Source organism: Cupriavidus sp. GW821-FHT02F09, assembly GCF_059421605.1.
In genome coordinates this window covers 57672-113882 of sequence record NZ_JBWKVH010000005.1, presented here as the reverse complement: position 1 = coordinate 113882, position 56211 = coordinate 57672, and the positions used below count along the sequence as shown (strand labels likewise).

The window sequence follows — 56211 nt, the reverse complement described above, 5'->3', positions numbered from 1 at the left end:
TTCACCGAAGTCTGGGATGCGGTGGAAATCCTGCGCGACGTGCTCGACAGCGGCACCTACAAGGCCGAGCGTCACCAGACGCGCGGCCTGGTGACCTGAGCAGGAGCACGCCATGAGCAACCACAAGGGATGCCCGATGTCGGGCGCAGGCGCCACCGAGACCAGCGATGCCAGCTGGCACGACGCCCAGATGGATTTCGCCAAGGACATGAGCTACGGCGATTACCTGGCGCTGGACCAGATTCTCAACGCCCAGCATCCGCTCTCGCCCGAGCACAACGAGATGCTGTTCATCGTGCAGCACCAGACCAGCGAGCTGTGGATGAAGCTGGCACTGCACGAGCTGCGCGCCGCGCGCGAATGCGTGCGCCAGGACCAGTTGCCGCCAGCCTTCAAGATGCTCACGCGAGTCTCGCGCATCATGGAGCAACTGGTGCAGGCGTGGAGCGTGCTGGCGACGATGACGCCGCCGGAGTACTCGGCGATGCGCCCTTACCTCGGGATGTCGTCTGGTTTCCAATCGTTCCAGTACCGCGAGATCGAGTTCATCCTCGGCAACAAGAACGCGGCCATGCTGCGCCCGCATGCGCACCAGCCGCAACACCTGGCGCTGGTAGAAGAAGCCCTGCGCACGCCGTCGCTGTATGACGAAGCGATCCGCCTGATGGCGCGGCGCGGCTTTGCCATCGATGCGGCCTGCATCGAGCGGGACTGGACCAAGCCGGCCGGCGAGAACGCCTCGGTGGAAGCGGCATGGCTAGAGGTCTATCGCAAGCCCGAGGCGCACTGGGAACTGTATGAACTAGGCGAGAAGTTCGTCGACCTGGAAGATGCTTTCCGGCAGTGGCGCTTCCGCCATGTCACCACCGTGGAACGCGTGATCGGCTTCAAGCGCGGCACCGGCGGCACCGAAGGCGTCAGCTACCTGCGCAAGATGCTTGACGTGGTGCTGTTCCCGGAGTTGTGGAAGCTGCGAACGGATCTGTAAGCGGGCCGTACGTATTGGGAACGCGACACCGGCCAAGGCCGGCGTCGCCGCGCTTCAGAGCGCCGGGTCCGACAGCCGCGCCGCCAGCGCGCGCAAGGCCGGCGCCAGCTTGTCGTGAAACACCGCTTCCTCGACCGAGCCATAGGACGCACTGCAACTCAGCATGTGGAGCTCCTTCTCCCCCACCGGACGGAATGCCACCGCGCATGCGTGGATGGCTGGGTGCCAGTCACGGAACGACGCCGCATAGCCCAGGGTCGACGCCTGCTCCACCGTGGCACGCATCGCCGCCTCCTGGGTTTTCCACTGTTCGGGATAGGCCAGGGCAAACTCTGCCAGCACCCGTTCGCGCTTGGCTGCCGGCAAGGCCGCCAGGTAAGCGCGGCCCATGGAACTCGATACCAGCGAGAGCCGCGACCCCACGCCCAGCCCCAGCATCACGCCCGCATCGTTGCGAATCGATTCAAGATAGATCACCTCCATGCGCTCGCGCTTGCCCAGCGAGACCGACACCCCGTAAGCCTGCGCGAACGCCAGCATGTGCGGGCGCGCCAGCGTCACCACATTGGACGCGGACAGGTAGGAATAGCCTAGTGCCAGCACGCCGGCATCGAGTGCGTACTTGCCCAGGCTATCGTCGTAGCGCAGGTAGCCCAGTTGCACCAGTGTGCCGGCCAGCCGGCTCACGGTGGCTTTGGGAAAGCCCGTGCGGCGCACGAAATCCTGGTTGCCCAGCATCGACTCGCCAGTGCGAAAGCAACGCAGCAGCTCAAGGCCGCGCGCCAGCGCGGCAACAAAATTGGGATCGCTCTCGCGCGGTGTGGCGCTGGCGGCATCCGCCGCAGGCGTGGCTTGCGATTCAGTGGCCAAAAGTGATCTCCGCGGGTTGGATGGAGGCAGCGCGCCCTATTGCATGGATCGCGCATTGCGATATACTACATCATCGGAACACAGTTCCGCAATGCGGAACCGCAATAGCACCACGGCGGACCGCGGAATGCGCCGATACTTCCTGAATTCAGGGTTGGCTCGCGAGGCCGCCCATCCCGATCTGCACTAGACCTGCACTACCGAAGGAGACCTACATGGCTGCCAACGCCGAATTCCACTGGGCTGACCCGCTGTTGCTGGACGACCAACTGAGCGCCGACGAGCGCATGGTGCGCGACGCCGCCCTGGCCTATTGCCAGGACAAGCTCGCCCCGCGCGTACTGCAATCGTTCCGCAATGAGAAGACCGACATCGAGATCTTCCGCGAGATGGGCGAGCTGGGCCTGCTCGGCCCCACCATTCCCGAGGAATACGGCGGCCCCGGCCTGAACTACGTGGCCTACGGCCTGATCGCGCGCGAAGTGGAGCGGGTGGATTCAGGCTATCGCTCGATGATGAGCGTGCAGTCGTCGCTGGTGATGGTGCCCATCCACGAATTCGGCAGCGAAGCGCAGAAGCAGAAATACCTGCCTAAGCTGGCAACCGGCGAGTGGATCGGCTGCTTCGGCCTGACCGAGCCGAACCACGGCTCCGACCCGGGCTCCATGATCACACGCGCCAAGAAGGTGGCAGGCGGCTATGAGCTGTCCGGCGCCAAGATGTGGATCACCAACTCGCCCATCGCCGACGTATTCGTGGTGTGGGGCAAGCTGGTCGGCGACGACGGCAAGGAAGCGATCCGCGGCTTTATCCTCGAAAAGGGCTGGAAGGGCCTGTCGGCACCTGCCATCCACGGCAAGGTTGGCCTGCGCACCTCGATCACCGGCGAAATCGTCATGGACCAGGTGTTCGTGCCGGAAGAGAACCTGATGCCGGGCGTGTCCGGCCTGAAGGGTCCCTTCACCTGCCTGAACTCGGCCCGCTACGGCATCGCCTGGGGCGCCCTGGGCGCCGCCGAGTTCTGCTGGCACACCGCGCGCCAGTACACGCTGGACCGCAAGCAGTTCGGCCGCCCGCTGGCCGCCAACCAGCTGGTGCAGAAGAAACTGGCCGACATGCAGACCGAGATCACGCTGGGCCTGCAAGGCTGCCTGCGCCTGGGCCGCATGAAGGACGAAGGCACCGCCGCGGTGGAAATCACCTCGATCATGAAGCGCAATTCCTGCGGCAAGTCGCTGGACATCGCCCGCGTGGCGCGCGACATGCTCGGCGGCAACGGCATCTCGGACGAGTTCGGCGTGATCCGTCACGTAGTCAACCTCGAAGTGGTCAACACTTACGAAGGCACCCATGACATCCACGCGCTGATCCTGGGTCGCGCCCAGACCGGCATCCAGGCGTTCTTCTAAAGCACGCCGCCCGGGCCCGCCCGCTCTCTCGCAAGACATAAAAAGGCCCGGCTGCGAAGCCGGGCCAAGCACACTACCAAGGAGAGACGACGGGCGAGCCCATCGTTGTACAACACCGGTCCGCCGGCCCGGCGCTACGCGCCCCGGCCGGCTGCTTGCTTACTTGTTGGGTTGCGGCGTCAGCCGCAGGTAAGGCCGCACGGCCTTGTATCCCTTCGGAAATTTCTGCTTTATCACGTCCTCGTCCTTCAGCGAGGGCACAATCACCACATCCTCGCCGTCCTGCCAGTTGCCCGGCGTGGCAACGCTATGGTTGTCGGTGAGCTGCAGCGAATCGATCACCCGCAGGATCTCATTGAAGTTGCGCCCGGTGCTGGCCGGGTAGGTGATGGTCAGCCGCACCTTCTTTTCCGCGTCGATCACAAACAGCGAGCGCACCGTCAAGGTCGCGTTCGCATTGGGGTGAATCATGTCGTACAGCTCGGAAACCTTGCGGTCGCCATCGGCGATGATGGGGAAATTGACCGTGGTACCCTGGGTCTCGTTGATATCCTTGATCCACTCGCGATGGGACTCGACAGGATCGACCGACAGTGCGATGACTTTGACATTGCGCTTGGCAAAATCACCCTTCAGCTTCGCCGTCAGGCCGAGTTCGGTCGTGCAGACCGGTGTGAAATCGGCCGGGTGCGAGAAAAGCACGCCCCAGCTGTCGCCCAGCCATTCATGAAAGCGAATCGGGCCTTCACTGGAATCCTGTTCGAAATCCGGCGCGATGTCACCGAGACGTAGAGCCATGCGGGTCTCCTCAAGAGGCAAAATAGGGTGGAACCACTCTAGTGCGATTGCGATCCAACCCAAACGAATATAAAGTCACTACAAAATCACCTTTTTGTATTAAGACCTTTGTTAAGACCTTTGTCCTGCGTCACAGTCCTACACGCTGTGTCGGACTCGTGGTGTTGAAACCACGGCGGTTCCCCGCATATGCTAGTAAAGAGGGCGAGAAGCTGCCCGACAACGTGCGGGGAAGGCAAAATGTCACAATCCGAAACCACCGCCCGCAACAGGAGAAACTGATGAGCGATGTCAAGACCGTTTTGTCCGATGCCGAAGAACTGCTTAAGCAAGCGGCCTCGACCACAGGCGAAAAAGCTGCCGAACTGCGTGAGCGCGGCATGGGCCTGCTGAAACAAGCCAAAGAAAAGGCCCAAGACCTCCAGGACGCCGTGGTCACCAAGAGCAAGGCGGCTGCACGCGCCACCGACGACTACGTCCATGACCATCCGTGGCGCGCAGTCGGCGTTGCCGCCGGCGTCGGCCTGCTGATCGGCCTATTGCTGAACCGCAAGTAATTCGCCAGGCCGCAGGCCTCGCGCATGAACCCGAACGCCTTGCACCTGGGCCGCAGCATGTCGCGGCGCAGTGCCGGGCAACGCCCCGCCAGCAGTCCCGCACCGCTGGCGGGGCTCCCCGTCTGCAGCAGGTGCAGCGCTTCGCCGCTGCACGCCTTCGCCGGAATTGAATGAGCGACCCCACCTCTTCCCCCAAGTTTATGGATGCCCTGCGCAGCCTGGCAGGATCACTGGTGGCAATGGTGCAGACTCGCCTTGAACTTGCCAGTGTCGAACTCGCGGAAGAACGCTCCCGGCTGATGAAGATGGCCTTGCTGGCCTGTTTCGGCCTGGTGTTCTTTGGCCTGGCCATGGTGACGCTGACCGTATTGATCGCCATCGTGTTCTGGGACACCTACCGCTGGCAGGCCCTGGGCGTGCTGGCTGCGTTATACCTGGCCGCCTGCGCAATCTGCCTCGCGGTTGCCCGCCATCTGGTACGCAATGCCCCGCCCCTGTTCGAAGCGACGCTGGCCGAGATCGATAAAGACCGGGAGATCCTGCGCCGATGAGCACACCACACACCCCAGGCGAGCCGGCCGACAACGCGGCCGGCACCGCACCCACCTCCAAAGCGCCTCGCTCGCACCAACGCCCCGTACGTTTCGCGCGGGAGGTGCGCCTGCCCCTTGCCATTCGCAAGGAGCTGCTGATCACGCGCGCCGCGCTTGAGCGCTACGACTGCGCCCAGGCGCTCCATCACGTCCGTGGCAGCGCGACCCGTCTCGGCCGTTTCAGCACCTGGCTGCCGCGCATGACCCGGCCCGCCTCCTGGCTCAAGCTGCTTGGACTCGCCAAGGACTACCCGTTGCTCAGCTCAGCCGTGTCCCTGGCGCTGCCGCTGCTGCGCAAGACCCCGGTGCTGCGCTGGGGCTGGAAGCTGTCCAAGCTCGGCGCGCTGGCCGCGGCCGGCTACTGGGCCTACGAGACTTTTCAGAAAAGCTCCGTCCAGGATGCCCGCAAGACCCCGTCCGACACCGTCGACACAGGGTTCCGCGACCCGCTGGTGCGTTAGCACCGCGATGCGCCATGCAAGGCCGCCACCTGCGTCGGTCTTGCCTACCGAGGGCCTGTCATAAGGCAATGAAGGCAATCAGCGCCACGCGCCGCGGCGAGCCGCCGTACGCCACCATAGCGGCGCGCGCTCCAACGCTTTTTCGACGCAAGGTGACAGCACAATGACCCAACGAGCGGAAATGCAGCAAAAGGCGTTCTACCTGCTGCTGGCAGTCGTGTCGATAGCCTTCTGCTTCGTCCTGCGACCTTTCTTCGGCGCCGTGTTCTGGGGCGCCATTCTGGCCATCATCTTCACGCCACCCAACAACTGGCTGACCCGGCGCATGGGCGGCCGACGCAACCTGGCATCGCTGACCACGCTGACGCTATGCCTGCTGATCGTCGTGCTGCCGCTGATCTTTGTCACCGGCGCCCTGATCCAGGAAGGCAGCACCGTCTATCAGCAGATCAAGTCCGGCCAGCTCAATTTCGGCGCCTACTTCCAGCAAGCCTTGCACGCCCTGCCGCCGTCGGTGACAAGGGTGCTGGACCGCTTCGGCTTGACCGATATCGGCGACCTGCAGCAAAAGCTCACTGCGGGGGCCGCCCAGGCCAGCCAGATCATCGCCGCGCAGGCGCTCAGCATCGGGCAGAACACATTCCAGTTCGTGGTCAGCTTTGGCGTGATGCTGTACCTGCTGTTCTTCCTGCTGCGCGATGGCCCGCAGCTTTCCAAGATCATCATGCGGGCGATCCCGCTGAGCGAGCCGCACAAGCAGCACCTGCTGCGCAAGTTCACCACCGTGGCCCGCGCCACCGTCAAGGGCAACATCGCCGTGGCCGCGGTGCAAGGCGCGCTGGGCGGCCTGGCCTTCTGGTTCCTCGGCATCCAGGGCTCGCTGCTGTGGGGCGTGCTGATGGGCTTCCTGTCGCTGCTGCCTGCGGTGGGCGCCGCACTGATCTGGGGACCGGTGGGGATCTACTTCCTGCTGACCGGCGACGTGGGCAAGGGCTCCATCCTGATCGGCTTCTGCGCGGTGGTGATCGGCGCGGTGGACAACGTGCTGCGCCCTATCCTGGTTGGCAAGGACACTCGCATGCCCGACTGGGTAGTGCTGATCTCCACGCTGGGCGGCATGGCGCTGTTCGGGCTGAGCGGCTTCGTCATCGGCCCGCTGATCGCCGCGCTGTTTATCGCCAGTTGGGACCTGTCCACGTCCACGCGGGAAGAAATCGAGCGCCGGGACGCCGCGCACGACAAGGACCCGACGCCGCCCGCACCGTCCACAGGCGCAACCGGGCAAGCCAGCGCCCAGGCACCGGGCCCCGAGGCGGCGCGCACGGACTGAGCCCTGGCGCCGCTTGCCGGCCCCAGACACACCAAGGAGTGAGCATTGCGTCAAGACAACCCATCAACCGGTGCACAGGCGCCGGCAAAGGTGAAGCACTACGGCGTGCGTGAGCTGTTCCGCAAACCGGACCGTTCCCAGTTCTCGATCTCGCCGGATGGCCGCCACCTGTCCTTCCTCGCCCGGCACCAGGGCCGCCAGAACGTCTTCGTGCAGGCCATCGACACCAAAGGCAACGTGTTGGGCGAAGCCCGGCCACTGACCCACGAGAGCGAGCGCGACCTGCCCTTCCACACGTGGAAAGGCAACGCGCACATCCTGTATGCGAAGGACTTTGGCGGCGACGAGAACTTCCACGTGCTGTCGGTGCCGATCGACGGCGGCGAACCTGTCGACCTGACCCCGTACCCGGGCGTGCGCGCGGAGATCATCGACGATCTCGAGGACGATGACCGCCATATCCTGCTGTCGCACAACAAGCGCGACCCGGAAGTATTCGACGTGCTGCGCGTCGATGTCGTCACGGGCGAGTCCGTGCAGATCGCGGAAAACCCGGGCAACGTGATGAGCTGGGGCACCGACCACGCAGGCCGCCTGCGGGTAGCGACCGCCAGCGACGGCGTGAACACCACCCTGCTCTACCGCGATGCCGAGGACGAGCCTTTCCGCCCGATCCTGACCACCGACTTCCGCGAGACGGTCTCGCCGCTGTTCTTCACCTTCGACGACAAGCAGCTGTATGTGCAGTCGAATCGCGGCCGCGACAAGACGGCGATATTCGAATTCGATCCGCAGACCGCCAAGGAAGGCCGCCTGGTCTTCGAGCACGACGAGGTAGATGTCGGCGGCCTGTCCTACTCGCGGCATCGCCGCGTGCTGACCGCCGCCTGGTACACCGACTGGAAGACACACCGCCATTTCTTCGACGCCCATGCCGAGCAGATCCATGCCGACCTGGAGCGGCAACTGCCGGGCTACGAGCACCACGTCACCAGCATCACCCGCGACGAAACCCGCATGATCGTCTCCGCCTCGAGCGACAAGACCACCGGCACGCGCTTCCTGTACGACAGCGGCACGCAAAAGCTGGTCACGCTAGGCAAGGTGCAGCCCTGGCTGGATGAAGCCGACATGGCCGGCATGCAGCCAATCCGCTTCACCTCGCGCGACGGCCTGCAGATCCACGGCTACCTGACGTTGCCGGTGGCCAGCGCGGGCGAGCCTGCGCCGCGGGGCCTGCCACTGGTGGTCAACCCGCACGGCGGCCCGTGGACGCGCGACGTATGGGGCTTCAACCCCGAGGTGCAACTGCTGGCCAATCGCGGCTATGCCGTGCTGCAGATCAACTTCCGCGGCTCCACCGGCTACGGTCGCGCATTCTGGGAGGCAAGCTTCAAGCAGTGGGGCAAGACGATGCAGCACGATATCGACGACGGCGTCGACTGGCTTGTCGCACAAGGCATCGTGGACCCTAAGCGCATCGCGATCTATGGCGCCAGCTATGGCGGCTATGCAACGCTGGCGGGCGTCGCCTTCACGCCGGAGCGCTACGCCGCGGCCATCGACTATGTCGGCGTCTCGAACCTGTTCACGCTGCTGGAGACCATTCCCGCGTACTGGAAACCGATGCTCGACATGTTGTACGAGATGGTCGGCAACCCCAACGTGGAAGCCGAGCGCCAAGCCCTGCACGATGCCTCGCCGGTGTTCTTCGCGGACAAGATCCGCACGCCGCTGCTGGTGGCGCAAGGCGCCAACGATCCGCGCGTCAAGCAGGCGGAGAGCGACCAGATCGTCCAGGCACTGCGCTCGCGCGGCGTGGATGTGGAATACCTGCTAAAGGAAAACGAGGGCCACGGCTTCCACAACGAGGAAAACACCTTCGACTTCTACGAAGCCATGGAAGCGTTTCTCGGCAGGCACCTGGCCAGCGAAGGCTGATTTGCAACCGCTCCGCGCCCGCACATAGGGCGCGGGCAAATGAAACAAAAAAGGCGTAACGGTTGCCCGCTACGCCTTTTCGCAATGCTGGTGGGTCGTGCGTGACTCGAACACGCGACCAACGGATTAAAAGTCCGCTGCTCTACCGACTGAGCTAACGACCCGGAAAAACTGAAGCCGCGATTATAGGAATATCTTGGCCCTAAAGTCAACCTTTGAACACGAACTACTCGTGCTAGATCATGCGCTCAAGGCGCCATATCTGGTAGCGGAAGCCGAGCACCGAGCCAAGCAGGATGCCGGCCAGCGCGATAAACGAGCCAATCGCCAGCGTGGATACGCCTGACAGCCCCTGGCCGATGGTGCAGCCCAGCGCGGTCACGCCACCCGCGCCCATCAGGACGCCACCCACCAGATGGTTGCCGACGTCCTCGGCGTTGCCAAAGCCTTCCCAGCGAAAGGTGCGGGTCACCAGTGCGTACGCAGCGGCGCCGGCCACCACGCCGAACACGCTGACGATGCCGATGGTCAGCACCTTGCTCTTGTCGCTGAACATCATCAGCCAGTCGAGCGTGTAGGCGTAGGGAGCGACAAAGCTCAGGCTCTCCATGCGGCCGCTGTTGCTGGCAACGAACAGTTCCTCGAGCGTATTGGGATCCTCAGCGACATAGCCGAGGTGCCCGGACACGTACCACATGGCCACGATGATCAGGCCCACGGCCAGGCCACCAAGCAGGTTATCGAAGGTGCGAAAGCCGCGTCCCGCCAGCGCCCAGATCACCAGCGCCCCGCCCACCACCAGCGCGATGCCGACTTGCAGGGTGGCGCGCGCCATGCCGCTGGCGTGCGCCAGCACGGAGGGCAGGTCCTGCGTGGTGGGCAGAGTGAGCGCCACGGCATCGACGGTGTTCACGCGAATCACGCCAAACAAGCCGCGCAGCGTCATATAGGCCGACAGCCCCAGGAAGACGAACACCACCACCGACTTCAGGTTCCCCGCGCCGATACGCACCAGCGTCTTGCTGCCGCAGCCCGAGGCCAGCACCATGCCGAAGCCGAACATCAGCCCGCCCACCAGGGCGGAGAGCCAGCTGAGCTTGCTGGCGGCATAGATGGTCTTGGTGGGATCGATGTAGCCGCCCGCAGCCAGTGCGGCGGTGCCGATCATGGCCACGCCGATGGCCAGCCCCCACATGCGCATGCGGGTCCAGTCACCCATATTGACGATGTCGGAGACCGCACCCATGGTGCAGAAGTGCGTGCGCTGGAGCACCGCCCCAAACAGGAAGGTCAGGATGAAGGTGCTCGCCAGTATGGTACGGCTGAGCGCGGCAATATCGATTTCGGGCATGGGTGTCCGGCGGGGGAAGCGGAACGGGTGGGTGCGCGCAAGCGCGCTGGTGGCAACGACAACCGTCAGGCTGCGCCCTGGTAGCGGGTGGGATCAGGCACCCCAGCGGCCTCGAAGCCCGCGCGGCGGATGCGGCAAGAGTCGCACACGCCACAGGCCCGGCCGTCGTCGTCGGCCTTATAGCACGACACCGTCATGCCGTAGTCCACCCCGAGCTTGACGCCGGCGCGGATGATCTCGCCCTTGGTCATGTCGATGATGGGCGCATGCACGCGGATGCGCTCGCCTTCGACGCCGGCCTTGGTGGCCAGGTTGGCAAGCGCCTCGTAGGCAGACACGTACTCGGGCCGGCAATCCGGATAGCCAGAGTAGTCGACCGCGTTGGCACCGAAGAACAGGTCACGGCCGCCAACGGCCTCGGCCCAGCCCAGGGCCAGCGACAGCATGATGGTATTGCGGGCCGGCACGTAGGTCACCGGAATGCCGCCGACGGCGCCATCCGTAGGCACCTCAAGGCTATCGTCGGTCAACGCGGAGCCGCCGAAGCGTCGCAGGTCCAGGTCGATGATCTCATGGCGCACCGCGCCCAGGGCTGCGGCCACGCGCTTTGCAGCCTCCAGTTCCGAGGAGTGGCGCTGACCGTAGCGCATCGACAATGCATAAGTCTCGAAGCCCTGCGCATTGGCCATGGCAAGGACGGTGGCGGAGTCCAGGCCGCCGGAAAGCAGGACGATAGCGCGTTTTTTCATGATGGCACGGCGCGGCGCCTGGAGGCGCCACGCAAAATTCGAGGCGAATCGGGTATTTTAGCGCGCCCAAGACTAAAGGCCCGCGGATGCGGGCCTTTAGTGTACTGACTGCTACCTGGGCCGCTTAACAGCGCCCCGCCCTCTCAGGCGCTTACTTCAGCGTCTTGAGGCGATTGCTCGCCGCCTGCGCGCCCTCGGTGCCGGGGTATTTGGCTACCACCTGCTCCAGGGTCTTGCGGGCTGCGGGCTTCTGGCCCGATTCGATCTGGTTGTTGGCGATGGCGATCAGCGCATCCGGCACCTTGGGGTGATCCGGATAGGCCTGCACCATGTTCTGCAGCACCGAGGTCGAGCCGCGGTAGTCGCGCTGCGCGTACAGCGAGTTGCCGAGCCAGAACTGCGCCAGCGGCACGTACGGGCTCTGCGGGTACTTCTTGATGAAGCCCGCGAACACGTTGCCGGCGCCCTTGAAGTCCCCGGTCTGGAACTGCTTGAGCGCGGCATCGTATTCGGTCTTCTCGCCAGGTTGCGACAGCCCTTCGCGGCCATCCACGGTGACCTGTTGCGGCTCGAATTTCTTCAGGCGCGCATCCAGGTCCGCGTAGTAGTCCTTCTGCTGCTTTTGCAGCGTCGTCACCTCGTTCTGCAGCATCTCGTTCTGGCCGCGCAGTCGCGCCACTTCCTGGCGCAGACCTTCGAGCTGGTTCTGCATGTCGAGCTGGGCGCGGCTGTTCTGGTCGATGCGCTGCGATGCCGTCGCCTGGAAACCGTTGAACTGGTCCCGCATGTTGACGATGGCTTTGCGCGCCTCGTCATCGTCGAACACGCCGGCCCGCGCCTGTGCCAACGGCAACAGGCTGGCGCAGGACATCGCAGTAAGCAATACCAACTTGGAGACGCGTGCTTTCATGAGATGGCTGTCCGCAGATTAGTACGTGATGTCCGCGCGGCGGTTTTCTGCCCAGGCGGCTTCGTCGTGGCCGGTTGCCTTGGGCTTTTCCTTGCCCAGGCTGACGGCTTCCATCTGGGTTTCCGGCACGCCCAGCGAGGACAGCGAGCGGCGCACGGCTTCGGCGCGCTTCTGGCCCAGTGCCAGGTTGTATTCGCTAGTGCCGCGATCGTCGGTGTTGCCCTGAATCAGGATGCGGCGGCCCTTGTTGGCGGCCAGGTACTTGGCGTGCTCCGACAGCATGCCCTGGTAGTCGGACTTGACGCTGTAGCTGTCGAAGTCGAAGTACACGCTGCGCTTGGCCAGCGGGCTGTTCGGATCGTTCAGCGGATCACGCGACACGTCCACCGGCGCCACGGCGCGGGCGTCGGTCGAAGGCGTACCCTTGTTGCCGGCACCGGCGTTGGCGGTGTCGTCCAGCTTGACACCGGAGCTGCAAGCGCCGAGGGCCAGCAGAGCGGCGACGGCAAGGGTTTTGGTCATCATATTGGTCATGGCTAGGAACTCCTCGTTTATTGCATGAATGGTCCCCAGGACGGCTCGCGAACCTCGCCGGACTGGAGCGACAAAACCTGCCGGGTACGCCCGTCAGTGGACACTGCCGCCAGCACCGAGCGACCTCCCACCCGGGTGGCATAAAGAATGTACTTGCCGTTGGCGGCGAAGCTCGGAGCCTCGTCGTTGGCGGTGTCGGTCAGCGAGGTCACATCGCCGTTGCCGAGATCCATCAGCTGCAGCTTGAAGCCGCCGCTGCGGGTGATGTAGGCCAGCTGCTTGCCATCCGGGGAAATACGCGGGCTCACGTTGTAGCTGCCCTTGAAGGTCACGCGCTGGGCTGCGCCGCCTTCTTCGCCGCCGGCCGGCATGCGGTAGATCTGCGGCGCACCGCCGCGATCGCTGGTGAAGTAGATGCTGCGGCCATCCGGCGCGTATTGCGGCTCGGTATCGATGGCGCTGCTGCGGGTGAGGCGCTTGAGCCCGGAGCCATCGGCGCCAACCTGGTAGATCTGGGTATTGCCATCGCGCGACAGCGCCACCGCCAGGCGTTGGCCGTCAGGCGACCACGAAGGCGCGCTGTTGTTGCCCTTTTGGTTCGACACCAGCGTGCGCTTGCCGGTCGCCAGGTCGTGCACGTAGACCACGGGCTTCTTGGCTTCAAAGGACACGTAAGCGACCTTGCTGCCATCCGGCGACCACGAAGGCGAGATGATCGGCTCGTTGCTGGTCAGCGCCACCTGAGAGTTCTGGCCGTCGGAGTCCGAGATCAGCAGCTGGAAACGCCCACCCACCCGCGAGACATAGGACAGCCGCGTGGCAAACACGCCGCGCTCGCCCAGCAGCTTCTCGTAGATGTAGTCGGCGATCTTGTGGCCGGTCACGCGCAGCTGGTTTGCGCTGACAGTGAAGGCCAGGCCACCCAGGCTGGTGCCCTTGACGGTGTCGTAGAGGCGAAAGCGCACGTCGTACTGGCCGTTGCCGGTGGGTGTGACGCTGCCGGCCACGAAGGCATCGGCGCCGCGCGCCTTCCAGCTGCCAAGATCGGCATTGGCAGACTCCGCCACCGTGGCGCCGCCCGGGTCGACATTGCGGAAGCGGCCGCTGCGCTGCAGGTCGCTGCGGATGATAGCGGTGAGATTTTGCGGGGCCTGAGCTTCGCCCTGGAAGTTGGCCGTGGCGATGGGGAGCTGGCTGGCGCCGACGCCGGTGATTTCAACGTTCAATTGCGCCTGTGCGCTGCCGGCCGAACAAGCCAGCACCACGGCCAGCCCGGCAAACAGGGCGTGCGCGCGGGTGCCGTGCCGCTGCGCGGCCAGCCAAAGGGGGGCCCAAAGCTTTCGCATGCTGCTCCTCAATCGAGATCAATATTCATCGAGCGCGGCCGGCAAACGGGAGCCGTGGAACGGGCAAGCATGCTGAAGGCTTGTCGCATGCCCGTATCGCGTGCCCCGGGCACATTTGCCGGCTGCGTCAGGCAACCTGTCATCGTAGCGTTGGGACTGCGGTGCATCGACGTAGGTTGCAATATGTTGCAATTCGAATGTTCCCATGTCGTCACCATCGCCGCCCCTCTTAATCCTTAGGCTTGAAGGTGATCGTGAAGCTGGCTGGCGCCTTGCCGTTTTCGTCGCGGGGCAGCGGATCAGAGCGCTCCACGGCGCGCAGCACGGCGTTGTCCCAGCCCGAATTGCCGCTGGACTTGGATAGCCGCGCGGACATCAAGGAGCCGTCCGGCGCCAATTGAACCGACACCACCGCGGCCGGATTGCCAGGCACGTCTTCGGTAAATACGATATTCGGCTTGACGCGGCGACGCACGCGATCCGGGTAGCCAGGCGAGGCCTTGCCGCCCGAACCGGCACCGCTGCCGGCGCTGCTGCCGACACCGCCGGCGCCGCCGACTGCCGCCCCGCCGCCGGCCATGGCCTGCAGCCGCGCCAGTTCACTGTGGCGCTGGGCATTGGCAGCGGCGTCGCGCTTGGCCTTGGCATCCGCATCGGCCTTGGCCTTCGCGTTGGCGGCGGCCTTGGCCTCGGCGTTAGCCTTGGCTTTGGCGTCGGCGGCTGCCTTTGCCTTGGCGTCAGCCTCGGCACGGCTCTTGGCCTCGGCGCGGGCCTTGGCGTCAGCTTCCTTACGCTCGCGCTCAACCTGCTCCTTGCGCTGCTCCTGCAGCGCGGCCTGCCTGCGTGCGTCTTCCTTGCGCTGGGCCTCTTTCTTCAGCTCGTCCTTCTTCTGTTCTTCGCGGCGTTGCTCTTCGCGGCGCAGGTCTTCCTTGTGCTGCGCATCCTTGCGGGCCGCCTCCTTGCGGGCCGCTTCCTGCCGCTCGGCTTCCTGGCGCGCGCGCAGGTCGGCCTGCTGGCGCGCCTCTTCGCGGGCGGCGGCCTCGGCCTGGCGGCGCTTTTGCTGCTGGAGGGCGATCTCGGCGTCTTCTTCGGCACGAGACCTCACCGCTGGCGCAGGAGGCGCGGGACGGGCTTGCACGACGGGCAGCGGTGCGGGAGGCGGCGGGGGCGGCGGTGCGGTAGTGGCCGGGATCTCATCCCAGAGCTCGGCTTCGGCGCCCACCGGGGTGCTGCTCTGCCAGTGCACGCCGAAATACAGCACGATGCCCAGCAACAGGTGCATGAAAACCGCGAGCAGGAAGGAACGCAGGGTTCCCCGCTCCGGGGCCGGCTGATAAGGATAGGCGGCGGTTTTCATCGCGTGGGGCGGTGCTTACTTGGGCTTGACCATCAGGCCGACGCGCTTCACGCCGTCGGCCTTGAGCACTGACATGACGTCCAGCACGGCCTCGTACTTGACCGAGCGGTCGGCGGCGATCACCACCGGCTGATCGGGATTCTCGTTCTGGCGCTGATGCACGAAGTCGATCAGGCCCTGCTTGTCGAGCTTGCGCTCAAAGCTGTTGCCGGCGTTATCCTTGCCGCGCGCGGTCAGTGCGCCGTCCTCATGCACGGTCACGACAATGGGGGGGGCCTTTTGCTGCTGGGTGGCGTTGGCCACGCTGGGCAGGTCAACCACGGCGGGATTCACGATCGGTGCCGCCACCATGAAAATGACGAGCAGCACCAGCATCACGTCAATGTAAGGCACGACGTTGATGTCGGCACTGGCCCGGCGGCGCGAGCCGCCACGGCGCTGTATCGCTGCCATTGCTGGTTCTCCTTGACCGAAGACGTTGGTGGCTTCGGCGCTTTAGCGGGTCTGCCGTTGCAGGATGTTCAGGAACTCTTCCATGAAGCTCTCGAAGCGGATGGCTAGGCGATCCACTTCGGTGGCGTAGCGGTTGTAGGCAATGACCGCCGGAATCGCCGCGAACAGGCCGATAGCGGTGGCGACCAGCGCCTCCGCAATGCCGGGCGCCACGGCCGCAAGCGTTGCCTGCTGCACATTTGACAAGCCGCGGAAGGCGTTCATGATCCCCCATACGGTGCCGAACAAGCCGATGTACGGGCTGACCGAACCTACCGACGCCAGAAACGGAAGATGCGACTCCATCACATCCATCTCACGCTGATAGGCCGCGCGCATCGCACGCCGTGCGGCATCGAGCAGCGCGCCGGCGTCATTGTTGCGCTCGCGCGCCTTCAGGTACTCGCCCATGCCGGACTCAAAGATCCGTTCCAGCGCGCCTGTGTTGTGACGATTGTTGGCTGCGCTCTGGTACAGGGCCTGCAGGTCGCCGCCGGCCCAGAAGTCGCGCTCGAACCCCTCGGTCTGGGTCCGCGCGGCGCGCAGGGAGAAATGCTTGCGGAAAATATATGTCCACGAGAACAGGGACATCACCAGCAGCAGGGCCATGACGGCCTGTGCCAGCACACTGGCGTGCAGCACCAGCGAAATGATCGACAGGTCTTGCGTGACGGTCACGGGATTCATCGAGCGGTCTTGATGGTTGCAAGGACGGGAGCGGGAATGGGAGTCGGGCGAAATGTGCTACGATCAACACACCCAACCCGGATGGCGCCAGTAGCCAGCAATTGCTCACCACGCCAAGCTTCTTGGGCGAATTGGACCGACGCCGGGCCAACCCGTTCAATCTGTGTCCGGATCTCAAGCAAGTCGTCCAGACGGGCGGGGGCATTGTAGTCCACCGCCGTGCTTCTGACGATGAAGACGACGCCCGACTCATCGGCCAGCGCTTGCTGTTCGATGCCAAGCGAGCGCAGCCACTCGGTACGGGCGCGCTCGAAGAACTTGAGGTAATTGGCGTAGAACACTACGCCGCCCGCGTCGGTGTCTTCCCAGTACACCCGCAAGGCCCACACATTGTTGCTCATGGCCGCGATTGTAACGGCAGCCAGCCCGACCCGGTGTAAACCCTTGCCCGACATTACAACAATTACATTACCTGACGGACAAGGCATTGACTTTCGGTCTTTGGCCCCGCAGCACCGTCTTGCAGCGGGCCAGCGCCTCGCGTTAAACTGCCGCCAACCATTCCATCTTGCGCGACTGGCGAAGTCAGTGGGCACTACCACGAGGAAGCGCAAAGTTCTCTGGCGCGATGTTTCAAGCGCCTGCCGCTCGCCTGGGCAGCGAATGGGAAGCAGGGTGCGCCCTGCGCCGGATAGCTAACGCGTCCAGCGCCGGTCGCCTGTGCCTTCCCCGCGCGCCCTACCCCGAAGCCATTCGGAATTCCCCTTTTTTCAGACGAGTTTTCGCCATGTTCGAACGCAGCCGCTATACGATCGACCAGATCGACCCCGAGCTTTTTGCCGCCATCCAGAAGGAAGACCAGCGCCAGGAAGAGCACATCGAGCTGATCGCCTCGGAAAACTACACCTCGCCGGCCGTGATGGCCGCGCAAGGCTCGCAACTGACCAACAAGTACGCCGAAGGCTATCCCGGCAAGCGCTACTACGGTGGCTGCGAGTACGTCGACGTCGTGGAGCAGCTGGCCATCGACCGCGTCAAGCAACTGTTCGGCGCCGAAGCCGCCAACGTGCAGCCCAATTCCGGCTCGCAGGCCAACCAGGGCGTGTTCTTCGCCGCCCTGAAGCCGGGTGACACCATCATGGGCATGAGCCTGGCCGAAGGCGGCCACCTGACCCACGGCATGGCGCTCAACATGAGCGGCAAATGGTTCAACGTGGTCAGCTACGGCCTGGACGCCAACGAAGACATCGACTACGACGCACTGGAAAAGCTGGCGCAGGAAAAGAAGCCCAAGCTGATCATCGCCGGCGCCTCGGCCTTCGCCCTGCGCATCGACTTCGAACGCATCTCCAAGGTAGCCAAGTCCATCGGCGCCCTGTTCATGGTCGACATGGCCCACTACGCCGGCCTGATCGCCGCCGGCGAGTACCCCAACCCGGTGCCGCACGCCGACTTCGTCACCACCACCACCCACAAGAGCCTGCGCGGCCCGCGCGGTGGCGTGATCCTGATGAAGGCCGAGCATGAGAAGGCCATCAACTCGGCCATCTTCCCCGGCATCCAGGGCGGCCCCCTGATGCACGTGATCGCCGGCAAGGCAGTCGCGTTCAAGGAAGCCCTGTCGCCCGAGTTCAAGACCTACCAGCAGCAAGTGGTCAAGAACGCCCGCGTGTTGGCCGAAACCCTGATCGAGCGCGGCCTGCGCATCGTCTCCGGCCGCACCGAAAGCCACGTCATGCTGGTCGACCTGCGCGCGATGCAGATCACCGGCAAGGAAGCCGAAAAGGTCCTGGGCGAAGCACACATCACCGTCAACAAGAACGCCATCCCCAACGACCCGGAAAAGCCGTTCGTCACCTCGGGCATCCGCCTGGGCTCGCCGGCAATGACCACCCGCGGCTTCAAGGAAGAAGAAGCCCGCCTGGTGGCCAACCTCGTCGCCGACGTGCTGGAAAACCCGCACGACCTGGCCAACATCGCGCGCGTGCGCGAGCAAGTGGCAGCCCTGACCAAGCGTTTCCCGGTCTACGGCTAAAGCCCAGCGCCACCCGCCACGCGCGGGTGGCCGGCAGCCCCGCCGCGGCGCGCGCCGCGCCTGCGGCGGGCCTTGCCAACCCAGCCCGGCGCGACACAGAATGACAAAACGCTGCCTGCGCGGCACGCGCCCCGGCTCATACTTCGAGGTGGTCAGGCATGAAATGCCCTTTTTGCGCTCACTCCAACACCCAGGTCCTGGACACGCGCATGTCGGAAGAAGGCGATACGGTGCGCCGCCGCCGCCGCTGTGAATCCTGCGACCGCCGCTTCACCACCTATGAGCGGATCGAGCTGTTCTTCCCCGCCATCGTCAAGAAAAACGGCTCCCGCGCGGACTATACCCGCGACAAGCTGAAAGACTCGATGCGCCTCGCCCTGCGCAAGCGCCCGGTCTCGGCCGAAGCCATCGACGCCTCCATCACCCGCATCGAAGAGAAACTGCTCGCCCTCGGCGAGAAGGAAATCCCCAGCAGCCAGGTCGGGGAACTGGTCATGCGCGAGCTGCGCCGGTTGGACAAAATTGCTTATATCCGGTTTGCTTCGGTGTATCGGAGTTTTGAGGATGTGTCGGAATTCCGCGACATGCTGGATGAGTTTTCGGCGTCTACCCCACGGAAGGGGTAGCAGACTTCCAAGGAAAGTTGTTTAATCTGCACTACCTTCCTATATAAAAACGGAAGGTACGGTGGACTCGCCCGGAGAGGCGAAATACGCCAACAAGAAAAAAAACAGTTTTCGGACGGGAGTCGAACATGGGTCAGCCTTCCTGCCTTGCGGCAGCGGGCTTGGTTGCACTTGTGCGCACCAGGCTATCGTGGGCACCGGGGAAAGCGCTGCGCAGTGCATGGGCAGCGTTGGCCGATTCACGCCCCTACGCCCTCCGGCGCGCTGCCAACCTCTCCCCCCTCCCCTCTGCGCTACGCGCCACTCGGCAAGCCGGCTTCACTCTCATCGAGCTGATGGTGGCGCTTTCGGTTCTCGCCATCCTGGCGGCAGCAGCAGTTCCGAACTTCAGCGCCTTCATCCATCGCAGCAGGATGACGACGGAATCATCCAATCTGATCAGCGACGTGGAGATCGCCCGTAGCGAAGCAGCACGTCGCAATACAACAATCACCGTCTGCCCCACCGCCGACGGCACCAACTGCACCCGTGACTGGGCCCAGCGCCGCGTGGTCTTTGTCGACAGCAATGGCGACAACATCATTAGCAACGGCGAAGAGGTAATCCGCAAAAGCGATCCGCCTGCCAGTTCCATGGTCATCGTGGCCAGTAGCTTGAGCACCGGCGCCACCAGCATCCGTTTGCGCTCCTGGGGCGCGCCAGATTCGCTTGGCTCCTGGCAGTTCTGCGAGAAGTCATCGACCAGCGCCGGCCAACGCATCTCGCTCACGGGCAGCGGCAAGCCCACCTCGCAGCAAGTCGCTTGCCCTTGATGCCATGAAGATAACGCATCCAAAACGCATGCTCAGCCGGCGTCACCCCGCTTCCGGCTTCACGCTCATCGAAGCCCTGGTGACGATCGTGGTGCTGTCATTCGGCGTGCTAGCACTGGCCACCCTGCAGTTGCGCACACTCGTCGATGGCCGTACCGCCTCCATGCGCAACATCGCTACCGTGCTGGCCTACAACCTTGCTGACCAGATACGCAGCAACGCGGCCGCGATGACCGCGGGTGCCTACAACCAGCCCGTCGGCCTGACCACGGTCGCCTGCTTCACTACCGCAGGGTGCACGCCAGCCCAGATGGCCGCAAGCAGCTACAAAGCCTGGCTCGACGACACGGCGACCGCGTTGCCCGGCGGCCTCGGCACCGTCTGCATCGACAGCACGCCGGACGACGGCACGCCGGCCAATCCACAGTGCGACAACGCAAGCGGTGCCCCCTACGCGATCAAGATCTGGTGGCAGGAAGATAAGGTGCCGACTAACCAGGATCCGGTCTATCAACGTTTTGTCACGGCGTTCGTACCATGAGAAAGGCAGGCCGCAAACTGGCGCGCCGCGCGCGCGGTTTTACGCTCGTCGAGTTGATGGTCGGCTTGGTCATCAGCATGCTGCTGCTGATCGTGATCTCGTCCTTCTACCTGTCGCAGCGGGCGTCCTACGGCACGCAGACGGACCTGGCCGGCATCCAGGAAAACGCGCGCGCGATTGCTCAATTGCTCCAGCGCGACGTGCGCCAGGCCGGCTACAACGACTTCCCGGCAGACACCACCTTTGCCAACGCCAACACCATCGACGCGACCAACGACACCGGCACTAACACAAGCGACACGCTGACGTTCCGTTATTTCGGTTCGGACGCGCTGGCCGCCGGCGCGTCCGTGCCGACGCCAAACCCTGACGGCACCATCGTCGACTGCACCGGCAAAGGTGTCAGCAATATCGTGCTGCAGGCGGAAACCTTCTCGATCGCCAGCGATGCATCTGGCATGCCGTGGCTACAGTGCACCGCGAATGGCACCACCACCCCCCTATTCCCCGGCGTGGAGCGCTTCCAGGTACTGCTGGGCGAGGACACCGATGGCGACCAGGCGATCAATCGTTATGTACCGCCGGGTGTCGCCGTCATGGCCAATGTCCGGGCGATGATGGTTTCTGTGGTGCTGGTCGGTGACAGCCTGACCAACCCCGCGCCGCTCTCAACCACATTGAATCACTTCGGCACAGCCTATGCGCCCGCCAACGTGGCACCCGCCAGCGATGCAGGCAGCGTCGTGCAACTGCCTGTGGACGGGCGCCTGCGCAAGCATTTCACGTTCTATATCGCAGTACGCAACCGCTTGAACTAGGCCAGAGATGAACAACCGACCCGAGCGTCCCATGACCTGCCGCGGCGCCCCAGTGCGCACGCAACGCGGCATGTCACTGATCGTGGTGCTCCTGTTTCTCGTGATCCTGACGATGCTGGGATTGTCTGCCAGCCTGACCAGCCTTTCCGGCGAACGCATGGCGCGAAACTCCCGCGACCAGAACATCGCCCTGCAGGCGGCGGAAGCGGCTTTGCGGGATGCGCGCACCGATATCAGCATGACGCGCGCCCTGAGCGGCCGCACCGGCGCGTCGGACACCTGCGATGTCGCCAGCTTCAAGGGCTTCTGCATACCGGCCACCTCGGGACAACCGGTATGGGAACGCTACATCGAAGATGGCGCGCGCTCCGTCACCCTCGGCGAAATGACCCAGCAGGCAGCGTTGACCGCCGGGAATGTGTCAAAGCAACCGCGCTACATCATCGAATCCCTTCCGGACATCGCCGACGGCAGCCTGCGCTCCGGCGCCACCCGCTATGTCTTCCGCGTAACCGCCATTGGTTACGGAGCCAATCCGAACACCAAGGTCCTGGTGCAGGAAGTCGTCCGGTTCTGAGCCGTTCTGCGCAACCAGCCTAAACATTCGTCGAGCGCACCATGACCCAGCAAGCCCGTTTCCGCCCCGTCACCGGCCTCCAGTTGTTGCTGGCCATCGCGTCCGCCATCCTGGCCGTCGCATCGGCATGCGCCACGCAGCTGAACTTGGCAAAGCGCCCCCTTTATGCGGGCGGCAATGTGCCGCCCATGGTGATGATCGACCTGTCCAAGGACCATACACTGCATCAGAAGGCCTACAACGACTACACCGACCTGAATGGTGACGGCGTGCTCGACACGACCTATACCAACAGCATCGACTACGCCGGCTACTTTGATTCGTACAAGTGCTACACCTACGATGGCAGCACCCAGCATGCCTTCGTGCCGTCAGCCGTCACTACCGACAAGTACTGCAACGGCTCCGCCTGGAGCGGCAACTTCCTGAACTGGGCGAGCATGAGCCGCATTGACGAAGTGCGCAAGATCTTGTACGGCGGCTTCCGCTCCACAGATACCGCGACCACCACCGTGCTGGAACGTGCCTTCCTGCCGATGGACGCGCACGCATGGGCCAAGTTCTACAACGGATCCGATGTCAGCAAACTGGTTCCGCTGACGGTGGAAGCGACCGGGCCCACATTGACGTCGAGCACCACGGTCACCGTCGCGGCCAATGTCATCACCGGGATCAAACTCAGCTCGGTCGCGAACATCAGCATCGGCGACCAGATTGTCATGACCGCCAACTCACCCGCACCGGCCAGCACGACCCTGACGGGCTGGGTCATGAGCGTGGATACCAGCAGCAACAAGACCATCAGCCTTGCGGTCTATCCAGACGGGGTTTCCAAGCCCAGCGGCGCCGCAAACAGCTACAACAGTTGGGCGGTGACGAACCTGACCCGAGGCGGGCTCACTATCTGCAACGTGACCCCCAAGGATTCAAGCAACGTCAACTCCCAGAGCAATACCCAGGCGCCGCAACTGCGGGTCGTCGCCGGCAATTACGCCACCTGGGGCGCCAGTGAAAAATGGCAATGCAACTGGTCGGAGGAGCAAAATAATACGCAAAGCTCCTTCCTGACCAAAATCAACGGCACGAGCGTAACCGGCTCATCCAATGGCAACCGGGCAGCCCTTTCCGGCATCAATGCCTCGGCAGAGAATCCAGTGAAAGCGGCCCGCGCCCTCGGCACTGGCGAAAGCAGCGGCACCTTCAATGCACGCGTGCAGGTCTGCGTGCCGGGCCTGCTCGGCACCGAGAACTGCAAGCAGTACGGCGCGTCTTCCTACAAGCCCTTCGGCTTGCTCCAGAAATACGGTGAAAGCGGCCAGATGCTGTTCGGGTTGATGACCGGCACCTATGACAAGAACATCTCGGGTGGCGTGTTGCGCCAGAACGTAGTGAATTTCTCCCAGGAGGTCGATCCGTCGAACGGCACCTTCACATACGCGGCGAGTTCTCCTGTGAAAGGTATCGTCTGGAATGTCAATAAGCTGCGGCCGTACGGCTACAGCTACAGCGACGGGAGCTACGTCAATGCTGACAGTTGCAACTATCAGCAGACCTCCATCGTACCCAACAACGGTTCCACGTCGCAAAACCAGCCAGCTAACGAAGGCAACTGCTCCACCTGGGGCAATCCGATCTCCGAGATCTACCTGGAGTCCTTGCGCTATTTTGCTGGAAAGACCGCGAATTCCAGCTTTGCGCCGAAAAGCAGCAACAGCAAGGATGCGGCGCTGAGTCTGACCACGCCCACATGGGCGAATCCAATGGACTTGCCCTCCACCAACGTGAACAAGGCACCCTACTGCACGCCGTTGAACACGCTGGTGTTCAACTCAAGCGTCTCTTCATACGACAACGATCAACTTGCTGGCTTCACGGATCTGAACACAGCCGACGCCAACAGCACGTGGACCGATAAGGTCGGCGCCGGAGAAAGCATCAATGGCGGTAGCTGGTTCATGGGTGGGGTCAACGGTGGCCTGATCGACAACCTGTGTTCCGGCAAGACAATCTCCAAGTTAAGCGACGTACTTGGCATCTGCCCCGAAGGTCCTTCACAGAAGGGAACGTTCCAGATCGCAGGTGCTGCGCTCTACGCGCACATGAACCGGATTCGCTCCACCGGCCAGGCGGCAACGCTGGGCGGGCCAACCGCCGACACCACCTCCCTCAAGGTCACGACCTACGCCGTCCAGCTGGCCACCAACACGCCCAAGATCAACGTGATTGTGGGCGGCAAAACCGTCACTATCATGCCTGCGTACCAGTTGCACCCGCAGTCGCCCAACTCGGCAACTGCGGACGCCAGCACCGGAACGCTGGTGGACTTCAAGGTCATTTCGCAGACGGCCACGAGCGGCAAGTTCTACGTCAACTGGGAAGACTCTGTCGCCGGCGGCGATTATGACCAGGATGTCTGGGGCATCCTCAGCTATACCGTGACGGGCAATACAGTCCAGGTATCGACCCAGGTGGTCTCTGGTTCGTCGGCGAATGGCCAGGGCTTCGGCTATGTCATCTCCGGCACAACCAAGGACGGCCCACACTTCCATTCGGGCATCTACAACTTCAAGTACACCGACCCGGCACCTGTCACTGTCATGCCATCGAGCGCGCCCGTCAACACATCAGGCGGCTGCAATCTGTGTAACTTCGGCGATCCCCAGACCACCGTCAGCTACACGGCCAGCGGGTCGGTAGCTTCGCAGTTCATGGATCCGCTCTACTACGCAGCAAAATGGGGCGGCTTCAAGGACCTGAACGGCTCGGGCACACCCGACCAGGTCTCCGAATGGGATGTACGCTTGTCCGATGGCAGCGGCGGTTCCGACGGCTTGCCGGACAACTATTTCTACGCCACCAACCCAGGAGCGCTCAGCAGCGCGCTGGAGCGCGCGTTCCTGTCGATCCTGCAGACTTCCTCGGCGGCATCGGTGGCGACCAGTTCCTCGTCGCTCACGACCGGATCGACGATCTACCAGGCTCGCTTCAATGGCACTGACTGGTCCGGTCAATTGCTCGCATACGCAGTCGACACCAACGGCGTCGTCAGCAACCCTGCCCTGTGGGATGCAGGCGCAAAAATGAAGACGGTCAACGCAACCGCCCGCAACATCCTCACGTACGATGGCACGTCATCGGCAAATGCCGGAATTCCGTTCCGCTGGGGCAACCTGCCGGCAAGCTATCAGAGCACGCTTAATCGCAGCGACACACTAGGAAGTGCACGCCTGAACTGGATTCGCGGCGACCAGAGCAATGAAGGGACTGCAACCGGCAAATTCCGGGTCCGGCCCAACTCGGTCCTTGGCGACATCGTCAACTCCAGCCCACAGTATGTTGGCCGCCCCAATGCGGGCTACGCGGACGCCGACTATGCCACCTTCGTCCTGGGCAAGAAAAGCCGCAAGCCCATGCTTTATGTCGGCGCCAACGACGGCATGCTGCATGCGTTCTCCGCGAATTCGATCACGAGCGGCAGCGACGCCGGTACGGAGTTGTTTGCCTACGTGCCATCCGCGATATACGCCAATCTGCCCGGGCTCAGCGACCTTGCCTACACGCACGCTTACTATGTCGATGGCACGCCTGCAGTGACGGATGCCAAGGTCAATGGCATCTGGAAGACTGTGCTGGTGGGCGGGCTTGGCAGTGGCGGCGCAGGCATCTACGCATTGGATGTGACCAACCCGGAGAGCATCAGCGAGGGCACCGCCGCCTCGACCGTCCTGTGGGAGTTCACCAACAACATCGATGCGGACCTGGGCTATACCTTCGGGCAGCCCTCGATCATCAAGATGGCGAATGGCAAGTGGGCAGCGATCTTCGGCAATGGCTACAACAGTGCCGCAGGCAAAGCGTACTTGTATGTCGTGTTTCTTGACAGGCCCGCAGGCTCGAAAAGCTGGGTGCTGGGCACCGACTATCTGAAGCTGGCCACGGGCGCCGGTTCGGTCTCCACGCCGAACGGGCTTTCGCAACCGTTCCCCGCTGACGTCGACGGCGATGGCACTACCGACTTCATCTACGCCGGCGACCTGCTTGGCAACTTATGGAAGTTCAACATGAAGAGCACCACGGCTTCTGCCTGGGGCCTGCAAACCGCGAACACGCCGCTGTTCATCGCTACCGATGCCGGTGGTACCCGGCAGCCGATCACATCGTCCGTGGATGTCACGCGCAACCCCGCGGGCGGCTATGTCGTGCTGTTCGGCACGGGCCGCTATGTAGACACGGCTGACCCCGTGAATATGTCGACGCAGACTTTCTACGGCATCTGGGATCAGAACTTACCCACTTTGAGCACGGTTGCCCGCAGTTCACTGGTAGCGCAGACCATCAACCGGGAAGTCGATGCCAACGGCTACACCTACCGTATGGTGAGCCAGAACCAGGTCCTCTATGCCGCCAACGGCAAGCAAGGCTGGTATCTCGACCTAGTGTCGCCAGCTTCCGGCATCCAGGGCGAGCGGGTGGTCTACAGCCCACTGGCACGCGGAGACCGCATCATCTTCACGACACTGATCCCTTCAGCAAACTCCTGTGATAGCGGGGGGACCAGCTGGTTGATGGAACTCGCCTCGCTATCCGGCGGACGTCTGACGGTCACGCCATTCGACGTGAACAATGATCGCACCTTCTCTTCGGCCGATTTCCTCAATGACGGCGCCAATGGCAACGTCCCGGTCGGCGGACGGAAATCCACCGTCGGCATTACGCCAGCGCCCACGGTCACAAAGTGCGGCACGAGCAAGGAATGCAAGTTCATGACCGGCACCACTGGCAACCAGGAGACCGTAGGAGAGAGCGCATCGAGCCAGACTGGCCGGCTGTCTTGGCGGGAGATCCTGCATTGACCTCGCCATGTAGCCTCAAGACCATGAGGAATATCGCCATGAAAACAGTATGTGTGGCGCGAACCCCCACACGGGGCTTTACGCTGATGGAGGTGATGGCCGTTGTGGTCATCGTCGGGATCCTGACGGCAATCGCCATCCCGAACTACACGCAGTACGTACTGCGTGCGAAGCGAACCGAAGGCAAGGCCGCCCTGCTGAAGACGCAGGGCGCGCTCGAGCGCTACTACACGGTGAACAATACCTACACGCAGGATCTCACTGCCCTCGGCGCGAGTGCTTTCTCCGGGGATAACGCCGCGGGTAGCGCCTACACCATTGCGGTTGTCCCTGGCGTCAACGGCATCGCGGTGAGCTATACCGTCAACGCGACGCCGGTCGGACAGGACGCGCTATGCGGGGTCCTGTCCGTCGACTACCAAAACGCCAAGACGGCCAGCGGCACGGGAACACAGTCACAGTGCTGGTGAATCACCAGATTACGCAGGAAAAGGGCTAGCGGTTTCGAGGTCGAGGTTGAAGTGAAGTTCAAGAAATTGCCCCCTGGCCCTTTTGAGAATTCTCCTCAGTCAAACTCTACAATTCGGAACACTTGCAGCGCACCATCCTGGTTATCTTCTGGCATCCCGTCTTTGATGCGAGATTGCCATGCCGCTGGGAACCGGACGACCGCCTCACCCATCATCCGCAAAGCGGGGGCTCCCCTCCCCGCCTCGCGGCTTCATCCTCGTCGAATCCCTCACCGCCCTCGCTGTCCTCGGCGTCGGCCTGCTGCCGCTTGCTGCGCTGGCGCCGTTCGCACTAGGCACGCTGCGCGGCTATGAGGCTCTTGGCCACGCTACACGGGCCGCCGCGGAATTGGCAGAATTGGGGGATCCGGGCCTCGCGCTGTCTCCCCTTCAGGCGCGCGGCATTGGCCCTAATGACCTCCAACTGTGCCAGTCGCTTGCTTCGGCGGAGGGCGGCGGGTGCTCGCCGGGATCAAGGCTGGCGGTCGTCGGGCCGTTGTCCTTGGCTTCGTCGAGACCTGCCGGCGGCGTGCGGGACGCGTCCGCGCTGCGCGTCATCGCTCTCTGGATCCGGCCATGAGGGCTCGTCGCGCACAAGGATTCTCGTTGATCGAACTGATGGTCGGCTTGGCTCTCAGCCTGCTGGTCAGCGCGCTGGCTGTGTCTGCGTTCCATGCCGTCCAGGTCACTTACCGCACCGCCGTCGATCTCGTGCTACTGGAAGAACGCGGCCAGCGGGCGCTCGCGATCCTCTCCCACCTGGTCCGGCATAGCGGTTGGCAGCCGGTCGGCGCGGCCTTGCCGGCCAATGCACCACCGGCGCTGTCAGGGCGCGACGATTGCGGCCAGCCGGGCATTGCCGCGCTGCCTACCTGCACTCGCCGTGGCATCAATGGCAGCGATGCGCTGCTGGTGCGATTCAGCGGCAGCGGGCGCGTGCAGGATCCGACGCTACCGGACCAGACCATGATCGATTGCAGCGGGTATGCATTGCCGGCGGTGAGCGTTGGCGGATCGGCTGGTGGCGCAGCCCGCGCTTATGCGGGGGAGAGCCTGATCTATATCGCCACCGGCGCGGATGGCGAGCCGCAACTGTTATGCCGCTATGCCAGCCGGCGCGACGGGCGGGTGCTGGAGGGAAGCTGGACTTCGGGCGCCCTGGTGCGCGGCGTGGAGGCCATGCAGTTGCGATACGGCATCGATACCGATGGCGATGGCAAGGCCGACGCGTTCCTGCGCGCCGAGGAACTGCGCGCCAGGGGCGATGCGGCCTGGCGCGAGGTACTGGTGGTGCAGGTGGCACTAGTACTGCGTGGTGAGCGCCCACTGGCGCTGCCGGCAGCGCCGGCCGTACTCACCTTGTTCCCACCGGGCGCGCATGCCGGCACCGGCCTCCATGTCGACGACCTCGTCTTCTCGCCGCACGACCGGCCTGCCTTGATACGACGAGTGTTCTCGGCATCCGTGCGCCCGCGCAATACCTGGCCCTGCAGGCAGACACTATGCTGAGCGCGACGGTTGCGCCTTGCCTGCTGCGCGGTAACCGGGCCGGAGGGAGCACCACGCTCCTGCTGACGGCCACGATGCTTCTGCTTGTGGCCGCCACAACCCTGGCTGGCCTTCAATTCCTGCTCGCCAGCAGGCAAGTGGCCACTTACCAGCTCGAACAGGAGGTCGCCTTTCGCGCGGCGGAGACGGCGTTGCTCGACGCGGAAGCGGAGTTGATGGCGGCGCTCAGCAACGGCGCGTCCGGAGTGCATAGCCGCCTTGCTGCGTGGCCACCGCCGGGCCAATGCGGCGCCGGCGCGCAGCGGGGACTCTGCCGGCCCGCCCCGGGCATGCCGCCACCATGGTTGAATTGGCTCGATTCGCGCCGGTCGGATGAGACCACCGGCATCGCGATGGGCTCATTCAGCGGCGTTACCCTGCCGGCCTTGCCATCCGGAGCGGTTGGGGCGAGCGCCATGCCGCGGTACGTTGTCGAGTTGATGCACGAGCGCCCTCCTGGCGAATGGCTGGGATCCGATTACGCTTCAGGCACGGGGCCGCGCCTGCGTTTCCGCATTACTGCGCTAGGCATTGCGCGCGACGCGGCGGTACGCAGCTTGCTGCAAAGCGAGTTCCAGCCATGACGCGCTCCGCCCGGTTCCACGACTCGCTGACCGCACTCGCCGCCGGACTGCTGCTCGCTGGCGCTGCACAGGGCGCGGGCAGCATGCAGCCCGTCCTGGTGCCGCCTCCCACGTGGATGCCTGGCTGGCCGGGCCACGCCGAGTTCGTTGCTCTGCACGGTGCGCGCGCCGAGCTGGTCTGGCTAGGCATGCGTGATGGCAGGCTGCGCGCGTTCAATGCGACGTCCGGCGACGAAGTACTCGCTTACCAGCCGCGCCCAATGCCAAAACAGGGTCCCACACCCTGCCCCCACCCCGAGGCTGCCGACGTCTCGCTCGAACCCGGCCGCTGGCGCACCGTGCTGCTGTGTGGCCTTCCGGCGAACGCAGCCGATCCACAGGCAGGTGTTTTCGCCCTCGACATCACGAATGTGGCGACGCAGCGACCAGCGGGACCGCTCTGGGAGGCCAGGGCTTCCGACACGCTGCCGCTGGCCCCGTCGGGTCCCGTCCGCGCATTGGCACTGTCCACGCCTGAAGGCCCGCGCTGGTACGCCATGGTGACGCTGGGCGCCTCGCACGGTCGCCAAGCCCACCGAGGCGTGCCGCATCGCGATCCGCCGGGGCAACAGGCCGGCATCGCCATCCTGCCCCTGGACAAACCCACGCACGCGCCGTGGCAAGGACGCCACGCGATACGCCGGCTGCTCCTGCCGGCCGGCGGTTGCGGGAGCGCCGGACCCAACCCCGCGCTGCTTGCCGCGAGCATCCTGCCAGATACTTCCGGCGTGGCCCTGGCGGCGTACGCGGTGGATGCCCTCGGCGGGCTCTGGCGCTTCGACTTGCGCGGTGCAATGCCATGGCGCGATAGCGGCCGGCGCGTCGACTGCATTTACCGGATGGACAACCCAGCACCTTCGCCGCGCGCAATCGTGCCCCCTGCCCTGATCAGCGCCGCTGGCGGCCACCTGGTGGTTTACGGAACCGGCACCCATGTCAGCGCGGTATTCGACGGCACGGCCCTCGCAGACGCAGGTAGCCCAAGTCGCAGCGGCGCACGCATTGTGGCCCAGCCTCAAGGAGGCGGCGTGGTGCTGCGCCGGCAGGCTCACACGCCGGATATTCAAGGCCGACAAGTATCCACCGCTGGCTGGCACTTGCCTCTTCCCAATCCCGGCGAGCGCCTGGAACGGCTTCTCCCCGCCGACCCGGGCTACCTCGGCTTTGTCACTCGGACGCCCGACGCGCGCCAGCGCGCGTACCTGATCCACGCGCTGAGCGGCGAATCCACTGCCAGCGCGCAGGCTGGCGGGCTTCCCACTCACGTAGCAACCGGGTTCGGGGCCAGCGCCGAGGCGACCGTCGTTCTCGAACGCGCGGCACTACCGCCCAAACTTGCACCGCTACCGGGCATTACTTCGCGTGAGGACGTGACCCTGACGCTCTGGTCCCTGGAGGAAGGACGCGCCGTGCCACTCAACCGCAGCGTCGCCAGCCGCCGCACCGGCCGCCTCAGCTGGCGCGAGCTGATCCGCTCCGGGTCGCCGTGAGGCCTAGATACGTCTTCCAGACCAATCCACCGCCAACCGCGCCACCGCTTCCCGGAGCTCCCTGCATGACACCTTGCCACCGCCCAATCGGCTTCACCCTGCTCGAGTTGCTGATCACGCTGACTGTCTCCGCAATCCTTATGGCAATGGTGATGCCTGCCTGGCACCAGCATATGGAACGCGGCAGGCGCGCCGAGGCGCGCAGCGCACTGATCGGCTTGATGCTGGACCTGGAGCGCCACGCGCTCGCCACCATGACCTTCGCCGCCCAGCCGGGCGGCGCGACGGCTGCCGGCAAGTGGCCGCAGTCGGTGCCCGCCCAGGCAGCGCGCCCGCGTCATTGGATCAATGCCAGTGCCTGCCCGGGCAGCGGGCTCGCGCATTGCGTGGAGCTGCGCGCCGTGCCGCAGACGCCGGATGCGTCATGCGGCACGCTGATTCTGCGCAGCACCGGCGAGTGGCTTGCCCAGCCGGCCTTTGCCACGGAGCCGGTGCCGCTGCCCCAGGCGTGCTGAGGCGGCCGTGCGTCGGATCTGGCACCGGAATTGGCACCGGCATTCACGTCGCGGCGCAACGCTTGCCGAACTGCTGACCTGCGTGGCCGTGCTGGCCATCCTGGCGGCGCTGGCTTTCCCGTCCTGGCAGCGCTTGCAGGCGCGCCAGCAGGTGATGCTGGCGGCAGACCGCCTGGCCGGCTCGCTGGCGGTGGCGCGCTCGGCCGCCGTAGCCCGGCGATCCGACGTGGTACTGACGCCCTTGCCGGGTGCTTCGTCGCTGGACCACGGCTGGCGGCTGGCGCTGGAGCCGGGGGACGAGCCGGGCCAGGGCAACGCCGCCTTGCTTGCTGTCGTCGAACTGCGCGACGCCTGCCTGCGCATCGCCCTGCGCTCGACCGCGCAAGGCAGCAATACGCTGCGCATGACAGCTGTGGGATACTCTCGCTCAGAGCAAGGCGGGTTTCTCGCCGCCACCTTCACCGTGACCTGCCGGGGCGAACAGCGGCAGCTAAGGCTCGGTGCCCACGGCCGCGTCCGCTTGTGCACGCCGGGGCAGGATGCCGATTGCGACGGCCTCGCACAGTCCGAGCCGCCCTGACACCTGATGACTGTAACCATATCCAACTCACCGCCCGCGCGGCAGGAAGCACCAGGCCTCATGTTCTCCGATACCGACCACGCAGCCATGGCACAGGCTCTCGCGCTCGCCGAGCGTGGCATGTACACCACCACGCCCAACCCGCGCGTTGGCTGCGTATTGTCCAAGGACGGCAAGATCATCGGCCAGGGATTCACCCAACCCGCCGGGCAGGATCACGCCGAGATCCAGGCGCTCAAGGATGCCGCAGCGCGCGGGAACGATCCCAAGGGCGCCACGGCCTTTGTCACGCTCGAGCCCTGCAGCCATTTTGGCCGGACGCCGCCCTGCGCGGACGCGCTCGTGCGCGCCGGCATCGCGCGCGTGGTGGCGGCCATGGAGGACCCGAACCCGACTGTTTCGGGCCGTGGCTTGCAGCGGCTGCGCGAAGCCGGCGTGGACGTACGCTGCGGCCTGCTCGAAAAAGAAGCACGCGAACTCAACATCGGCTTTGTCAACCGGATGACGCGTGGCCTGCCCTGGGTGCGTGTCAAGGTGGCCGCCTCGCTCGACGGCGGCACCGCGCTGCACGATGGCAGCAGCCAGTGGATTACCGGCCAGGCGGCACGCGACGACGGCCACGCCTGGCGTGCGCGCGCCAGCGCTATCCTGACTGGGATCGGCACCGTGCGCGACGACAACCCGCAGCTCAATGTGCGTGCCGTGGACACGCCGCGCCAGCCTCAGCGCGTGGTGGTGGATTCCCGACTGGAAATTCCCCTGGACGCGCGCCTGCTGACGCCGGACACCGGCGACTTTGCCAAGCCTGTGCTGGTGTTCTGCGCCTTTGACGATACCGCGCGCCGTCGCGCCCTGGAAGCCCGCGGCGCGGAAGTGGTGGTGCTGCCCAATCCCCACGGCAAGGTGGAATTGCGCCACATGCTGGAAGAACTCGGCCGGCGCGGCATCAACGAGCTGCACGTGGAAGCCGGTTTCAAGCTCAACGGATCGCTGATCCGCGAGCATTGCGCAGACGAGTTGCTGATCTACCTCGCGCCCAAGCTGCTGGGCGACGCGCAAGGCATGTTCCAGTTGCCGCCCCTGGCGCGGCTGCAGGACGCCGCAGCCTTCCGCTGGCACGACGTGCGCATGATCGGCGAAGACCTGCGCCTGATCGCGCGCCGCGCCGATCACGTCTGATCGCCTGCCGGCAAGCCGCGAGCAAAACGAATCCGCTGCGCACCTGCTAGCATGCGTGTTTTCCCATTGCATCAAGCATCGATCATGTTCACTGGCATTGTCGCGGCCGTCGGCCGCATCGAAACCGTATCCCCGCTGGGCAGCAGCGAAGCCGCAGCCGATGCCGGTGTGCGCCTGCGCATCCGTGCCAACGGGCTGGACCTGTCCGATGTCATCCTTGGCGACAGCATCGCCATCCAGGGGGCCTGCATGACGGTCATCGCGCTGGACGGCGACGCCTTCGACGTCGATGTCTCCCGCGAATCGCTCGACAAGACCGCTGGCCTGGACCAGCCCGGCCGGGTCAACCTGGAGAAGGCGCTGACCCTGGCCGACCGCCTCGGCGGCCACCTGGTCTCGGGCCATGTCGACGGGCTTGGCGAAGTCACCCACTTCGCGCCGGTCGGCGAGTCGCATGAACTGCGCGTGCGCGCCCCGCGCGAGCTGGGACGCTACCTGGCCTACAAGGGGTCGGTGGTGGTCAACGGCGTGTCGCTGACGGTCAACAAGGTCATCGACGACGAAGACGGCTGCACGTTCTCGATCAACCTGATCCCCCACACGATCGAGGTCACCACGCTGCAGGACCTGAAGCCCGGCGCGCGCGTGAACCTGGAGATCGACCTGATCGCTCGCTATGTGGAGCGGATGCTGAGCGCGCCAAAACCCGCCTGACCCACGCCTTTTCGGCACCCACGCGGCCTGCCAAGGCCATCTGACTTTCCGCCGGCCGCCGCCGCCCGCAGGGCCATCTGCATTGGCCCTACGGGCGCCGCGCGCCCTGCGGCGCCTGGTTGACGTACAATATTGGGCCAGACCGCTGCCGCGGCCAGCCGGTATACCCTGAAGCGGCAGCCGGCCAGCAAGCCATCCCGCCCGAAATTCAGCCAGAATTCCAGCCCAAACTTCAGCCAGCTTCCCAGCCTGCAAGCTATGACAATCGCCCGTACAGAAGAAATCATTGCCGAAATCCGTGCCGGCCGCATGGTCATCCTGGTTGACGAGGAAGACCGCGAGAACGAGGGTGACCTGGTCCTGGCTGCCGATTTCGTCACACCGGAGGCGATCAACTTCATGGCCAAGTACGGCCGGGGCCTCATCTGCCTGACGTTGACCGCCGAACGCTGCCGCCAGCTCGAGCTGCAACCCATGGTGAGCCGCAACGGCACGGTGCACGGCACCAACTTCACGGTGTCGATCGAGGCAGCCGAAGGCGTCACGACCGGCATCTCGGCGGCCGACCGGGCCCGTACCGTGCAAGCCGCGGTGGCCAAGGATGCCCGTGCCGCCGACCTGGTCCAGCCCGGCCATATCTTCCCGTTGACGGCCCAGCCCGGTGGCGTGCTGATCCGCGCCGGCCATACCGAAGCCGGGTGCGACCTGGGCGCCCTGGCCGGCCTGACGCCGGCTGCGGTGATCTGCGAGATCATGAAGGACGACGGCACCATGGCGCGCCTGCCGGACCTGATCGAGTTCGCACAAGAGCATCACATCAAGATCGGCACCATTGCCGACCTGATCCACTACCGCAGCCGCACCGAGAGCATCATCGAGCGCGCCGGCGAGCGCACCATGCAAACGCCATATGGCACGTTCCACAGCATCATCTATCGTGACAAGCCGAGCGGCCGCGCCCACCTGGCGCTGGTCAAGGGCAACCCGCAGGCTGATCACGAAACGCTGGTGCGCGTGCACGAGCCGCTTTCCACACTGGACCTGCTGGAAGTGTCGCGTACCACGCACTCGTGGAGCGTGCCCGCCGCGCTCGAGGCTATTGCGCAGTCCGAACATGGCGTGATGGTGCTGCTGAACTGCGGCGACACGGCCGAACAATTGTTCACGCAGTTCTCGGCGCTCGACGCGCCGCAAAACCGCCCGCGCGTGAAGCCGGACCTGCGCACCTACGGCACCGGCGCCCAGATCCTCAAGGATCTCGGCGTGGGCAAGATGCGCGTGCTGGCATCTCCGCTGAAAATGCCGAGCATGACCGGCTATGACCTTGAAGTGACTGGCTACCAGCCCATGAGCGGCGGCCAGGCTAACTGAACTACCGGATACACGGCGGCCGCGAGCCTATCGCGGGCCGCCACCCCGAACCCAGGAGAAGATAAGATGGATCACGGTTTCTACCCCAGCAACCTCGAAGGTGAAGGCCTGCGCATCGGCATCGTGCAAGCGCGCTTCAATGAACCGGTTTGCGCCGAACTGCTCGAAGCCTGCGTCGCCGAACTGGAAAAGCTGGGCATCGAAGGCGAGGACACCCTGGTGGTGACCGTGCCGGGCGCACTCGAAATCCCGCTGGCATTGCAAAAGATGGCTGAAAGCGGCCAGTTCGATGCGCTGGTCGCGCTGGGCGCGGTCGTGCGCGGCGAGACCTATCACTTCGAGCTGGTGTCGAATGAATCGGGCGCCGGCATCAGCCGCGTCGGCCTGGACTTCAATGTGCCCATCGCCAACGGCATCCTGACCGTCGACACCGACGCCCAGGCCCATGCCCGTACCCGCGAGAAGGGCCGCGACTGCGCTCGCGCCGCGGTGGAAATGGCCAACCTGGTCTCCGCGCTGGATTCGCTGCGCAGCCAGGAAGCGGATGAAGACGAGGACGACGATGAGTGACGCGCCCGAGAGCAGCAACCCCGCCGGCAAGCCGGCGGACGACGCCAGCGCCAAGCCCGTCGCCAAGGCCGAGCCCAAGGCAGCGCCCAAGAGCGCGCGCCGCCGCTCGCGCGAACTCGCGCTGCAGGGCCTGTACCAGTGGCTGCTGAACCGCAACGATACCGATGCGATCCAGGCCCACCTGCACGACGCCCAAGGCTTCAACAAGGCTGACCGCGAGCACTTCGATGCACTGCTCAATGGCGCGATCCGCGAAGAAACCCGGCTGACGGGCGCCTTCGAGCCGTTCCTGGACCGCCCGGTGAGCGAGTTGTCGCCGGTCGAGCGCGCGGCCCTGCTGATCGGCAGCTACGAGCTGATCCACTGCGTGGACATCCCGTACAAGGTTGTCATCAACGAAGCCGTGGAACTGACCAAGACCTTTGGCGGCGTCGAAGGCTACAAGTACGTCAATGGCGTGCTGGACAAGCTGGCCGCCAAGGTGCGCGCGCCGGAACTGGCCGCCCGACGCTGAACGACGGCAACCGGCGCCGTTCACGGTGCCATGCTTGCCGTACCGACACCCGCTCCGGCGGGTGTTTTTACTTCTACCGCGGCCAACACCCGACTAACGGCAGCTTAACTGCAGCCTAACCCCCATCAACCCGCCTATCAGGCCCACCAAGCCTATCCCGCCATGGATCTGCAGCGCCTCGCCACTGCCTCCCGTCTTGCCAATATCGATGCCTTCCACGTGATGGAGCTGGCCAAGCAGGCCGCCGAACTCGAGCGTGCCGGGCGCCACATCATCCACATGGGGATCGGCGAGCCCGATTTCACCGCCGCCGAACCCGTGGTGCGGGCCGCCGAGGCCGCCATGCGCCGCGGCGTCACCCAGTACACCAGCGCGCTGGGCATCGCGCCGCTGCGCGAGGCCATCGCCGGCTATTACAAGACCATGTACGGGATCGACATCCCTGCGCGCCGCGTGGTGGTGACCGCCGGCGCCTCGGCCGCGTTGCTGCTGGCCTGCGCCGTGCTGGTGGAGATTGGCGCGGAGGTGCTGATGCCTGACCCCAGCTACCCCTGCAACCGGCATTTTGTTGCCGCCTTCGACGGCCGCGCGAAGATGATCCCGAGCGGCCCGGCCCAGCGCTTCCAGCTCACGGCGGAGCAGGTGGAGACACATTGGGGCGAGCAGACCCGCGGCGTGCTGCTGGCGTCGCCCTCCAACCCCACCGGCACCTCAATCCTGCCGGACGAACTGGCGCGCATCCTGAAGGCCGTGCGGGCCCGCCAGGGCTTTGCCATCGTCGACGAGATCTACCAGGGGCTGTCGTACGATGCACCGCCGGTATCGGCGCTGAGCCTCGACGACGACGTGATCACCGTCAACAGCTTCTCCAAGTACTTCAATATGACCGGCTGGCGCCTGGGCTGGCTCGTGGTCCCGGACGAACTGGTAGGCGCCTTCGAGAAAGTGGCGCAGAACCTGTTCATCTGCGCGTCAGCCGTCGCCCAGCACGCCGCGCTGGCCTGCTTCTCCCCCGAGGCGCTGGCGATCTACGACGCGCGCAAGGCGGAATTCCACCGTCGCCGCGATGCCATCGTGCCGGCGCTGGAGTCGCTGGGCCTGCGGGTGCCGGTCAAGCCGGATGGCGCCTTCTATGTGTATGCGGACTGCCGTGGCGTCAACCACCCGTCCGCCGGCGATGCCGATGCCTTGACCCAGGCCATGCTGCACGATGCCGGCGTGGTGCTGGTGCCGGGCCAGGACTTCGGTCCATACACGGCGAGCGACTACATCCGGATCTCCTACGCAACCTCGATGGAAAACATCGAGGAAGCCATGGCGCGCCTGGGCAAGTTCTTCGCCTGAACGCCAGCCAGAGCCGTCAGGCAACGAAAAAAAGCACCCCGGAGGGTGCTTTTTTTCTGCGCTGCCCGAGATACGAGGATCCCGCGATCAGGCGCTTTTCGGGACGTTGCCTGCCGCTTCCAGCTTGTCGCCGGCCGTGCCGTGACGATGCTCGGCCTGTGCCTTGGCATCCGCCGCCACTTCCGGCTTGGCCGACACCGGCTCAGCCGCGACGCTGCGCACGCCAGGCAGTTGGCGCAGGCGGGCACGCTCTGCCAACACCTTCGCGCCATATCCGCCATCGGTGTTGGTGGTCGCCGCACCCACGTAATACTTCAGGCCGCCTTCCAGCGAACCGGCGCGGGCGATGCAGTCCTTGAGCACCAGCGCACCGATCTTGATGTTGGCGTACGGGTTCAGCGCGGCTGCCACGCCGCCCACGGCCTCGTACTTGTCCTGATGGACCTTGGTCATCACCTGCATCAGGCCCTGCGCGCCCACGCCGCTCTCCGCGTACGGATTGAAGCTGGACTCGATCGCGATCACGCCCAGGATCAGCAGCGGATCGATGCCGACCTCGCGCCCCGTCAGGTATGCGGCCTTCACCAGTTGCGCGGTGGCCTGCGCCGCCACGCGATACTTGCGCGCGATGTACTCAGCCACCACGGCCTGCTCACGCGCGCTGCCCAGCGTGGCCGGGTTACGTGCATCCAGCGCCACGCGCTGTGCCGGGATCTGCGCGGCCAGGTGAGCCACGGAGGGCACCTTGCCGGCGGGCTGCTGGCCCCAGTCGTCCGTACCGGACACGGTCGGCAATCCTGCCGGCTTGGACTGCGCCATCGCCAGGCCCAGCTTGGCCGCGGCCACATCGGCCGTGGAGGCTGGCACCGCCGCTTCCATCAATACCGCAGGCGCTTCCTCGCCAGCCAGCGCACCGGCCAGGGCCGTACGCCATTCCTGGCTGACAGATAGCGATACCGCGGCGACTACAGACACAACCCCGAGACTGTTCAGGGCATATTTCAACGTTGCGCGGCCACTGCGTAAAGCGCGGCCAGCGACCGGATGTGCAAGGCGGACCTGCAATGCCCGACTCACTCCGGGTACCGGGTGTCTGAAACGGACCTGCAATGCCCGCCCGACTCCGGGAAGATGAAGGGTTTTCCAACCACTCATACTTACCTCCATCCGCTGTCCGCTTCGTGCCACGCTGCTGCGCCGCACGCCCGTTGACCGCGTATTCAAGTAAGGATGCCGCGCCGCCCAGCAAAGACGTCCAGCACCTGTTGGTGGGCGCTCCCCATGCGCCCAACGAGAAACAGGGTAGGCTCTTGGGGGAGCCTGCCCTGCCGCGAACTACTCAAAGCACCCGGCCACGGCCGGGGCGATCGATCGAATCCGTCCTGCTCAGACGCATCCGCTCATATGATCAGATATGGATAATTCCCCACTAATCCCCTTGACAGGGCAGAAGAAAATGTGCTGCACCGCAACACTCCAACGAGCAGAACCGGATTGTAGGAACCCTTTTATACATCGTCAAGAATAACGTTTCGAATAAACAAAGCTTTTGGTTATATGTAACAAGGGTCTTTGACGCACTTCCGTGCCCCCTCCATTGGGTGAAACTCAGTACTGGCAAAGCATGGAGGCCTTCCTTGCCCACCGAGGCGGAGTCAAAAAATTTACAATTTGGACATACAAATTGGGACGATTTTTTTGTGCCCCATCATATTAATGTGAATATTGCATCACACACCTTGCATGGACAGGTGCGCTAACGTGCCTGCGCCTCAATCGAATAAATCATGAAATACAACGACTTGCGCGATTTCCTGGGCCAACTGGAAGGCCTTGGCGAACTGAAACGGATCGGTGCGCCTGTGTCGCCCAACCTCGAAATGACCGAGATTTGCGACAGGCTGTTGAGAGCGGGCGGGCCGGCAGTCGTGTTCGAAAACCCGAGCGATCCCCATCGGCCTGGTCAGACTTATAGCGTGCCCGTACTGGCCAATCTGTTCGGCACGACACGCAGAGTAGCCCTCGGCATGGGTGCCGAAAGCCTGACCGACCTGCGCGACATCGGCCGCGTTCTGTCGGCGCTCAAAGAGCCTGAGCCGCCCCGTGGCTTGCGCGAAGCCGGCAAGCTGTTCACCCTCGTTAAATCGGTGTGGGACATGGCGCCCAAGCGCGTCAACAGCCCAGCCTGCCAAGAGGTGCTGTGGGAAGGCAACGACGTGGACCTGGCGCGCCTGCCGATCCAGACGTGCTGGCCGGAAGACGCGGCGCCGCTGATCACCTGGGGCCTGGTGATCACCAAGGGTCCGCACAAGAAGCGCCAGAACCTTGGCATCTACCGCCAGCAGGTGATCAGCCGCAACCAGGTCATCATGCGCTGGCTGGCGCATCGCGGCGGCGCGCTGGATTTCCGCGAGCACGCGCTGGCCAACCCCGGCAAGCCGTTCCCGATCGCGGTGGCGCTGGGCGCGGACCCCGCCACCATCCTCGGCGCCGTCACCCCGGTGCCCGACACCTTGTCGGAGTACCAGTTCGCGGGCCTGCTGCGCGGCAGCCGCACCGCGCTAGCCGGCTGCATCACGCCGACGCTGTCCGAGCTGAGCGTGCCGGCCTCGGCCGAGATCGTGCTGGAAGGCCACATCCAGCCCGACCCGGATCACCCGTCCGGCTACCAGCATGCGCTGGAAGGCCCGTACGGCGACCACACCGGCTATTACAACGAGCAGGACTGGTTCCCCGTCTTCACCATCGACCGCATCACCATGCGGCGCGATCCGATCTACCACTCCACCTATACCGGCAAGCCGCCCGATGAACCTGCGGTGCTTGGCGTGGCGCTCAATGAAGTGTTCGTGCCGCTGCTGCAAAAGCAGTTCCCGGAGATCACCGACTTCTATCTGCCGCCGGAGGGCTGCAGCTACCGCATGGCCGTGGTGCGCATGAAGAAGCAGTACGCCGGCCACGCCAAGCGCGTGATGTTCGGCGTCTGGAGCTTCCTGCGCCAGTTCATGTATACGAAGTTCATCGTGGTGGTGGACGACGATGTCGACGTGCGCGACTGGAAGGAAGTGATCTGGGCCATCACCACCCGCGTCGATCCCGCGCGCGACACCGTGCTGGTGGAAAACACGCCGATCGACTACCTCGACTTTGCCTCGCCGGTGTCGGGGCTGGGCTCGAAGATGGGCATCGATGCCACCGACAAATGGCCCGGCGAGACCACCCGCGAATGGGGTCGTCCGATCCAGATGGATGCCGCGGTCAAAGCCCGGGTCGACGGCATGTGGGACGCCTTGTTCGAGGCCCGCGCCAAAGCGTGATGGCGGCCAGCATGTAAGATCACACCAAGACCGCATCGCAACCCGTCCGCACGTCCGCGCGAGACGGACCCGAGGAGGAGACATGACTACCCTTGAAGAAGGGCAACTGAGATGGACGCCGTCACAGGCGTTCCGCGACGGCAGCCGCATTGCGCACTTCATGCGCTGGCTGGAGAGCGAGCGTGGCCTCGCCTTTGCCGACTACGCCGCGCTGTGGCAATGGTCGGTGACCGACCTGGAAGCCTTCTGGGACGCCATCCGCGCCTATTTCGACCTGCGCTTCGATAGCCCTGCCGAGCGCGTGCTCGGCAGCGCGCAGATGCCCGGCGCGCGCTGGTTCGAAGGCGCCAGCCTGAACTACGTGCAGCAAGTGTTCCGCCATGCCGGCAGCGGCGCCGCGCGCCAGCGCACGGCCATCCGCTACGCCGGCGAATCCATCGCGGTCACCGACCTGAGCTGGGATGTGCTGGAGCAGCAGGTTGCCTCGCTGGCCCATGCCTTGCGCGGCATGGGCGTGGCGCGCGGCGATCGCGTGGCAGGCTACCTGCCGAACATCCCCGCCACGGTCGTCGCCTTCCTGGCCACCGCCAGCCTTGGCGCAATCTGGTCGGGCTGCGCGCCCGACATGGGCCAGGTGGCGGTGAGCGACCGTTTCCGCCAGATCGAACCCAAGGTGCTGATCGCCGTCGATGGCTACCGCTATGGCGGCAAGGCCTACGATCGGGCGCCAGTGCTGGCGGACCTGGCCGCCGCCCTGCCCTCGCTCACCGACCTGCTACTGGTGCCGGGCGAGCACACTGATGCACATGCCGCCCCCAACGCCATCCCGCTTCCCGCCAACGTACGCCGCCATGCCTGGCAGGCGGTGCTGGCGCATCGCGTACCGCTGGCGATTGAATCCGTGCCATTCGACCACCCGCTGTGGATCGTCTACTCCTCCGGCACCACCGGCATGCCTAAGCCCATCGTGCACGGCCACGGCGGCATCGTCATCGAGCAGCTCAAGCTGATGGCGTTTCACAACAACCTCGGGCCGGACGACGTCTTCCACTGGTACAGCAGCAGCGGCTGGATCATGTGGAACGCGCAGATCGCGGGGCTGCTGCTGGGCAGCACCATCGCGCTCTACGACGGCAATCCAGCCTGGCCAGACGCCGGCGTGCTGTGGCGCTTCGTGGATGCCGCGCGCGTCACCGCCTTTGGCGCTGGCGCGGCGTTCTTCACGGCCGGCATGAAGGCCGGGATCGAGCCCGCGCGCGTGGCCGACCTTTCCCGGCTGCGCGCGCTCGGCTCGACCGGCTCGCCGCTGCCAGCCGAGGCCTATGACTGGATCTACCGCCACGTGGGCGCGGACATCTGGCTTGCGCCGATGAGCGGCGGCACCGACTTCGCCGGCTCGTTCGTGGCAGGCTGCCCGATCCTGCCGGTCTACTCGGGCGAGATGCAGTGCCGCTGCCTGGGTGCGAAAGTCGAAGCCTTCGACGAAGCGGGCAATGCGCTGGTGGGTGAGGTGGGCGAGCTGGTCTGCACGGCGCCGATGCCGTCGATGCCGCTGTTCCTATGGGGCGACACGAACGGGCAGCGTTACCGCGACAGCTACTTCGATACCTATCCCGGCGTGTGGCGCCACGGCGACTGGATCAAGATCACCGCGCACGGCGGCGCCATCATCTACGGCCGCTCGGACGCGACCATCAACCGGCACGGCATCCGCATGGGCACCAGCGAGCTGTACCGCGTGGTGGAGGACCTGCCGGAAGTGCTCGACAGCATGGTGGTGGACCTCGAATACCTGGGACGCGACTCGTATATGCCGCTGTTCGTGGTGCTGCGCGACGGCATGGTGCTGGACGATGCATTGCGCGACACCATGCGCGCACGCATCCGCAGCGCGCTGTCTTCACGCCATGTGCCCAACGAGATCCTGCAGGTGCCCGGCGTGCCGCGCACGCTGTCGGGCAAGAAGATGGAAGTGCCCATCAAGAAGCTGCTGCTGGGCCACGCGCCCGACAAGATCGCCAACCGCGACGCCATGGCCAACCCGGAAGCGCTGGACTGGTATTTCGCCTACGCCGAGCGATTTATCGCGGCGCGCGCCAGCGAGTCCGCGGCGGTGTGAAAGGAGAAAGTGCGCACCGCAGCCTTGAACGCCGCGGCGCGCCCTCTTCTTTCTCCTGGCAAGAAGGTCAGAACTCCACTTCGAGTTCGCTGATTTCGTCGGGTTCCTTCTTCGCCGCGGCGATCCATTCCTGCAACTCCGGCATGGCCAGGATCTGCTTGCAGTACTCCACCGGCGCCGGATCCAGCATCACGCCGTAGGTCACGAAGCGCGTCACCACCGGCGCGTACATCGCATCGGCCATGGTGCGCGTTTCGCCAAACAGATAGGGGCCGCCGTATTGCGTCAGGCACTCGGTCCAGATCTGCGCGATGCGATCGATATCGGCCTGCGCGCGCGACCACACCTTGAAGCCAGGAAAGTGCCCCTTCAAGTTCATGGGCAACGCCGCGCGCATGGCAGCAAAGCCCGAATGCATCTCGCCGCAGATGGCGCGGCAATGCGCGCGTGCGGCACGGTCATCGGGCAACAGGCCGGCCTTCGGGCGGACCTCGTTGAGATACTCGGCGATAGCCAGCGTGTCCCACACGGTCACGCCCTGGTGCAGCAGGCGGGGAACGAGAATCGAGGGCGACAGCAGCAGGATTTCCGCGCGCGCCGCGGCGTCATCGGGGGGCACCAGCACCTCCTCGAATTCCAGTCCCGCGAAGCGCACCAGCAGCCAGCCGCGCAGAGACCACGATGAATACGTTTTACTGCTGATGGTGAGTGTCGTCCTTGCCATCCCGCCTCCTTGCCACCTGGAAAAGCCGTTGCACGGCGGGCGAGCCCCGTCGTCTGTGTGCCAGCAGACGGTGCGCCCGTGTCTCTCGCTGCAGTGTCGCGCTATGCGTTGTGTGCTTTGTGTTCGCTGCTTCTACTATGAATTTGTACTACATCATGGCGGGGACATAGTTTCTGATTGCGCTTACCTTGCTCTTGCCTTGATGTGGCGCAGAGGCCTGCGCCGCAGCCGAAAAAAGCCTGCATCAGGCGCGCCGTTTCGCGGCTAAAAATCCTGCGGCCACGGCGGCACCGGCACGGTGCGCCGCGCAGCACCAGCATGAGGCAGATGTACTGGCGAAGATCCGCGTGCGCAGTTCGCGCGCGGCGTTTGCGCCGCATACGAACCAGAACAGGTCACCCCGTTCCGCCATACGGGCAGGCCCGCAAGCCTCATGCCAACGCGATTCGCCGTGGCACGCATATTGCGGCTGATGAGGTCAACGCATAAAAGGGGGCGAGCCATGCTGTATCAGGTGTACCAGACTTATGCGGATCTCATGCAGCCCGCCTGCAGCCTGGCCGACATGGTGTCGAACACGCTTGCAGAAAATCCGCGCCTGGCAGGATGCGAGCCGATGCTTGCCACGCGTGCGGCCTGCGAGGTGCTCGCACTAAGCCGCCTGACGCACCATCGCCCGCCGTTCGCCATCGACAGCGTCATGGTGAACGGCACACCGGTACAGGTTACGGAGGAAGTGACCGCGAGCACGCCGTTCTGCTCGCTGTTGCACTTTCGCAAGCACGGTGTCTCCGGCCACCCGCGCGTGCTGCTGGTGGCGCCGATGTCGGGCCACTTTGCCACGTTGCTGCGCGGCACTGTGCAGACCATGCTGCGCGATCATGATGTCTACATCACCGACTGGCACAACCCGCGCGACATCTCGCTGGCGCACGGCCGCTTTGGCTTTGACGAGTACGTCTACCATCTGATCGATTTCCTGCGCGTGCTGGGCGGCGGCACGCACCTGATGGCGGTGTGCCAGCCGACCGTGGCGGCGCTCGCCGCCGTGGCGTTGATGGCGGAGGATAACGATCCGGCGCAGCCGCCGAGCCTGATCCTGATGGCCGGCCCCATCGACGCGCGCATCAACCCGACCAAGGTCAATGAGCTCGCCACCAGCCAGCCCATCGAATGGTTCGAGCGCTCGCTCACCAGCTACGTGCCGCTTCGCTTTGCCGGCGCGATGCGCCGCGTCTACCCCGGCTTCATGCAGCTGATCGCCTTCATGAGCATGAACAGCGAGCGCCACCAGCAGGCTTTCCGCGACCTCTACGATCTGCGTGCCAGCGGCCAGCATGATCGCGCGGATGCGATCCAGGTGTTCTACGAGGAATACTTCGCCACCATGGACCTGAGCGCGGAGTTCTATCTCGAAACCGTGAGCATGGTGTTCCAGGAATTCCTGCTGGCGCAGGGCCTGCTGGACGTAGGCGGTCGCCGCGTGAACCCGCACGCGATCCACCGCACGGCGCTGCTCACGGTGGAGGGCGAGCGCGACGATATCTGCGCCATCGGGCAGACCATGGCCGCGCAGGAACTGTGCGGCAGCCTGCGGCCCTATATGCGCATGCACCACGTGCAAACCGGTGTGGGGCATTACGGCGTGTTCAACGGCAAGCGCTGGGATTCGCAGGTCTATCCGCTAGTGCGCAACGCCGTCTATATGAACGCGTGAGGTTGGACGCATAAGGCCGCGCGGCGCGGCCAGGTAGCCAGGTGTCTAGGCAGCGGTCTGGTCCGCCGGCCACGGCGTCACCGCCGGCACCGCGCACGGACCCTCGACCTCGACGGTGCCAAAATCCGCCGGCCCCACGATCTCCAGGTACTCCATGTCCGGCGAGTAGTCGAACAGAAAATGCGTGATGCCGGGGCGCTGGTGCACGCAATCGCCAGTCGCCACCAGTGTCTCCTTGTCCTCGTACATGAAGCGCGCCCAGCCCTTGAGCATCAGTACCACATGGAACTGCGCCTCGTGCCGGTGCCAGCCGGTGCCTTGCACGGGCGGCTGGTTGGCCTTGACCAGTTGCACCAGCAGCTTGCCGCCGGTGGCCTCGGCAATGCCCAGGTCGCGATACAGGAAGAAATCGCGCAAACCCTGGTCGACGAAGGCAGTGTCTTGCGGGCGCACGTGGGAGAACTTCGTGGGAGAGGCATCCGTGGCGGCATCGCCAGCGGACGCGGTGGACTTGCTGAGGGACTCGGCCATGACAAGCTCCTTTCGCTGAGGGAAACGCTCTGCGCTGCGACGCAACATTCACGCCAGCGGCCACGTGCCCACGCAGCGCCGAAAGCGGCAAGAACCAGTCCGAATGTGGCGCACCGATCGCTGCGAAAGGCGCATGCCTGATGGACGCCCGACGCCCCTGCACCCGCCGGGGGCGGAGCCGAGCACCGGACAGGTGCCGCGACACGGCGCGTTGACGGCTATCATGCAGCGATGCCCACTCCCGCCGCAACTTGCATGCCGCCTCTCAATTCTATGCATTTCCAAGGCCAGGAACTGATCCGGGTCGGAGACGATTCCAGTTTCATGCTGCTCGCCCCGCAGTTCGGCGCCCGCCTGGTGCGCTGGGTGCATCGCGGCGAGGACATCCTTTACTGGCCGGAGAACGCCGACTGGTCCCAACTGGCCCGGGTGCGTGGCGGCAACCCGATACTGTTCCCCTTCATTGCCAGGCATTTCGTCGACAGCGCGCCCGGCGCATGGAAAGACGCCAGTGGCACCGTGCGGACGCTGCCGATCCACGGCTTCGCGCGCGACCTGCCCTTCGCGGTCACGCGGTTTGAGGCGGGACGCAGCCTGACCATGACGCTGCAAGCGTCGGACGCAACGCGCGCGGCCTACCCCTTCGAGTTCCTGTTCGAGGTCACCTACCGGCTGCTCGACGACAACCTCGAAGCCACATTGCGCACGCGCAATACCGGCGAGCAGCCCCTGCCTTACTACGCTGGCCACCACTTCTACTTCCCGCTTGCCCATCAGGCGCGCGCCGCGTCCACGCTGGCCATGCCGGCCGCGGAGCTGATGCGCCAGCGCCCCGACGGCTCGCTGGAGGCGAACGGCAAGGGCGCCGAGACCTATCAGCTCGACGACCCGCGCCTGCAAGACACCTTTCACGTCCTGCAGGCGCAGCCTGCGGCGCCGCGCCACTGCACGCTGGCCACGCCGCCCGATGCCACCGCTGCGCATGGCCGCAAGCTGGTGATCGAGCTGGACGCGCCTGGCAGCACGCCGTGGTTCGCGGTCACCACCTGGTCGGAGCGCGCCGACTCCGACTTCTACTGCGTGGAACCCTGGCTCGGCCTGCCCAACGCCATCCACCACGGCACGGGGCTGCGCTGGCTCGCGCCGGGCCAGGAGGAAGCGGCGGTCTGCCGGCTGCGGGTGGACCAATAGCGTACTGGCGGCCCTGCCTCCCCCCGCGCGCCGCAAGCCGAGCAAACCATCAAGTGTCCAGCTAACCGTCAGCTGGCATGAGTAGTACATAAATCACTTTACACACTTCGGCGCACTGGAGATCGAGGGCCTGATTGGCACATCGACATCACGGGTGGAAACGAGCGCCGAGCGGGTCTAGCGCCCCGGCACGACCCGCGACGATGGTGGAGATCGTCGTCGCCGTTGCCGGCGCGCATCATGAACGATATTGCCGCGGCGTCGGCCGAGAAGAGCAGCGGCACCGACCAGATCGAATCGCCGGCACCCAGATGGACGAAGTGACGCAGCAGAATGCGGCGCTGGTGGAGCAGCCGCGACGGCTGTCGGATGCGGATGCGGATGCGGATGCGGAGTTGTGTGCCGCCAGTCGAATCAGAGGGGCGATGCCAGTTCCCGAAGCTCGGCGCGGCAATCCGGCCCCGCCCCTCGATCCGCAGGCGGTACCCATGCCATCCTCGTCATCTATAATCGCGCGGTCGCGACGGGGGTTCCGCCGCTATTGAGATTCAAGCGGATTTATGACGTTTCGAGCAACAAAACTGGCTACCTATGCCAGTGCCCTGGTCCTGGCATTCCCAACTCTCCTTCTCTGCGTGCCACGGGGCTCAGGAATCTTTCTGGCCGCCGTGGTAGTGCTAGCGCTATGCGCCGGCCATGGAATGATCAAGACGTGGAGAACATACCGCGATCTACTGTGCCCCCTGAGTCTGGCTATTCTGACCATGATGGCCGTTTACCTGGGATCAAAGCTGTACTTCGGCGTGCCGTGGAACGTGATCGATAATCCATCAAGAATTCTGCTTGTTCTGCTGACCTGCTTAGTAGTCATGCGGACAGCCCCGGATCCCAAGGCAATTTGGCATGGCATCACGATCGCGCTGGTGGTTAGCCTGGCAATCGTCGCCATCCAACGCTACGCTCTTGGCGAGGACCGGCCGTCCGCGTGGACGCAGGCCATTGCTTTCGGCAACATGGTCGCCGCGCTTGGCTTGATCGGCTTTGCTCGACCTGGCTGTAATCGCAGCGCGCATGCATTCGCCTGGGTAAATCTGTCGCTTGCAGCAATGATCCTCTACTTGAACGGCACACGGGGAGCCACGCTCGCCATGCTGCTTACAGCGCTTCCGCTGCTCTTTGTCCGGTACCGCGGATTGAGCTTGGCACGATTCATTACTGCGATAGCGCTTGTTGCCGCATTGGGAACTGGCCTGTATATGATCCCTCTCAGTCCTGTGGCCCAGCGAATCGATCAGGTACGCAGTGAAGTAGTGAGGTACGAGAACGGGGATGCGGAAACATCGGTCGGCGCGCGGCTGGAGGTGTGGAAAATTGCGGCAGAGTCGATCATCAGGCATCCCTGGATGGGCGTGGGTGTCGGTCAATTCGCCCGGATTCTCCATGCATCCGACTTCTGCGAAGGCGGTAAGTCTGCGGCTTGCAACCTGGAGCATGCGCATAACGACGTGCTGGAGGCTGCCGCAACCACTGGCCTGCCTGGCATGCTCGCGCTGCTGGGCATATTCCTGATTCCTGGCGCCCTATTCCTGCGGACATTACGCCTATGCTGCAGCAATGACAACGCTCTCGGTGTCAGCCTCAGTGCCGCTGGCCTTGGTGTCGTGATGGCGAGCCTGATCAGCGGCCTGACCCAAGTAACGATGGCGCACCAGGCGAACATCGTTTTCTATGCCGGCGCCATTGGGCTGTTGCTCGGTCTGGCCGGGGTGCAAGCAAAGCACCCCCGCGCCGACGGAGCGGGTGGCTGAGGAAAGCGCGTGCAGCGGACAGAGCGCTTGCTTCACATTGTCAGCGGACGTCGCTCGGTCACGCAGCCTCGATGTAACTGAGAGCGGAGCGGGGACGCGAAACGGCACGCATCATTTATCTCGGTCACAACTCTGCCTTGGGCAATGCGGCCATCGCGCGCTTCAGCCGCATCGCGGCCGGCGACCTGACCGGCGAGGTCGTCGCTGCCAGCGACAACGAAATGGGCAAGCTCAGCGCCGCGCTGCAGCAGATGCAGGCCTCGCTGATCGGGACGGTTGGCACCGTGCGCTGTGGCACCGAATCGATCAACGTCGGCGTACGGGAAATCTCCGCCGGCAACACCGACTTGTCCCAGCGCACGGAAGAACAAGCGGCTTCGCTCGAGCAAACGGCGGCCAGCATGGAAGAACTCACCTCCACCGTAAAGCAGACCGCTGAGAACGCTAAAGCGGCCAGCCAGCTGGCGCAAGGCGCATCCGGGCTGGCCGCGCAAGGCGGCGAGCTCACGCAGCAGGTGGTCGGCACCATGCACAACATCGTCGCGGACTCGCGCAAGATCGGGGACATCGTCGGCGTGATCGAGAGCATCGCCTTCCAGACCAACATCCTGGCGCTGAACGCGGCGGTGAAAGCGGCTCGTGCGGGCGAGCAAGGGCGCGGTTTCGCCGTGGTCGCCACCGAGGTGCGCTCGCTCGCCCAGCGCAGCGCGGGCGCCGCCAAGGAAATCAAGGGCCTGATCGGCGCATCGACCTCGCGCGTGGAATCTGGCGCGGAGCTGGTGGAGCGCTCCAGCACGACCATGGCGGAAATCGTCAACGCCATCGCCCGCGTCAGCGACATCATGAACGAGATCGCCGCCGCGTCGGCCGAGCAGAGCAGCGGCATCGACCAGGTCAACGTCGCCGTCGCCCAGCTGGACGAAGTGACGCAGCAGAACGCCGCGCTGGTCGAGCAAGCTGCCGCGGCAGCCGGCTCCCTGGAAGAGCAGGCGCGCCGCTTGTCAGCGGCGGTGGCCGTGTTCCGGATCGGCGGGAATGGATCTGGCCAGCCGGATCGGGCCCTGAACGTCGCCGGTGCCACTCCGGTGTTTGGCGGCTAAGGGGCCACGCGGGTCCCGGCGCACCGGTTCCGCCGGTGTGCCGGAGCGCGAGATAATGCACTTTTCATAGGATCCGGCGCCCGCACACCTTGCGCTTGCCGGGGCATCCCGCGTAGAATCGCGCTTCTTGCGGGCGTCGTATAATGGCCATTACCTTAGCTTCCCAAGCTAAAGACGTGGGTTCGATTCCCATCGCCCGCTCCACATCAGATTGAGACGAGCCGCCTTCGCCACTGGTCGCATGCCCGATCAGGATCGCCCGGCGGCTTTTTTGTTGCCATGCTCCCCCAAGACCCCAGTTCCGACCCGACGCCAGCCGACGACGCTGACAACGCGCCCGCCAAGGCTGCCGACGGCAGCGACGTGGCACACCCGCGCCGCATCCGTTCCTTCGTGCGCCGCGCGGGGCGAACCTCCACCGGCCAGCAGCGTGCCATCGATGACCTGGGGCCTCGCTTCATCCTGCCCTATGCACCGCAGCCGCTCGACTGGGAGGCCACGTTCGGCCGCGCCGCGCCAGCGATCCTCGAGATCGGGTTCGGCATGGGCGAGACCACCGCGCATATCGCGCAACTGCGCCCTCAGGACAATTTCCTGGGCTGTGAGGTGCATGAACCCGGCGTGGGCGCCCTGCTCAAGCTGCTGGGCGAACGCGAGATCGGCAATGTGCGGATCATGCCGCATGACGCCGTAGAGGTCATCGCGCACATGCTGACGGCATCCTGCCTGGATGGCGTGCATATCTTCTTCCCCGACCCGTGGCACAAGAAGCGCCACAACAAGCGGCGCCTGGTGCAGCCGCCGCTGGTCAAGCTGCTGGCCAACCGCCTGAAGCCGGGCGGCTACCTGCACTGCGCGACCGACTGGGAAGAGTATGCCCATCAGATGGTGGAAGTGCTGTCGGGCGAACCCACCCTGACCAACACCTCGGACGCCACCGGCGGCTTTGCGCCGCGGCCGGACTACCGCCCGGTGACCAAGTTCGAGCGCCGCGGCGTGCGGCTGGGCCATGGCGTGTGGGACGTGGTGTTCCGCAAACGGGCCTGAAGGCGAAGGCCGCGCCGCACGCCGGCGCACCATGAAAAAAGCGTGGCCTTGAGCCACGCTTTTTTCATGGTGCGACAGTTGTCGCCGGTACTATCTACCGCTACCGCCTTCAGGCATGCCAGGCGATCAGCCCAGAGTATGCCGTCGCCAGCACAACGATGCCGAAAATGATCCGGTACCAGGCAAACGGCTTGAAGTCATGGGTGGCGACAAAACGCAGCAGCCAGCGCACACACAAGAAGGCGGACAGGAAGGCGAAGACGAAGCCGATGCCGAAGATGCCCAGGTCGTCGGCGGACAGCAGCGCGCGCGACTTATACAGCTCGTAGACGGTGGCGCCGAAGATCACCGGGATCGCCAGGAAGAAGGAGAACTCGGTGGCTACCTGGCGCGACAGCCCGAACAGCATGCCGCCGATGATGGTGGCGCCGGAGCGCGAGGTGCCCGGGATCAGCGCGAAACACTGCGCCAGCCCGACCTTGACCGCATCGCGCCAGTTCAGGTCGTCTACCGACTCGATCCGCGGTGCGCCGGCCTTGGCGGCCTCCAGCAGCGCATTGCCCTGCGGGTGCGATACCTGGCCGCGATGGCTTTCCCGCCATTCGGCCCACAGGATCACCACACCGCCGATGATGAATGCGGTGGCCACGGTGATCGGGTTAAACAGGTGAGCCTTGATCCACTTGCCGAATACCAGCGCCAGCACGATCGCCGGCACGGTGGCCACGATCACGTTGATGGCAAAACGCCGGGCCTTTTCATCGGTGGCCAGTCCGCCCACCACGGTGACGATGCGGTGGCGGAACTCCCAGCAAACCGCCAGGATGGCACCGAACTGGATCACGATCTCGAAGATCTTGCCCTTTTCATCATTGAAGTCGAGCAGCTGGCCGGCGAGGATCAGGTGACCTGTGCTGGAGATGGGCAGAAACTCGGTCAGTCCTTCGACGATGCCGAGGATCACAGCTTTCAGGGCGAGGGCAATATCCATGCTGATTGGAATGTGTGGAATGCTGAATGGAAGAGCGAAGGAAAAGCCAAGGACAGGCGAGCAAAAGGGAAACGGGCAACCGTCAGCCCTATGTCATCAGCCACGCGCCAGGCGCCAGGAATCACAACTATCCGCCACGACCATGACACCGCAGTGGCTGCGCAACGTGCATGCCTGGGCGCGGCGCGTCATCAAGGCCGATTGATCTTGACGTTGATCCCGTTGGGCAAAACGGTGATTGTACCGGGTTCGACACTGGTGCCGGCGAGGCGCAGCTCGTCGGGACGGAAGGTATAGAGCGGATAGCCTTGCAGCAACTGCTCCGCAAGGATGCCGCCGAGCGCGTTGAACTGGCGCGTGAGTTGAGGCGGCAGGCCTTTGACGTCGAACTGCTGGACCTGCGGGTCCTGCAGCACCACCGCGCGGCTGGCCGGGTCGTAGCGCAACCCGCTGTCCAGCGCGAAGCGGCCGGTCATCGGCTCGCCGGAGAACAGGCGGTTGTTCACTGTCGCGTCGAACTGCACGTTCACCCGGTTGCGGCTGGGGTCGAGCGTGAGCTGCGGGTTGGCGAGCTGGATGTCGAACAGCTCCATATAGCGCTTGTTGAACGGAAACTTGCGCTCCAGGGCCGATTGCAGCTGGCTCTGCGAGAAGGTGTAGTCGTTGCCCATCATGCCGCAGCCGACGAGTGCCGCGGCCAGCGCGGCGCCGGCGCTTGCTGCCAGCCAGCGCCGGCGATTGATCATGACCATCTGTTTGTTCCTTGCGGGTTCAGGCTGTGCGGCCAGGCGCGGTGGCAACCTCGAGCTGCGTCAGCCAGGCCAGCGCATGCCCGCGGGTTTCGCCGCACATGTCGGCAGAGGGCTTGAGCCCGGCGCAAAATGCCGGCCGCGTGGGCTCGCCAAAAATCGCGCAGCGCCGATCGGGCAGCAACTGCACGCAGGGTATGCCGGCCGGCTTGCCGCCGGGCATGCCGGGAATCGGCGAGGTAATGGAGGGCGCGGTGCAACAAGCGCCACAATCGGGCCGACAGGAGAGTTCAGACTGGTGGGACATGGCAAAGGTTCAGGCGCGGACGACGCCCGGCAGCCCGTATTGTGCCCCATGCGGTGCGGCCCTTCCCGCGCTTGACCACTGGATTGCGCTCCACTACATTACTGACCCAAGAGTTATTTATTAGCAAATCTCGCGGAGCGCCCGCCCGCAGAGGTGCACAGCGCCCCAGTGAAAAACCCGCCAGGCCAGAGCCAGAATCAGGAATCCGCCAACACCAAACGCTGGGCTCGCCGCAAGGCCGCGCGCCCACAGGAACTGGTGGCCGCCGCGCTCGATCTCTTCGTCGAACGCGGCTATGCGGCCACCCGGCTGGAAGATGTCGCCGCCGCGGCGGGCGTGTCCAAGGGCACCGTCTATCTGTACTTTGCTAATAAGGAAGAGCTGTTCAAGACAGTGGTGCGCGAAAACCTGGTGCCGACCCTGACCAGGGGCATCGACCTGGTGGAGAACTACCAGGGCTCGACGCCGGAGTTGCTCAGGGAATTGCTGCGCGGCTGGTGGGGCCTGGTCGGGGCGACGCCGGTGGCCGGCCTGACCAAGCTGATCATGGCCGAATCCAGCCATTTTCCTGACATTGCCCAGTTCTACCACGAGGAAGTGGTGCTGCCGGGCGATGAGTTGTTCGCGCGCGTGCTCAAGCGCGGCGTGGCGCGTGGCGAGTTGCGCGACATGCCGGCCAACCCGACCACAACGCTGATCTGCGCGCCGCTGATGTTCCTGATGCTGTGGCAGCGTGCGTTCAGCGCGTCGTCGCGCATCGAGATCGACCCCGAGGCGTTCCTCGACAACCTGCTCCAGATGTTGCTGTTCGGCCTGACCACCGGCGCGGCGCGCGATACGCCGCTGCCGCCCAAGGTCGGCCCCTACGTCTGGGAACAGATACAACAAGAAGCCCTGGCACAAGCGCAGGGGCAGCAGGCCGCGCGGGAGATCCCTGCGCCGCCGCCGGAGACCGCATGACCCGACGCAAGAAGATCCTGATCGCTGCGATCGCCACCATCGCGGTGGTTGCCGTGCTCAGCGCCGCCGCCGCCGTGCGCAAGGCAAGCAATGGCAAGCCTGGCGCGGCCCCGGCTGCCGCAGCTGCCGCGGTGCAAGACCTGGTGGAGTTCCTGCCATCCGACCTGGTCGAGGCCACCACGCAAGACTTGCGCGTGTCGCTGCCGCTGTCGGGCGGGCTGCGGGCGCTCAATCAGGCCTCGGTCAAGGCCAAGGTCGCGGGCGAGGTACAGCAAGTGCTGGTGCGCGAGGGCGAAGCCGTGCGCGCCGGCCAGGTCATCGTGCGCATCGATGCGACCGAATACCAGGCCAAGGTGGCGCAGGCGCGCGGGCAGATGCTGGCGGCGCGCGGCCAGTATGAGAATTCGAAGCAGACCTTCGAGCGCAACCGCGAGCTGGTGGCCAAGGGCTTTATCTCAAAGACTGCCTTCGACAGCTTCCAGAGCAACCTGGACGTGGCGCACGCCAATCTCGACGCCGCCCAGGGCGGCCTTGAAGTCGCGCAGAAAGCGCTCGCCGACACCATCGTCAAATCGCCGCTGGATGGCCTGGTGGCCGCGCGCGCGGTGCAGCCGGGCGAGAAGGTCTCGCCCGACACGCGCCTGATCGACGTGGTCGACCTGCGCGCGCTGGAACTGGAGGCGCCGATCCCCATGGCGGATGTGGCTCGCGTTGCCGTCGGCCAGGCCGTGCAGCTCGACGTGGAAGGCAGTGGCCGCTTCGAGGGCAAGCTGGTGCGCATTAACCCAGCGGTAAGCCAGGGCACACGCAGCATCATGGTCTATGTGCGAGTGGACAACCCCGAGGCGCGCCTGCGCGCGGGCATGTTCGCCCAGGGCTCGCTGGTGCTTGGCCACCACGCCGGCGTAGTGGCGGTGCCAGCCACAGCGGTGCGCAACGATGGCGAGCGCGCGTTCGTCTACAGCGTGGAGAATGACGTGCTGGCTGAGCGACAGGTCAAGCTTGGCATCCGCGACGATGCCAGCGGGCTGGTGGAAATCACCGGCGGCCTGGCCACCGGCGCCAAGGTGGTGCGCAACAACCTCGGCACCCTGCGCGCGGGCAGCCGCGTCAAGCTGGTCAAGGCGTAGGAGCCCCCGCCCATGTGGTTCACCCGCCTGTCCATCCACAACCCGGTGCTGGCCACCATGATGATGATGGCCTTCATCGTGATCGGCCTGTTCTCGTACCAGCGCCTGCCGGTTGACCAGTTCCCGGACATCACCTTCCCCATCGTCGTGGTGCAGACCGAGTACCCAGGCGCCGCGCCGGAATCGGTGGAATCCGACGTCACCCGCAAGATCGAGGAAATCGTCAACACCATCTCGGGTATCGACGAGATTTTCTCGCACTCCTACCAAGGCACCTCGGTGGTGGTGATCAAGTTCGACCTGTCCGTCGATGTCGGCCAGGCCGCGCAGGACGTGCGCGACAAGATCGCGCTGATCCGCCCGCAGTTCCGCGACGAGGTGAAAGACCCGCGCGTGCTGCGCTACGACCCGTCGGACGCACCGGTGTTCTACCTGTCCGTGTCGAACGCGCCTGGGGCCGAGCGCACGCAGCGCGAGCTGACCACCATCGCCGACCAGATCGTGCGCAAGCGGCTGGAGACCGTGCGCGGCGTGGGCGCCATCAGCCTCGTTGGCGGCACCAAGCGCGAAGTGGAGATCCGTATCCGCCCCGCCCAGCTGGAGGCGCTCGGCATCGGCGTGAACCAGGTGATGGACGCCATCCGCAACGAGAACCAGGAACTCCCCGCGGGCGAGCTGCGCTCCACCTCCACCGAGACGGTGGTGCAGATCAAGGGCCGCGTCATCACGCCGGATGCCTTCCGCCACATCATCGTGGCGCGCCGGGCCGGCCAGCCGGTCACGCTGGAGCAGGTGGCCGACGTGCGCGACGGCGAGGAGGAGCAGGAGAGCCTGGCCATGCTGGACGGCAAGCGCGCACTGTTCCTGGCGGTGGTGAAGGCACAGGGCCAGAACACGGTCGACACCGTCGATGGCCTGATCAAGATGA

The 56211-nt window shown here is 64.8% G+C and carries 54 protein-coding genes, 2 tRNA genes, 1 pseudogene and 1 riboswitch (2 of these 58 running past the window's edge); of the genes and pseudogenes, 39 read left to right on the top strand and 18 right to left on the bottom strand.

Annotated elements, in window-relative coordinates; genetic code table 11:
* Nucleotides 1–99, top strand: the final stretch of a protein-coding gene (gene kynU / locus AC07XB_RS07955; protein WP_492827714.1) for a kynureninase. 1158 nt of this gene lie to the left of the window's left edge; 99 of the gene's 1257 nt are visible here — the last part of the coding sequence; the start codon falls outside the window, past its left edge; its stop codon occupies nt 97–99.
* Between the two features lie 13 nt (nt 100–112).
* Complete coding sequence (gene kynA / locus AC07XB_RS07950; protein ID WP_150984125.1) at nt 113–988, top strand: tryptophan 2,3-dioxygenase; 876 nt, start codon at nt 113–115, stop codon at nt 986–988.
* A gap of 54 nt (nt 989–1042) precedes the next feature.
* On the opposite strand, the gene AC07XB_RS07945 is transcribed toward kynA, so the two are convergent.
* Nucleotides 1043–1858, bottom strand: coding sequence for an IclR family transcriptional regulator (locus tag AC07XB_RS07945; protein ID WP_043348497.1), 816 nt, complete (start codon nt 1856–1858; stop codon nt 1043–1045).
* 215 nt (nt 1859–2073) lie between these two features.
* On the opposite strand from AC07XB_RS07945, the gene AC07XB_RS07940 reads away from it, so the two are divergent.
* A complete protein-coding gene (locus tag AC07XB_RS07940) occupies nt 2074–3267 on the top strand; it encodes an acyl-CoA dehydrogenase (RefSeq protein ID WP_006162948.1) in 1194 nt (397 codons plus the stop codon).
* Between the two features lie 159 nt (nt 3268–3426).
* Here the strand turns inward: AC07XB_RS07940 and AC07XB_RS07935 are convergent, their stop codons facing one another.
* Nucleotides 3427–4065, bottom strand: a complete 639-nt coding sequence (locus AC07XB_RS07935) for a peroxiredoxin (protein WP_492376353.1) — start codon at nt 4063–4065, stop codon at nt 3427–3429.
* Between the two features lie 281 nt (nt 4066–4346).
* On the opposite strand from AC07XB_RS07935, the gene AC07XB_RS07930 reads away from it, so the two are divergent.
* From AC07XB_RS07930 to AC07XB_RS07910, 5 genes are all read left to right on the top strand, one after another.
* Nucleotides 4347–4622 carry an ElaB/YgaM/YqjD family protein gene (locus AC07XB_RS07930; protein ID WP_006162945.1) on the top strand — a complete coding sequence of 92 codons (276 nt, stop codon included), beginning with the start codon at nt 4347–4349 and terminating at the stop codon, nt 4620–4622.
* A gap of 170 nt (nt 4623–4792) precedes the next feature.
* Nucleotides 4793–5173, top strand: coding sequence for a phage holin family protein (locus AC07XB_RS07925; RefSeq protein ID WP_492376354.1), 381 nt, complete (start codon nt 4793–4795; stop codon nt 5171–5173).
* Nucleotides 5170–5676 carry a DUF3318 domain-containing protein gene (locus AC07XB_RS07920; RefSeq protein WP_492387204.1) on the top strand — a complete coding sequence of 169 codons (507 nt, stop codon included), beginning with the start codon at nt 5170–5172 and terminating at the stop codon, nt 5674–5676. The genes AC07XB_RS07925 and AC07XB_RS07920 overlap by 4 nt, the downstream gene beginning before the upstream one ends.
* Nucleotides 5677–5839: 163 nt before the next feature.
* Nucleotides 5840–7006, top strand: a complete 1167-nt coding sequence (locus AC07XB_RS07915) for an AI-2E family transporter (RefSeq protein WP_492376356.1) — start codon at nt 5840–5842, stop codon at nt 7004–7006.
* Nucleotides 7007–7051: 45 nt separating this feature from the next.
* Nucleotides 7052–8947, top strand: a complete 1896-nt coding sequence (locus AC07XB_RS07910) for a S9 family peptidase (protein WP_492827715.1) — start codon at nt 7052–7054, stop codon at nt 8945–8947.
* An 88-nt stretch (nt 8948–9035) separates the two neighbouring features.
* Here the strand turns inward: AC07XB_RS07910 and AC07XB_RS07905 are convergent.
* The 10 genes from AC07XB_RS07905 to ybgC all read right to left on the bottom strand — a co-directional run bounded on the left by AC07XB_RS07905 (nt 9036) and on the right by ybgC (nt 16774).
* A tRNA-Lys gene (locus AC07XB_RS07905) sits at nt 9036–9111 on the bottom strand.
* A gap of 71 nt (nt 9112–9182) precedes the next feature.
* On the bottom strand, nt 9183–10298 hold the full coding sequence (locus AC07XB_RS07900; protein ID WP_492376358.1) for a YeeE/YedE family protein: 1116 nt from the start codon (nt 10296–10298) through the stop codon (nt 9183–9185).
* A 65-nt stretch (nt 10299–10363) separates the two neighbouring features.
* Nucleotides 10364–11047, bottom strand: coding sequence for a 7-cyano-7-deazaguanine synthase QueC (queC, locus tag AC07XB_RS07895; RefSeq protein WP_043348516.1), 684 nt, complete (start codon nt 11045–11047; stop codon nt 10364–10366).
* 151 nt (nt 11048–11198) lie between these two features.
* Nucleotides 11199–11957 carry a tol-pal system protein YbgF gene (ybgF, locus tag AC07XB_RS07890; protein WP_183036209.1) on the bottom strand — a complete coding sequence of 253 codons (759 nt, stop codon included), beginning with the start codon at nt 11955–11957 and terminating at the stop codon, nt 11199–11201.
* 18 nt (nt 11958–11975) lie between these two features.
* The gene (pal, locus tag AC07XB_RS07885) at nt 11976–12491 is read right to left on the bottom strand and encodes a peptidoglycan-associated lipoprotein Pal (RefSeq protein ID WP_173430687.1); all 516 of its coding nucleotides are present in this window, start codon (nt 12489–12491) and stop codon (nt 11976–11978) included.
* 17 nt (nt 12492–12508) lie between these two features.
* Nucleotides 12509–13837 (bottom strand): Tol-Pal system beta propeller repeat protein TolB, encoded by a 1329-nt coding sequence (gene tolB / locus AC07XB_RS07880; RefSeq protein ID WP_492376359.1) that lies wholly within the window; start codon nt 13835–13837, stop codon nt 12509–12511.
* A gap of 229 nt (nt 13838–14066) precedes the next feature.
* Complete coding sequence (tolA, locus tag AC07XB_RS07875; protein ID WP_492387205.1) at nt 14067–15194, bottom strand: cell envelope integrity protein TolA; 1128 nt, start codon at nt 15192–15194, stop codon at nt 14067–14069.
* A gap of 15 nt (nt 15195–15209) precedes the next feature.
* Nucleotides 15210–15647 carry a protein TolR gene (tolR, locus tag AC07XB_RS07870; protein WP_043348529.1) on the bottom strand — a complete coding sequence of 146 codons (438 nt, stop codon included), beginning with the start codon at nt 15645–15647 and terminating at the stop codon, nt 15210–15212.
* A 42-nt stretch (nt 15648–15689) separates the two neighbouring features.
* A complete protein-coding gene (tolQ, locus tag AC07XB_RS07865) occupies nt 15690–16373 on the bottom strand; it encodes a protein TolQ (RefSeq protein WP_043348531.1) in 684 nt (227 codons plus the stop codon).
* Nucleotides 16370–16774 (bottom strand): tol-pal system-associated acyl-CoA thioesterase, encoded by a 405-nt coding sequence (ybgC, locus tag AC07XB_RS07860; protein WP_043352192.1) that lies wholly within the window; start codon nt 16772–16774, stop codon nt 16370–16372. The genes tolQ and ybgC overlap by 4 nt, the downstream gene beginning before the upstream one ends.
* 161 nt (nt 16775–16935) lie before the next feature.
* A riboswitch (ZMP/ZTP riboswitch) is annotated at nt 16936–17038 on the top strand.
* A gap of 122 nt (nt 17039–17160) precedes the next feature.
* Between ybgC and glyA the strand changes: the two genes are divergently transcribed.
* The 19 genes from glyA to AC07XB_RS07765 all read left to right on the top strand — a co-directional run bounded on the left by glyA (nt 17161) and on the right by AC07XB_RS07765 (nt 37592).
* Complete coding sequence (gene glyA / locus AC07XB_RS07855; RefSeq protein WP_150984111.1) at nt 17161–18408, top strand: serine hydroxymethyltransferase; 1248 nt, start codon at nt 17161–17163, stop codon at nt 18406–18408.
* Between the two features lie 158 nt (nt 18409–18566).
* Nucleotides 18567–19034, top strand: coding sequence for a transcriptional regulator NrdR (gene nrdR, locus AC07XB_RS07850; RefSeq protein WP_441634308.1), 468 nt, complete (start codon nt 18567–18569; stop codon nt 19032–19034).
* 128 nt (nt 19035–19162) lie between these two features.
* Nucleotides 19163–19846: a GspH/FimT family pseudopilin gene (locus tag AC07XB_RS07845; protein ID WP_492827717.1), complete on the top strand. Its 684-nt coding sequence runs from the start codon at nt 19163–19165 to the stop codon at nt 19844–19846.
* A 28-nt stretch (nt 19847–19874) separates the two neighbouring features.
* The gene (gene pilV, locus AC07XB_RS07840; protein WP_492827719.1) at nt 19875–20387 is read left to right on the top strand and encodes a type IV pilus modification protein PilV; all 513 of its coding nucleotides are present in this window, start codon (nt 19875–19877) and stop codon (nt 20385–20387) included.
* Entirely contained in the window at nt 20384–21205 is an 822-nt protein-coding gene (locus tag AC07XB_RS07835; protein WP_492827721.1) for a PilW family protein, read from the top strand. Before pilV ends, AC07XB_RS07835 begins: the two co-directional genes overlap by 4 nt.
* 70 nt (nt 21206–21275) lie before the next feature.
* Nucleotides 21276–21782 (top strand): pilus assembly PilX family protein, encoded by a 507-nt coding sequence (locus AC07XB_RS07830; RefSeq protein WP_492827723.1) that lies wholly within the window; start codon nt 21276–21278, stop codon nt 21780–21782.
* 41 nt (nt 21783–21823) lie between these two features.
* Nucleotides 21824–26635, top strand: coding sequence for a pilus assembly protein (locus AC07XB_RS07825; RefSeq protein WP_492827725.1), 4812 nt, complete (start codon nt 21824–21826; stop codon nt 26633–26635).
* 38 nt (nt 26636–26673) lie between these two features.
* Nucleotides 26674–27105: a type IV pilin protein gene (locus AC07XB_RS07820; RefSeq protein ID WP_492827727.1), complete on the top strand. Its 432-nt coding sequence runs from the start codon at nt 26674–26676 to the stop codon at nt 27103–27105.
* A 615-nt stretch (nt 27106–27720) separates the two neighbouring features.
* A complete protein-coding gene (locus AC07XB_RS07815; RefSeq protein ID WP_492373310.1) occupies nt 27721–28653 on the top strand; it encodes a PilW family protein in 933 nt (310 codons plus the stop codon).
* A gap of 74 nt (nt 28654–28727) precedes the next feature.
* Nucleotides 28728–29276, top strand: a complete 549-nt coding sequence (locus AC07XB_RS07810) for a pilus assembly protein (protein ID WP_492373309.1) — start codon at nt 28728–28730, stop codon at nt 29274–29276.
* On the top strand, nt 29273–30805 hold the full coding sequence (locus AC07XB_RS07805; protein ID WP_492827729.1) for a pilus assembly protein: 1533 nt from the start codon (nt 29273–29275) through the stop codon (nt 30803–30805). The genes AC07XB_RS07810 and AC07XB_RS07805 overlap by 4 nt, the downstream gene beginning before the upstream one ends.
* A 65-nt stretch (nt 30806–30870) precedes the next feature.
* Nucleotides 30871–31320, top strand: a complete 450-nt coding sequence (locus AC07XB_RS07800; RefSeq protein ID WP_492373307.1) for a type IV pilin protein — start codon at nt 30871–30873, stop codon at nt 31318–31320.
* Nucleotides 31321–31327: 7 nt separating this feature from the next.
* Nucleotides 31328–31900 (top strand): GspH/FimT family pseudopilin, encoded by a 573-nt coding sequence (locus AC07XB_RS07795; protein ID WP_492373306.1) that lies wholly within the window; start codon nt 31328–31330, stop codon nt 31898–31900.
* A gap of 60 nt (nt 31901–31960) precedes the next feature.
* Nucleotides 31961–33079 carry a bifunctional diaminohydroxyphosphoribosylaminopyrimidine deaminase/5-amino-6-(5-phosphoribosylamino)uracil reductase RibD gene (gene ribD, locus AC07XB_RS07790; protein WP_174422587.1) on the top strand — a complete coding sequence of 373 codons (1119 nt, stop codon included), beginning with the start codon at nt 31961–31963 and terminating at the stop codon, nt 33077–33079.
* An 84-nt stretch (nt 33080–33163) separates the two neighbouring features.
* The gene (locus AC07XB_RS07785; RefSeq protein ID WP_492827731.1) at nt 33164–33793 is read left to right on the top strand and encodes a riboflavin synthase; all 630 of its coding nucleotides are present in this window, start codon (nt 33164–33166) and stop codon (nt 33791–33793) included.
* A 258-nt stretch (nt 33794–34051) separates the two neighbouring features.
* A complete protein-coding gene (ribBA, locus tag AC07XB_RS07780; RefSeq protein WP_492373303.1) occupies nt 34052–35164 on the top strand; it encodes a bifunctional 3,4-dihydroxy-2-butanone-4-phosphate synthase/GTP cyclohydrolase II in 1113 nt (370 codons plus the stop codon).
* A 66-nt stretch (nt 35165–35230) separates the two neighbouring features.
* Nucleotides 35231–35734 (top strand): 6,7-dimethyl-8-ribityllumazine synthase, encoded by a 504-nt coding sequence (ribH, locus tag AC07XB_RS07775; RefSeq protein WP_150984096.1) that lies wholly within the window; start codon nt 35231–35233, stop codon nt 35732–35734.
* Nucleotides 35727–36248, top strand: a complete 522-nt coding sequence (gene nusB / locus AC07XB_RS07770; RefSeq protein ID WP_492373302.1) for a transcription antitermination factor NusB — start codon at nt 35727–35729, stop codon at nt 36246–36248. Before ribH ends, nusB begins: the two co-directional genes overlap by 8 nt.
* Before the next feature lie 162 nt (nt 36249–36410).
* Complete coding sequence (locus tag AC07XB_RS07765; protein WP_477135379.1) at nt 36411–37592, top strand: pyridoxal phosphate-dependent aminotransferase; 1182 nt, start codon at nt 36411–36413, stop codon at nt 37590–37592.
* 87 nt (nt 37593–37679) lie between these two features.
* Here AC07XB_RS07765 and AC07XB_RS07760 read toward each other — a convergent pair whose 3' ends face one another.
* Nucleotides 37680–38747, bottom strand: coding sequence for a lytic transglycosylase domain-containing protein (locus tag AC07XB_RS07760; RefSeq protein WP_492373301.1), 1068 nt, complete (start codon nt 38745–38747; stop codon nt 37680–37682).
* A gap of 632 nt (nt 38748–39379) precedes the next feature.
* On the opposite strand from AC07XB_RS07760, the gene ubiD reads away from it, so the two are divergent.
* Together ubiD and AC07XB_RS07750 are read left to right on the top strand one after the other, a co-directional pair.
* Nucleotides 39380–40909, top strand: a complete 1530-nt coding sequence (gene ubiD / locus AC07XB_RS07755; RefSeq protein WP_492373300.1) for a 4-hydroxy-3-polyprenylbenzoate decarboxylase — start codon at nt 39380–39382, stop codon at nt 40907–40909.
* 82 nt (nt 40910–40991) lie between these two features.
* Entirely contained in the window at nt 40992–43028 is a 2037-nt protein-coding gene (locus tag AC07XB_RS07750; RefSeq protein ID WP_492827734.1) for an acetoacetate--CoA ligase, read from the top strand.
* Between the two features lie 67 nt (nt 43029–43095).
* Here the strand turns inward: AC07XB_RS07750 and AC07XB_RS07745 are convergent, their stop codons facing one another.
* A complete protein-coding gene (locus tag AC07XB_RS07745) occupies nt 43096–43752 on the bottom strand; it encodes a glutathione S-transferase family protein (protein WP_416049381.1) in 657 nt (218 codons plus the stop codon).
* Nucleotides 43753–44254: 502 nt separating this feature from the next.
* Between AC07XB_RS07745 and AC07XB_RS07740 the strand changes: the two genes are divergently transcribed.
* Complete coding sequence (locus tag AC07XB_RS07740) at nt 44255–45469, top strand: polyhydroxyalkanoate depolymerase (protein ID WP_492810905.1); 1215 nt, start codon at nt 44255–44257, stop codon at nt 45467–45469.
* Between the two features lie 45 nt (nt 45470–45514).
* On the opposite strand, the gene AC07XB_RS07735 is transcribed toward AC07XB_RS07740, so the two are convergent.
* Nucleotides 45515–46000 (bottom strand): cupin domain-containing protein, encoded by a 486-nt coding sequence (locus AC07XB_RS07735; RefSeq protein WP_492810903.1) that lies wholly within the window; start codon nt 45998–46000, stop codon nt 45515–45517.
* A 255-nt stretch (nt 46001–46255) separates the two neighbouring features.
* Here AC07XB_RS07735 and AC07XB_RS07730 point away from each other — a divergent pair, with 255 nt between their 5' ends.
* The 6 genes and pseudogenes from AC07XB_RS07730 to trmB all read left to right on the top strand — a co-directional run bounded on the left by AC07XB_RS07730 (nt 46256) and on the right by trmB (nt 51146).
* Complete coding sequence (locus AC07XB_RS07730; RefSeq protein ID WP_492827736.1) at nt 46256–47191, top strand: aldose epimerase family protein; 936 nt, start codon at nt 46256–46258, stop codon at nt 47189–47191.
* Between the two features lie 203 nt (nt 47192–47394).
* A complete protein-coding gene (locus AC07XB_RS07725; RefSeq protein WP_492827738.1) occupies nt 47395–47736 on the top strand; it encodes a hypothetical protein in 342 nt (113 codons plus the stop codon).
* A gap of 219 nt (nt 47737–47955) precedes the next feature.
* On the top strand, nt 47956–48999 hold the full coding sequence (locus tag AC07XB_RS07720) for an O-antigen ligase family protein (protein WP_492827740.1): 1044 nt from the start codon (nt 47956–47958) through the stop codon (nt 48997–48999).
* Between the two features lie 143 nt (nt 49000–49142).
* A pseudogene (locus tag AC07XB_RS07715) lies at nt 49143–50099 on the top strand (methyl-accepting chemotaxis protein); the annotation flags it as partial.
* 129 nt (nt 50100–50228) lie between these two features.
* Nucleotides 50229–50303 (top strand) — tRNA-Gly (locus AC07XB_RS07710).
* A 75-nt stretch (nt 50304–50378) separates the two neighbouring features.
* Nucleotides 50379–51146, top strand: coding sequence for a tRNA (guanosine(46)-N7)-methyltransferase TrmB (gene trmB, locus AC07XB_RS07705; RefSeq protein ID WP_492810899.1), 768 nt, complete (start codon nt 50379–50381; stop codon nt 51144–51146).
* A gap of 109 nt (nt 51147–51255) precedes the next feature.
* Here the strand turns inward: trmB and AC07XB_RS07700 are convergent, their stop codons facing one another.
* From AC07XB_RS07700 to AC07XB_RS07690, 3 genes are all read right to left on the bottom strand, one after another.
* Entirely contained in the window at nt 51256–52137 is an 882-nt protein-coding gene (locus AC07XB_RS07700) for an undecaprenyl-diphosphate phosphatase (protein WP_492810897.1), read from the bottom strand.
* Between the two features lie 191 nt (nt 52138–52328).
* Nucleotides 52329–52889 (bottom strand): DUF1439 domain-containing protein, encoded by a 561-nt coding sequence (locus AC07XB_RS07695; protein ID WP_492373294.1) that lies wholly within the window; start codon nt 52887–52889, stop codon nt 52329–52331.
* Nucleotides 52890–52908: 19 nt separating this feature from the next.
* Nucleotides 52909–53193, bottom strand: coding sequence for a YkgJ family cysteine cluster protein (locus tag AC07XB_RS07690; RefSeq protein WP_492827742.1), 285 nt, complete (start codon nt 53191–53193; stop codon nt 52909–52911).
* 168 nt (nt 53194–53361) lie between these two features.
* On the opposite strand from AC07XB_RS07690, the gene AC07XB_RS07685 reads away from it, so the two are divergent.
* The 3 genes in view from AC07XB_RS07685 to AC07XB_RS07675 are tightly spaced (at most 12 nt apart) and all read left to right on the top strand, a layout consistent with a single transcriptional unit that may run on beyond the window.
* Nucleotides 53362–54153 carry a TetR/AcrR family transcriptional regulator gene (locus tag AC07XB_RS07685; RefSeq protein ID WP_492373292.1) on the top strand — a complete coding sequence of 264 codons (792 nt, stop codon included), beginning with the start codon at nt 53362–53364 and terminating at the stop codon, nt 54151–54153.
* Nucleotides 54150–55283, top strand: a complete 1134-nt coding sequence (locus AC07XB_RS07680) for an efflux RND transporter periplasmic adaptor subunit (protein WP_492827744.1) — start codon at nt 54150–54152, stop codon at nt 55281–55283. The genes AC07XB_RS07685 and AC07XB_RS07680 overlap by 4 nt, the downstream gene beginning before the upstream one ends.
* A 12-nt stretch (nt 55284–55295) precedes the next feature.
* Nucleotides 55296–56211 carry the 5' end (the start) of an efflux RND transporter permease subunit gene (locus AC07XB_RS07675; protein ID WP_492373290.1) on the top strand. Its footprint extends 2291 nt past the window's final position, so 916 of the gene's 3207 nt are visible here — the first part of the coding sequence; the start codon lies at nt 55296–55298; its stop codon lies beyond the right edge, outside the window.

What these genes read in the sequence shown, in the direction of transcription:
- AC07XB_RS07730 (WP_492827736.1), top strand. Translation starts at nt 46,256, where the DNA reads ATGCCGCCTCTCAATTCTATGCATTTCCAAGGCCAGGAACTGATCCGG.
- AC07XB_RS07680 (WP_492827744.1), top strand. Translation starts at nt 54,150, where the DNA reads ATGACCCGACGCAAGAAGATCCTGATCGCTGCGATCGCCACCATCGCG.
- AC07XB_RS07765 (WP_477135379.1), top strand. Translation starts at nt 36,411, where the DNA reads ATGGATCTGCAGCGCCTCGCCACTGCCTCCCGTCTTGCCAATATCGAT.
- trmB (WP_492810899.1), top strand. Translation starts at nt 50,379, where the DNA reads ATGCTCCCCCAAGACCCCAGTTCCGACCCGACGCCAGCCGACGACGCT.
- AC07XB_RS07925 (WP_492376354.1), top strand. Translation starts at nt 4,793, where the DNA reads ATGAGCGACCCCACCTCTTCCCCCAAGTTTATGGATGCCCTGCGCAGC.
- AC07XB_RS07835 (WP_492827721.1), top strand. Translation starts at nt 20,384, where the DNA reads ATGAGAAAGGCAGGCCGCAAACTGGCGCGCCGCGCGCGCGGTTTTACG.
- AC07XB_RS07815 (WP_492373310.1), top strand. Translation starts at nt 27,721, where the DNA reads ATGAGGGCTCGTCGCGCACAAGGATTCTCGTTGATCGAACTGATGGTC.
- AC07XB_RS07785 (WP_492827731.1), top strand. Translation starts at nt 33,164, where the DNA reads ATGTTCACTGGCATTGTCGCGGCCGTCGGCCGCATCGAAACCGTATCC.
- AC07XB_RS07930 (WP_006162945.1), top strand. Translation starts at nt 4,347, where the DNA reads ATGAGCGATGTCAAGACCGTTTTGTCCGATGCCGAAGAACTGCTTAAG.
- kynA (WP_150984125.1), top strand. Translation starts at nt 113, where the DNA reads ATGAGCAACCACAAGGGATGCCCGATGTCGGGCGCAGGCGCCACCGAG.
- AC07XB_RS07760 (WP_492373301.1), bottom strand. Translation starts at nt 38,747, where the DNA reads ATGAGTGGTTGGAAAACCCTTCATCTTCCCGGAGTCGGGCGGGCATTG.
- AC07XB_RS07820 (WP_492827727.1), top strand. Translation starts at nt 26,674, where the DNA reads ATGAAAACAGTATGTGTGGCGCGAACCCCCACACGGGGCTTTACGCTG.
- pilV (WP_492827719.1), top strand. Translation starts at nt 19,875, where the DNA reads ATGCTCAGCCGGCGTCACCCCGCTTCCGGCTTCACGCTCATCGAAGCC.
- AC07XB_RS07740 (WP_492810905.1), top strand. Translation starts at nt 44,255, where the DNA reads ATGCTGTATCAGGTGTACCAGACTTATGCGGATCTCATGCAGCCCGCC.
- AC07XB_RS07935 (WP_492376353.1), bottom strand. Translation starts at nt 4,065, where the DNA reads ATGGCTCTACGTCTCGGTGACATCGCGCCGGATTTCGAACAGGATTCC.
- AC07XB_RS07725 (WP_492827738.1), top strand. Translation starts at nt 47,395, where the DNA reads ATGGTGGAGATCGTCGTCGCCGTTGCCGGCGCGCATCATGAACGATAT.
- AC07XB_RS07735 (WP_492810903.1), bottom strand. Translation starts at nt 46,000, where the DNA reads ATGGCCGAGTCCCTCAGCAAGTCCACCGCGTCCGCTGGCGATGCCGCC.
- AC07XB_RS07810 (WP_492373309.1), top strand. Translation starts at nt 28,728, where the DNA reads ATGCTTCTGCTTGTGGCCGCCACAACCCTGGCTGGCCTTCAATTCCTG.
- AC07XB_RS07800 (WP_492373307.1), top strand. Translation starts at nt 30,871, where the DNA reads ATGACACCTTGCCACCGCCCAATCGGCTTCACCCTGCTCGAGTTGCTG.
- pal (WP_173430687.1), bottom strand. Translation starts at nt 12,491, where the DNA reads ATGACCAATATGATGACCAAAACCCTTGCCGTCGCCGCTCTGCTGGCC.
- AC07XB_RS07825 (WP_492827725.1), top strand. Translation starts at nt 21,824, where the DNA reads ATGACCCAGCAAGCCCGTTTCCGCCCCGTCACCGGCCTCCAGTTGTTG.
- ribH (WP_150984096.1), top strand. Translation starts at nt 35,231, where the DNA reads ATGGATCACGGTTTCTACCCCAGCAACCTCGAAGGTGAAGGCCTGCGC.
- AC07XB_RS07940 (WP_006162948.1), top strand. Translation starts at nt 2,074, where the DNA reads ATGGCTGCCAACGCCGAATTCCACTGGGCTGACCCGCTGTTGCTGGAC.
- glyA (WP_150984111.1), top strand. Translation starts at nt 17,161, where the DNA reads ATGTTCGAACGCAGCCGCTATACGATCGACCAGATCGACCCCGAGCTT.
- AC07XB_RS07695 (WP_492373294.1), bottom strand. Translation starts at nt 52,889, where the DNA reads ATGGTCATGATCAATCGCCGGCGCTGGCTGGCAGCAAGCGCCGGCGCC.
- ribBA (WP_492373303.1), top strand. Translation starts at nt 34,052, where the DNA reads ATGACAATCGCCCGTACAGAAGAAATCATTGCCGAAATCCGTGCCGGC.
- ubiD (WP_492373300.1), top strand. Translation starts at nt 39,380, where the DNA reads ATGAAATACAACGACTTGCGCGATTTCCTGGGCCAACTGGAAGGCCTT.
- AC07XB_RS07805 (WP_492827729.1), top strand. Translation starts at nt 29,273, where the DNA reads ATGACGCGCTCCGCCCGGTTCCACGACTCGCTGACCGCACTCGCCGCC.
- queC (WP_043348516.1), bottom strand. Translation starts at nt 11,047, where the DNA reads ATGAAAAAACGCGCTATCGTCCTGCTTTCCGGCGGCCTGGACTCCGCC.
- ybgF (WP_183036209.1), bottom strand. Translation starts at nt 11,957, where the DNA reads ATGAAAGCACGCGTCTCCAAGTTGGTATTGCTTACTGCGATGTCCTGC.
- tolR (WP_043348529.1), bottom strand. Translation starts at nt 15,647, where the DNA reads ATGGCAGCGATACAGCGCCGTGGCGGCTCGCGCCGCCGGGCCAGTGCC.
- AC07XB_RS07920 (WP_492387204.1), top strand. Translation starts at nt 5,170, where the DNA reads ATGAGCACACCACACACCCCAGGCGAGCCGGCCGACAACGCGGCCGGC.
- AC07XB_RS07845 (WP_492827717.1), top strand. Translation starts at nt 19,163, where the DNA reads ATGGGTCAGCCTTCCTGCCTTGCGGCAGCGGGCTTGGTTGCACTTGTG.
- nusB (WP_492373302.1), top strand. Translation starts at nt 35,727, where the DNA reads ATGAGTGACGCGCCCGAGAGCAGCAACCCCGCCGGCAAGCCGGCGGAC.
- AC07XB_RS07700 (WP_492810897.1), bottom strand. Translation starts at nt 52,137, where the DNA reads ATGGATATTGCCCTCGCCCTGAAAGCTGTGATCCTCGGCATCGTCGAA.
- tolQ (WP_043348531.1), bottom strand. Translation starts at nt 16,373, where the DNA reads ATGAATCCCGTGACCGTCACGCAAGACCTGTCGATCATTTCGCTGGTG.
- AC07XB_RS07900 (WP_492376358.1), bottom strand. Translation starts at nt 10,298, where the DNA reads ATGCCCGAAATCGATATTGCCGCGCTCAGCCGTACCATACTGGCGAGC.
- AC07XB_RS07915 (WP_492376356.1), top strand. Translation starts at nt 5,840, where the DNA reads ATGACCCAACGAGCGGAAATGCAGCAAAAGGCGTTCTACCTGCTGCTG.
- AC07XB_RS07745 (WP_416049381.1), bottom strand. Translation starts at nt 43,752, where the DNA reads ATGGCAAGGACGACACTCACCATCAGCAGTAAAACGTATTCATCGTGG.
- AC07XB_RS07750 (WP_492827734.1), top strand. Translation starts at nt 40,992, where the DNA reads ATGACTACCCTTGAAGAAGGGCAACTGAGATGGACGCCGTCACAGGCG.
- nrdR (WP_441634308.1), top strand. Translation starts at nt 18,567, where the DNA reads ATGAAATGCCCTTTTTGCGCTCACTCCAACACCCAGGTCCTGGACACG.
- ybgC (WP_043352192.1), bottom strand. Translation starts at nt 16,774, where the DNA reads ATGAGCAACAATGTGTGGGCCTTGCGGGTGTACTGGGAAGACACCGAC.
- AC07XB_RS07690 (WP_492827742.1), bottom strand. Translation starts at nt 53,193, where the DNA reads ATGTCCCACCAGTCTGAACTCTCCTGTCGGCCCGATTGTGGCGCTTGT.
- tolA (WP_492387205.1), bottom strand. Translation starts at nt 15,194, where the DNA reads ATGAAAACCGCCGCCTATCCTTATCAGCCGGCCCCGGAGCGGGGAACC.
- AC07XB_RS07720 (WP_492827740.1), top strand. Translation starts at nt 47,956, where the DNA reads ATGATGGCCGTTTACCTGGGATCAAAGCTGTACTTCGGCGTGCCGTGG.
- ribD (WP_174422587.1), top strand. Translation starts at nt 31,961, where the DNA reads ATGTTCTCCGATACCGACCACGCAGCCATGGCACAGGCTCTCGCGCTC.
- tolB (WP_492376359.1), bottom strand. Translation starts at nt 13,837, where the DNA reads ATGCGAAAGCTTTGGGCCCCCCTTTGGCTGGCCGCGCAGCGGCACGGC.
- AC07XB_RS07830 (WP_492827723.1), top strand. Translation starts at nt 21,276, where the DNA reads ATGTCACTGATCGTGGTGCTCCTGTTTCTCGTGATCCTGACGATGCTG.